Raw genomic sequence first — 57,671 nt, forward strand, 5'->3', positions numbered from 1 at the left:
CTGTTTGTAATCAACTTTCCCCCTCACACGGGAATTTCAAAAAACTATTGAGGCAATTATCATCTGAATTGATTTTCTCCATCCGTAACCTTGCCTGTTCCCTTTGTTCGTCACTTAACCTTCTCGGCTTACGATAACCACATAACAGGAAAAAGCAGATAGATTGCTACCTGCTCTTTCCATAAAACTTTATAAACTTGCTTCCTGACTCTTGGTCTTTGGTTTCTCCGGCATCTTCTGATCGGATATTTTCTGCTTCATCTCGGCAAGTTTCTCCTTGACGGATACCCGCCCTCTGGAACTGTCTGCTAACATCCGCTCCTTGCCATGCTCTGCGATACGCTCCGACATCAGAGAACTTGCAACAGGCTTTAACGGTTCATCAGCCACCGCCTGTATATCTTCCGCTCTGTCCTGCTCACCCTCCTGTGCCTGTGCGCTCTGCTCTCCGGTTTCATCCTCCGGCTCATCATCGCCCATATCCAGCACATTATCGCCCTTTTCGTCCATATTCAGAAGTGCATTTAACTCTGCAAGGCGCTCTAGCTTCTCCACCAGTTCCTGCTCCTGTGCAAAAGGTTTTGTGACTTCCACCTTTGCGGTTTCAAGCTGATGTTCCACGTTGGAAAGCTTCTGCTCCACATCTGCCATTTTCCCGGTCATTCCCTCTAACGCATTTGATAGTCTTTGCAGATTTCCAAACGGATCGGCTCCGATTTCCACCTCATGGCTCAGGCTTCCTTTTTGTCCGTATAGGTATGCTCACTATTTTCTACATCAAATCTGCGGTCATTGTGCTTTGCGTCATAGGTTCCATGCTTGCCTGACCGTCCATTGTGCCTAGTTGCTTTCATGCTAATCTTTCCTTTCTTTCCATAAAAAAAGACCAAGTAAATCTCTCTACTCAGTCTGTTTATCGTAACAATATTTAGTTCTTTTCCCGAAGGGAATTGCAACGAAGTTGCTTAATCTTGTGAAGCTTTGCTACAAGCAATACCCAGTACTTAGTGGCGAAACGCCACTAACTGGGCAATGGTTGCACCCTTGACCGGCTAAGGCGCTTCGCCCTTAACCCGAGCGGAGTCTTTCTCCTGCATCTTGCGTAAGGCTCTGCCTTTACAATCCGACAACCTGAAAGTTTCTTTTTCTTGATAAATGGGGATTAGTTTTCCTTTTTTCCAATCAGCAATAACCACCTATGGTCAAAGCATATTTGTCCCTCCTTGATATAGGGATTAAAACCTGTTTTATCTCCACCATTCAAATCGTATTCCATTTTATCAATAATATCTTTTTGAATATCCTCTGGTGTACTTGTCAAATCCATCCAACTTTGTAGATTTACAGGAACAAGTGTTGTTTCTTCAAGCTGAAGCTCAAAAGCATCCTCAAACAATGCTTCAAATTCTTCTCTGCTAAGTATTCTTGTATGTGAGTTATCACGCATCGTTTCAATAGCGTCATTAGTTTCACGCAATTCTTCTGTAGTCGCTACCATATCCCAAATAACAAGTTTTCCACCTTTTTTCAAAACTCGTTGCATCTCCCGAAAAGGCTTTTCAGGCTCAACAAAATGGTGCAATGAAAGTCTTGTAATCACAAGGTCAAATGTTTCATCTTCAAAAGGTAAGCATTCCGCATTCCCCGATACAAATGATATGTTCTGAATACCTTCTTGCTTTGCCAGTTTTTTTCCCTGCTCCAACATTGCTTCTGTCAAATCCAAACAAGTAATGTCCTTAACATAAGGAGCCACTGCTCTTCCACATATACAGGTTCCAGCAGCAACCTCCAATGCATGTTCATTGCCCTTTGCCTGAATACTACGAATCAAATAATCGGTATATTCTGCCTTAGACATATGATATGAAGCAAATTTCTCTGCTTGTGTACCAAATGATTTTTTCACTTCATTATAGTTATTCATAAACTTTTACCTCGCTGTAAACTTCAAAGTTTCTGTTCCTTACAAACTTCGATTTATCTTTTTCTTTCTGAAAATGGGCAATTCCGAACCGGAACTGCCCATATATTTTGAAAATTATGCGATTTTTAAGGCTCTGCACCGTTTCAAGCACCATTGGGTGTAAATTTGGTGTATTTGTGTATTTTCAGAGCTTTTTCTCAAATGAAGTACATCCCGTTTTATTGGGTAAAACGGTACTTCTTAGTACAGCTTTGCACCTGCCGGGATTCTATCATTTACCATCAGAAGGTTCAGTCCCTCGTGACCGTCTTCCTCGTGTACAGCTGAAATCAACATACCTTCGGAATCAATTCCCATCATCTTTCTCGGTGGCAGGTTCACGATAGCGATTGCTGTCTTTCCAACCAGTTCTTCCGGCTCGTAATACTCGTGAATACCGCTTAAAATCACACGGTCTTTGCGTTCTCCGTCATCTAATGTAAACTTCAGAAGCTTCTTTGACTTCGGTACTGCTTCACAAGCTAAAATCTTAACTGCACGGAAATCAGATTTTGCAAATGTATCGAAATCTACCATCTCTTCAAAGATTGGCTCAATCTTCACATTAGAGAAATCAATCTTTTCAGACTCAGTTTTTACATTTTTTTCAGGTGCTTCAGAAGCTGTATTATTTACATCATTTTTCTTATTTACACCATCTAAGGACTTCATCGTCGGGAAGAGCAGAACATCACGGATCGCAGGAGAGTTGGTCAGCAGCATTACCAGACGGTCGATACCGTAACCGATACCGCCGGTAGGAGGCATACCGATCTCCAGTGCGTTCATGAAATCTTCATCGGTCGTATTGGCTTCCTCATCGCCTGCTGCCAGGGCAGCTTCCTGCGCCTTGAAACGCTCTCTCTGGTCGATGGGATCATTTAATTCGGAATAAGCGTTACACATCTCACGTCCGTAGATGAACAGTTCGAAACGCTCTACGTAATCGGGCTTGTCCGGCTTTCTCTTGGTCAGAGGAGAGATCTCTACCGGATGATCCATGATGAATACGGGCTGGATCAGATGCTCTTCTACGAACTCTTCGAAGAACAGGTTCAGGATATCGCCCTTGGCATGACGCTCTTCGTAGTGTACACCCTTCTCGTCTGCCAGTTTCTTCGCAGCAGCGGTATCGGGAATCTGGTCGAAGTCAACGCCTGCGTATTTCTTGACAGCATCTACCATGGTCAGTCTCTCGAAAGGCTTGCCCAGGTCGATGGTCTCTTCTGCGTAAGGGATCACGGTGGTACCGCATACTTCCTGTGCCACATAGCGGAACATGTTCTCAGTCAGATCCATCATTCCGTAATAGTCGGTGTATGCCTGGTACAGCTCCATCAGTGTGAATTCCGGATTGTGTCTGGTGTCCAGACCTTCGTTACGGAATACACGGCCGATCTCGAAGACACGCTCCATGCCGCCGACGATCAGTCTCTTCAGGTACAGCTCCAAGGAGATACGCAGCTTCACGTCCTCATCCAGCGCATTGTAATGGGTCTCGAAAGGTCTTGCAGCTGCACCGCCGGCATTGGATACCAGCATGGGAGTCTCTACTTCCAGGAAACCCTGTCCGTCCAGATAACGGCGGATGGCACTGATAATTCTGGAACGCTTTACGAAAGTATCCTTAACGTCCTGATTCATGATCAGGTCGGTATAACGCTGACGATAACGGATATCGGTATTGGTCAGGCCGTGGAACTTCTCAGGCAGGATCTGTAAGCTCTTGGACAGCAGTGTTACCTTTGCCGCATGTATGGAGGTCTCGCCGGTCTTGGTCTTGAAGACTTCACCCTCGATACCTACGATATCGCCCACATCGTACTTCTTGAAATCCGCATAGGACTCTTCACCGATGCTGTCTCTAGCCACATATACCTGGATATTGCCGGGCAGATCCTGTACATTACAGAAGGATGCCTTACCCATGACACGTTTGGACATCACACGTCCGGCGATGCGGACGGTCTTGCCTTCCAGTTCCTCGAAATTGTTCTTGATATCGGTGCTGTGATGGGTCACATCATATTTGGTGATCTGAAAAGGATCCTTGCCTGCTTCCTGCAGGTTCGCCAGCTTCTCGCGCTTTACCTTCAACAGCTGGTGAATGTCCTGTTCCTGTACCTTTGTGTTCTGTGTATCTGCCACTTTTTTCCACTCCTTACTCTATCTTACTTAGTCAACATTACTTCTCTGGATCTCCAGAATCTTATATGCGAATACACCTGCGGGTGTCTCTACTTCTACGGTATCGCCGACCTTATGACCGATCAGTGCCTTACCTACGGGGCTTTCGTTGGAAATCTTACCCTTTAAGCTGTTGGCCTCGGTGGAACCTACGATCTTGTAATCCAGTTCTTCACTATACTCCACATCCAGAATCTTAACGATACATCCGATGTTGATCTTGTCCAGATCTACCTCATCCTCTACAACGACTTCTGCGTTCTTTAGGATCTTCTCCAGTTCTTCGATACGGGCTTCGATGTCTCTCTGCTCATCCTTCGCTGCATCGTACTCAGCGTTCTCGGACAGGTCTCCCTGCTCTCTTGCTTCCTTAATCTTCTGAGCAACTTCCTGACGTTTTACCACTTTCAGATCATGTAACTCATCCTCATATTTTCTGAGGCCTTCGTAGGTCAAAATGTTTTTCTTTTCCTGCATGATACCGCACCTTCCTGTTTTCTATATTTTGCGCTACCGACACTCCCGGCAACTATACTAGCCTAATCAACCGAGTTATTATACCCATTTTTACTGATGGTGTCAAGGTATTCCAAGGCTTTTCGCGGGTCTTTCCACTCTTTTTTCATGGAAAAATAACGGATCTGCGGACATCCGGACGCGACACGGCGTTCCTTTTCCTCCGATGCCGGAAAATCCAGCCAGATGCTGCCCGCTGCCAGCCCGCCGCCGTAGACCTTTTCATTGTCGCAAAAATCCAGTACCACGCAGGGTTTCGTCCCCTGCAGCCGCACTCGTCCGTAGTCCGCATTTTCCGCAAGCAGCCGGATCTCCGGGATCAGACCGTACTCATCCTCCAGTTCCCCGGTCAGCCACTCTTCCTCCTCCCGGTATTCTCTTTCCGTAAGATACCATTTCATGCTCTGCAATCTGGCAGCATAGCGGAGCACGACATAAGGCAGATACGGATTTCTCCCCAGCAGGACCAGATCCGGCCACGCCGGATAGCCGCCCGGTCTCTCCCCGTAGCGCAACAGATGTTCGATCCACTCCTGTTGCAGATAATCCCGGAATTCCCTTCCGAAATAAAAAGAAAGAGGCTCACGGCACACCACATAGGTGTGATCCGGATCCTCTGTCAGTTCCTGTAATTGTTCCCGGAGCTTTAGCTCCGTGAGCTTTAGCTCCGTGAGTGCCAGCTCCGCCTGTTTTTCTTCCATACCTTCCGTTCTGGCTACCGACACTCTGACCAGATGATAGTCCGGGAAAAAATATTCCGTCCGGCTCACAGTCACCACAGGGCGCCGGTCTTCTCCCTTTTTCCACAGGAAGGGCAAAAATTTCTTCAGTTTTCCCCGGCGCAGTTCCGCTTTTTCCTCCGGCGGTGTTCCGCACATCGCTGTCCGTCGCGCCGGATAGAGATACAAAATAGTGTCCATGCTTCATTGTATGCAGTCATCCCAATTATATGCACCACACCGCGCACAACATCATATCATGCAAGGTCTGCCTCATAATGCATTGCTGTATCCAAAATCCGCACTACACTTCGTCCGGAAAGATTTCCTGCACTCCCCGGATCAGTTCGTCCATTTTCTCCATGGTATTGATGGTCTGGCGGAAATGAGCGGAATGGGGCATTCCCACCGTATACCAGGACAGGTGCTTGCGCATCTCCCGGACACCGGTGTATTCTCCCTTGTATTCCAGCTGCAATGCCGCATGGCGCAGGATCATTTCCCGCTTCTCCCGGTTCGTGGGTCTTGCCGGGATCGTGCCGTTTTCCAGATAGGATACCACCTCCCGGAAAATCCAGGGATTTCCTTCTGCCGCCCGGCCGATCATGACACCATCGCAGCCGGTCTGTTCCAGAATGGCTTTTGCTTTTTCCGGGCTGTCCACATCCCCGTTGCCGATCACTGGAATCTTCACTGCATCCTTCACCTGTGCGATGATATCCCAGTCTGCCTGTCCGCTGTAGTACTGGGCTCTCGTCCGTCCGTGCACCGCCACTGCCGCCACACCGCAGGCTTCCGCAATCTTTGCGATCTCCACGGCATTGACATGGTCATCGTCGAAGCCTTTTCGGATCTTCACTGTCACCGGCTTATCGATGGCTTTTACCAGTGCGGTCAGAATCTGCTCCACCAGCTTCGGATCCTTCATCAGCGCGGAGCCTTCGCCGTTGTTCACGACCTTCGGCACCGGGCAGCCCATATTCAGATCCAGTATGGAAAAAGGACGTTCCTCGATCCGTTTTGCCATCTCCGCAAGGATCTGGGGATCTGAGCCGAACAGCTGCAGGGAAGCCGGCACTTCCTCGGGATGGATCTCCATGAGACTGTCCGTATTTTTATTGTTATAATATATGGCTTTGGCACTGACCATTTCCATGCACACCAGCGCCGCTCCCATCTCCCTGCAAAGCAGGCGGAACGGCAGGTCGGATACTCCCGCCATGGGTGCCAGGATCACCGGGTTGTCCAGGGTCACATTACCAATCTGTAATTTTTTCATGCTGTCCTTCCTATTTCTTTTTGTTTCTGTTTCCTTTCCCTACTACTCGCAATACCGCCTGCGATCCTCCCGATGCCACCCGCCAGCAGGTGGCCGTAATACTCCATACTGCATGCCGCGCTGGGAAGGATCATGACGATATAGGGATACACATAACGGCTCTTGGCCTCCCAGAGGATCGTAATGAAAAAGCCGCCCAGAAAAATAATCCCCGGAAGTACCTGTACACCTTTCAGTTTTCCCAGCAGGATCCTCAAATAATATCCGAAAACCGCCAGATATACCATTCCCTGAAAACGGTTCAGGAATGCCAGTGCTCTTTCATTGGCCTGTCCGGTATAGAGGTCTTCCACCCAGCCTTGCGGCCGGTACTGGTATCTGGTCTGGTTAAAGCTGCAATAAGTAGGCTCGATCCACTGGATCAGCAGTTTCTCCTTGAGAAACGTAACGGCTGCCACGGGATCCTCCTGCCATTTTGCCAGACACTGCCTGATATCTCCTTTGGCCACTTCTGCTGCCTCTATGCTGTCATACCCGGCCTGCAGATAAGTGTCCAGATTATAATCATTGTAGGTTCCCGGCCCCTTCAGGGCGTCGGGATTCTCCTGCATTCCCATGGCAACCCACAGAACATACGGAGCACCGGAACCATATTCCCGGTCAAGCTGTCCTTCCGCCATGTGACAGAGAGTCGTTTTCCCCAGCAGCATGACTGCCAGCACCACGCAGAGCGCCGGCAGTCCCTGCCATTTTTTACTGCGAAGCAGCACCAGGATCTGCATGATGACCATGGCGATCCATACCACCAGCAATACATTTCTGGTCGCATACGCCAGTCCTATGAACAACGCGACGGCACTCCACAGCAGTCCCTTCTGCCACACCTTTCCCTCCGGCCGGTTGGCCATCAGGTAACACCAGATGGCACACAGGACGCTGCAGGTTCCGATACTCTCACCATAGATAAACAAAGCATAGCAATACACCGGCAGGAACAAAAGCTCCGCCACAAGATATAGCAGTTCCGCTGCCCGGCTTCCCGACAGTTCCCGCACGATCCTAAATCCCACATACAGCGTGATGCCTCCGCAGACCGCCTGTACCTGTTGGATCACGAGCCGTTCCGTGGAGCCTGCCACACGGAAGATTAAGGCGAAGATCTCCGCCAGTCCCAGCTGGAACGGATAGATACCATAGTAATCCTGTGCCAGCACCCATTCCGCATCACCGTCCGCCAGTGCCATAGCTGCTCTTTGCACATAATACTGGTCCGCAATGCTCTCCGCTCCGGCGGCCCTCGCAAGCCTTATCCCCAGAATCACTGCTGTCACAGCTCCCAGAACTGCCAGCAGATGCAGTGCCCACGCCGGGATCTTTTTCATCACTCCGGACAGAGCCCCGCATACCGCCACCAGCACTACGCCGACAAGAGCATTCCAGAGAATACTGTCTTTTTCATCCAGATAATATTCCGGTTCCACCAGCCTCTTCGTATATTTCCAGGAATAAAACAGCAGGAACAGCATTACTGCTGTTCCGATGGCTGCCATAATCTTTGTTGCTGCTTTTTCCAGCTTTATCATGTCATTCCCCTATCAACGTCTGTTCTTGTCGTAGATGATCCGCAGTCCATCCAAGGTCAGAGAACTGTCATAGATATCAATGCTGTCGGTCTCGTCCGCAATGGCACGGCCTAAGCCTCCGGTGGCCACGACCTTCAGCTCCGCAAGCCCGCTCTCTTCCTTTACCTTGCGGATAATGTATTCCGTCTGGCCGATCTGACCGTACATGAGTCCTGCCTGCATACTGGTAATGGTCTCCTGTGCCAGGATGGTCTTCGGCTTACGGATCTCAATATTCGGCAGCTTCGCCGTCTCTTTCCACAGAGCCTCCGAACTGATCCGGATACCGGGAGCCGTGATTCCTGCAGTAAAACGTCCGTCCTCCGTGATCAGATCATAGGTGGTCGCCGTACCGAAATCCAGTACCAGCACCGGTCCGCCGTATTTCACATAAGCTGCCACCGCATCCACGATACGGTCTGCACCGATGGCCCGGGGATCCTCGGTAGCGACCTTGATGCCGCTCTTCACACCGGGGCCCACGATCAGTGGTTTTGTCTTGAGATAACGGATGATGGAACTGGTCAGGGAATGCATCACATCCGGCACTACGCTGGCAATGATGGCTCCCTCGATGTCCGTCACTTCGATACCGTTATTTTTTAGCAGCTGGGTGATCATGATCCCGTATTCATCTGAGGTTCTGGGGGTCTTCGTCATGATCCGGAAGGTGGCTTCCATCTTTTTCCCCTGAAAGACACCCATGGTCATATTCGTGTTGCCTACATCAATGACAAAAATCATTCATCGTCCTCCTCATCCAGCAATGCGGATACATCTTCTTTTTTGATAAACACACGGTAATACAGACTCAGGGACTCGAAAAGCTCCTGTCTGCTCCTACGGATCTCAGAGATCAACAGTCCGGAAGAGATCTCATCATAATAGATGTCATCATCATCCGCATTGGTCTCCATGACCACATTTCCATCCTCTTCAAAGGCAATGGTAAAGACACCGCCCACTTCCTCGGTGAAGAGCACGCAGATCACATGCAGCTCCTGCTTGATGGAATCCGGAATCATCTTAAATTGTTCTTCGTTAAAATAATATTTCTTCTCATAGGCGTTGGCGCCGCAGAGTACGATCTTGTTCTCGTCCATAGTTCTATATCCTGTTCTGTCTCAATTCTGTCACGGACTATCTGTTCCGGTCTTTTTATTCCGGTCTTTCCATCCGGCTGTCCGTCCTGCCTTCTGCCATCCCGGAAAATGCTGTACATACCTAAACGTACCCATAAATGCCGCGGACCGATACTTCTCCGGCATAGACTTCCTCCACGGTGCCGTCCGGTCTCTCCACCAGAAGCTCTCCCTGGTCGTTGATGCCTCTGGCAATGCCACGGTATTCGCCCTTGGGATCCAGCACGCAGACTTCCCTATCCTGATTTACCAGAAGTTCCGCATAGGATGCCCGCAGGCCTTTCAGATCATGGGTCCGTAAAAAGATCTCATAATCTTCCTCGAAGGCTTCCATAATATCCGCAATCAGCTGACTGCGGGAAATGCGGAAGCCGCATTGTTCATCAATGGCTGCTGCCCGGTCCCGGATCTCCTCGGGAAATTCCTGCTTACGCACATTGATGCCCACACCGATGACGATGTGCTGGATATACCCCTGCTCCATGCTCATCTCCGTGAGAATGCCGCAGACTTTTTTCCCGTCCACCACAATGTCGTTGGGCCATTTGATCCCGACTTTGGCTGCTGCCTCTTCGCTGTCGCGGCGCAGTGTCTGCCGGATGCCCTTCGCCACCGCCAGTGCCATGACTAACGTCAGCATCGGTGCACAGTCCGATGAAAAATCCGGTTTTAACATCAGGGTGTAATAAATATTTGTCCCTGCGGGGCTCTCCCAGCTCCGGCCTCTTCTGCCGCGTCCGGCGCTCTGCATATCCGACACCACCAACAGGCCGCTCTTCGCGCCCTGTTCCGCTTCCAGTTTGGCACGGATATTGGTGGAATCGATACTGTCAAAAAACTGTAAAGGATGTGCCACCCATTTCGTCTTTAATCTGCTCTGGATATCCGCCTGGTTGTAGACTTCCTCCGTCTGATCCAGCAGACGGTAGCCGCGGTTCTGTACCGCTTCAATGACATAGCCTTCTTTTTTCAGTTGTCCGATGGCTTTCCATACCGCAGTTCTCGATACACCGAACTGCTCGCAGAGCTCCTGCCCGGAGACATAGGCCTCGCTTTCCGGTGCCCCTGCTGCCACCCGATCCTTCTTTTCCCGAAGAAGCTCTAAAATCTTTGCTTTCATACTCATAAAGTCGCCGCCATCACTGCCTTAATCGTATGCATACGGTTCTCAGCCTCTTCAAACACCAGAGACTGGCCGGATTCAAATACTTCATCGGTCACTTCCATCTCGGTGATGCCGAAACGCTCACCCATCTGGGCACCGATCTTGGTCTTCAGATCATGGAATGCAGGAAGACAGTGCATGAAAATGGCCTGCTCGCCGGCATTGTCCATGACTGCTTTATTCACCTGATAAGGAGACAGCTCCTTAATACGCTCGGTCCATACTTCGTCGGGCTCGCCCATGGATACCCACACGTCAGTGTAGATCACGTCCACATCCTTCGTGCCCGCCTTCACATCCTCGGTCAGGGTAATACTGCCGCCGGTCTGTGCCGCAATGGCCTCACACTCCGCTACCAGCTCCTTCGCCGGGAAATATTTTGCGGTGGTACATGCGGTAAAGTGCATGCCCATCTTCGCGCAGGCTACCATCAGAGAGTTACCCATGTTGTAACGTGCGTCTCCCATGTAAGTCATACGGATTCCCTTCAGATGTCCGAAATGTTCACGGATGGTCAGAAGGTCTGCCAGCATCTGGGTGGGATGGAATTCGTTGGTCAGGCCGTTCCATACGGGCACCTTGGAATATTTTGCCAGTTCCTCCACAATATCCTGTCCGAAGCCACGATATTCGATACCCTCGAACATGCCTGCCAGTACTCTGGCAGTATCGGCAATGCTTTCCTTTTTGCCGATCTGGGATCCGGTGGGATCCAGATAAGTCGTTCCCATTCCCAGATCATGGGCTGCCACTTCAAAAGCACATCTGGTACGGGTACTGGTCTTCTCAAAGATCAGCGCTACATTCTTGCCTCGGAGAGTATCTACGGGGATTCCTTTTTTCTTCTTATCCTTCAGGTCTGCCGCCAGATCCAGCAGATATTCGATCTCTTCCGGTGTAAAGTCCAGTAATTTCAAAAAATCGCGTCCCTTTAAATCCATAATACTCCTCTTTTCCGAAGCTTTCCGGCCTTGCGCCCGCAGCCTCTGTTTTCTGATTTTGTCCATTGATATCCCTGTTACAAACGTTGCCTGTAACAAGCTATATGTAATCAATATACTTCATTATTCTGTGTTTTTCAACCCCTCGCGTTTATCCCCCGTCATTGTTTTTTGTGAATCCGACATAAAAAAGCCACCCTCCTTATTTCCCGGAAAGTGGCTTTGGTTTATCGTTTTTTAGTTTACTTATTCTGCCTTTTTGCCTGCGGCTGCCTTGAAGGTCTCTGCCACGCTGGCAATGCCCTGCAGCTCTGCGGGCAGCAGGATGGTGGTGGCCTGGCCGTCAGCTACCTTTTCGAAAGCTTCCAGGCTCTTTAACTTCAGGACTGCTGCATCTGCGCCTGCTTCCTTCAGCATCTTGATACCGTCGGCATTTGCCTGCTGTACCTTGAGGATGGCTTCGGCTTCACCTTCTGCCTCGCGGATCATCTTCTCCTTCTCAGCTTCCGCACGAAGGATGGCTGCCTGCTTATCTGCTTCTGCACGAAGAATTGCGGACTCCTTGGCACCTTCTGCCTCCAGGATCTTAGCCTTCTTCTCACCTTCTGCACGGGTAACGGCTTCACGTCTCTCGCGCTCTGCCTTCATCTGCTTCTCCATGGCATTCTGGATCTCTGCGGGAGGGATGATGTTCTTCAGCTCCACACGGTTGACCTTGATACCCCAGGGATCGGTGGCGATATCCAGTGCCGCACGCATCTTGGTGTTGATGGTCTCACGGGAAGTCAGGGTCTGGTCCAGTTCCAGGTCACCGATGATATTACGCAGGGTGGTGGCGGTCAGATTCTCAATAGCCATCATGGGATTCTCTACACCGTAGGTGAACAGCTTGGGATCTGTGATCTGGTAAAAGACTACGGTATCGATCCGCATGGTTACGTTATCCTTGGTGATTACGGGCTGGGGTGGGAAATCCGCTACCTGCTCTTTTAAATTGACTTTTCTGGCTACCTTATCGATGAACGGGATCTTCAGATTGAATCCTACATTCCAGGTGGACTGATAAGCACCCAGACGTTCGATCACGTAGGCCTGTGCCTGAGGCACGATCTTGATACAGGATACACAGATCCATAATACTAAAACGACAATAATGATTAATGCTACCATTTTTCCTCCTTCTGCGTACATTCGTGTACGCTGCGTACCTCTGTACGCGCTTTTCCCTCATGTATCCGTGTTACACGATTCTTAATTCTGTGACTGCGGTACTTCCCCGATGACCTTCGTCATCTGCGGATCCACCTTGACGATCAGCTTGACACCACTGACTGCCACGATGTCTACCACCGTTCCGGGCTGTAGATTCAGTCCGTCTTTTTCGGTTCTGGCGCTCCACTCCTGGCCGCCCACCGTTACCTGTCCGATGCCCTGCAGATTGTCGATCTCACTGGTCACGATCGCCTGTCTGCCGATCATACTTTCCACATTCGTCCTTACGCGGTCTTTGTTGAAATATCTGACTGCGACAGGTCTGGTGAAAAATAACAGCAGCAGAGACACTGCAAAAAATAGCAGGATCTGCAACCAGATCGGTGCCTGCAATGCGGCGGCAATCACTGCCACAACGGCGCCTCCGGCGAACCAGATGCTCGTCAGTCCCAGAGTGGCGACCTCCACACCGATCGATACGATCAATACCACAAGCCACAAGGTTACCATTTCACTCATGTGATCACTCCTTTGGTTTTGTAGTTGTATCCAGTGTACTACAAATAGTCTTCTGTGACAACCTCTATTGGTGCACGATACAGGATTCTATTGTGCTCTTCTCATTCCTCATTCCATCCGGCGGATCGGCTCCTGCCTGTACGTTAAAAGACGGTACCCCTGTTCCGGGATACCGTCTCTGTTGTATGCGCTGTTCTTTTGTGTGCCACTTAGTAGAAGACGTGGTTACCGATGACCAGTCCGTCACGGCCATTGTTACGTCTGAAGTGGGTCATGTCTCCTACATTGGAGACACCGGAGATGGCTTCCTGGGCTGCCTGAACACAGCTTGCGGAGATCCTGCCGGATTCGTATACGGTATTTACCTTACCGTTCAGTGCTGGAGTAAACTGTCCGGAGGCATAGATAACACCGTGAATACTATTGGGATATGCTCCGCTTCTTACACGGTTCATAACTACGGACGCTACCGCCAGCTGGCCTTCGTAGCTTTCACAGCCTGCTTCACACTGTACCAGTGCGGCCAGCAGCTGCGTGGTATCCGCATCGGTGGTATATTCGCCGTAGTTGACGTGACGCTTTGCTTCACGCTCTGCGGCTTCTCTTGCCTTGATCTCCTCCAGTGTCTCACCGGAGTCGATCTGGAAATCTACAGTTACATATTCCGCAGCCACATAACCGTCTGCGCCTTCGTAGTCAATACAGACCCATTCCGGGTTGCTGTTGTCTACTACATCTGCGATGTCTCCCTTGGGAAGAAGTCCCAGGACACCGGCTTCCTGATCCGCTTCCGTTCTCACACGGAGGGTCTCCGTATTGATCTGTGCGATCATCCTGCCTACATCGTTGGCCAGTGCTCTGGCGTCATCTCCGAACAGGAGATATTCGTCCTTTGCCCAGCCGATCAGAGTGCCGGACTGGATCTTGGTCCAGCCGTCCTTACGCTCCAGGATGGTACCTCCACAGTCCTTGTAGAGTTTACCGACCTTGGATGCTTCCTCGCTGGCATCGCTTCTTACATTCACGGCATCCTTTACGTTCGCCATGACCAGACCGGAACTGATCTCTTCCTCTGCCGGGAAGGCCAGGTTCAGTTCCTTCACCGTAGCGTTGATCACCTCAGTGCTGTTCCTGGAACCGGGATCCAGGATGGATGCGATACCACCGTTCAGATCATTTACATAATTTTTTGTATTGCCCGCCTGTGCGGTCATGCTCATCTGCATGCTCAGGAAGAGAGAACAGAGCAGTCCTACGCATACAACCAGCATTCTTCTGCTTTTTGTCATCTTGATACACGCCTTTCCCACAGGAAGATTCCCCGATGGGTGTGATACCTGTGGATCTCACCAGTGAATAGTATATGCTGAAATTATTAAGATTTTCACCGGTTTGTTACAAAAATATTAAATTTGTTACGCGAGATATCATAACAGATGACAAAATTTTTGTCAAGTTTTGGGACTTTGGACGCTATTTAGCCATGACAGCTCGGCTTGCGCCATTCGCAAAGTTGCGTTATCACGCTTTTCGTCACTGCGTGACTACCTTTGCTCATGAACCGGCGCTCAACTCATGAACAGAGTCGAGCTGTCACTACATGCTTTTGGACTTCTCAATGCAGGCATCCATGGCATCCATGACAGCGGCGCGCATGCCTTTTTCCTCCAGTACCTTGACTGCCTGGATCGTGGTTCCACCGGGGGAGCACACCATGTCCTTCAGTTCTCCGGGATGTCTGCCGGTCTCCAGCACCATCCTGGCACTGCCAAGGACGGATTGTGACGCGAATTCATAAGCCTGTTTTCTGGGCATTCCGGCGGCTACTGCCTCGTCTGCCATGGCTTCAATGAACATGAACACATAGGCCGGGGAGCTACCGCTGACACCTACGACTACATCCATCAGCCGTTCCGGTACCACACTGGCAATGCCGAAGGAACGTAACAGTGCCAGTACCTGCTCCATGTCTTCCTCCGTGACGTTTTCTTCCGCACAGACACCGGTGCAGCCTTCCAGTACCAGTGCCGGAGTATTGGGCATGCAGCGGATCAGCTTCAATTCCGGTCTGCCGAAAGCCTCTTTCAGATAGTCCAGAGTTCTTCCTGCCGCAATGCTGACGATCAGGTTATCCTCTGCCACGACATCTTTGATCTGGTCGATCACCTCCGGGAAAAAGATGGGTTTCACTGCCAGGAACAGAATGTCTGCCTGTGCCGCTACGATTTTGTTATCCGTTGTTGTGTTAATATTAAATTTTGTTTTAACTTTTTCTACTGTTGTTTCTGTTCTGGCTGAACCAATGATGTCCTCCGGAGCTGCAATTCCTTTTTGCAACATTCCTCCGATCATGGCAGTGGCCATATTTCCCAGTCCGATAAATCCGATCTTCATGATATCTTTCCTCCTGTTCTGTCTTTCTTCTATTATTATGGTGTCGGGTGCTTTTGACCCCGACATCATAATTATTCAGAGCCATGTAAATATTATCGGCTGCGCATCGAATGCCTGGCATTTGATAATATCTATAAAGCAAATGGGTCCGGGATAGTTACAGTCTTGCGCTTCGCTGTCTGTGGGCCTCGTACATCAGAAGGGCCGCTGCAATGGAGGCATTCAGGGATTCCACCCTGCCCTCCATGGGGATCTTGAGATACTGTCCTGCCTGGTCGGAGATTTCCTTGGATAAGCCGTTTCCTTCGTTACCGATGAGGAACGCCGTAGGCTCCCGGAAAGAAAAGGAATCGTAGTATTCCTGTCCTTTCAAGTGTGCCGCATAGGTGTAGATACCTTTTGCATGCATCTGTTCCAGCACCAGTGCCAGATCCGGCACGTAGACAAAGGGTACCCGGAAAATAGACCCCATGGTGGCACGGATGGTCTTGGGATTAAAGATATCAACCGTCTGGTTGTTCATGATAACACCCGTTATCCCTGCTCCTTCTCCGGTACGGATCATGGTTCCCAGATTGCCCGGATCCTGCAGATTTTCCAGCATCAGAAATAAAGGATCCGGCTGTTCCAACAGCTGTGTCAGGTCATAGACCGGCTGTTCCAGCACTGTCAGAATGCCCTGGGGGGTCTGGGTATCCGCCATTTTGGCAAAGACTTCCGGGGATACGGTCTCGTAACCGGTCTGCTGCAATTTGTCCCAGAATGCTGTGTCTCCGTTCTGGGCATTCTGCCGGATCTTTTGCTCCAGTTCTTCCGTAAGGTAGACCTCCCGCACGTTTTTTACCGGAGCCTCCTCACACATTCTGATACCTTCTGCCAGAAATACGTGATCCTTGCGGCGCTCCTTTGCCTTGGTCTGCCACTGCACCACCTGTTTTACTTTTGCATTGTTGTTGCTTGTGATCATATCTGTCTGCTAACCGCTCCTAAACATCATAATAATATGGTTTCTCCGTTCTGCAAACTTTCGAAACCATAACAAACATGCGTAATCCGGGCTAATCACCCTACTTACTTATGTTTGTTTACTCCTCTCATAGAATGATCCCCTGCCTGCAAGCAGTCGGGATGCATTCTATGGATGAGTTTATTATAGTCAAAAAGGCGTTTCCACGCAATGGGAAACGCCTTTGTCTTCATATCCGTTTAGACACTCTTATTTATAAAAGTGCCTGCTTCGCAGTCTGAACTGTTAAATTAAATTAGATGGACAGCAGATGAGATACCTCGAACTGGTACTCATTGATGCCCTTCTGCATCTGCAAAGCCTCTTCGATATCGAAATCGATGAACTCACCATGCTGATAACCTACGACACGGTTGGTCTTGCCTTCCAGCATGATATCTACTGCGTAAGCACCCATGATAGATGCATAGTAACGATCCTTGGCAGTAGGGCTTCCGCCACGCTGCATGTAACCTAAGATCGTAGCACGGGTCTCAATACCGGTAGCAGCCTCGATACGCCGGGCCATGGAAGTGGAATGTCCGATTCCCTCGGCATTGATGATGATATGATGGGTCTTACCATGCTTACGGTTGGTAATGATATTATTGATAATATTCTGTTCGTTGTAATCGTACTTCTCGGGAAGCAGGATATCCTCGGCACCGTTGGCAATACCGCACCACAGAGCGATATAACCGGCATTTCTGCCCATTACCTCGATGATACTGCATCTCTCATGAGAGGAAGAAGTATCCTTAACCTTGTCGATTGCCTGCATTGCTGTGTTGACAGCAGTATCGAAACCGATTGTGTACTCGGTACATGCAATATCCAGGTCGATGGTTCCGGGAAGACCGATAGTATTAATACCAAGTCTGGACAGTGCCTGTGCACCACGGTAAGAACCGTCACCGCCGATGACAACGATACCGTCGATACCGTGCTTTCTGCAGATCTCAGCACCCTTCTTCTGTCCTTCCGCTTCCTTGAACTCCAGACAACGTGCGGTTCCTAAGATCGTACCACCGCGCTGAATGATATCGGATACGTCCTTGGCTTCCATATCTATGATCTCTTCATTCAAAAGACCCTGATAGCCTTTTTTGATTCCCCTAACCTTCAGTCCTCTTGCAATGGCTGTACGAACAACTGCACGAATAGCAGCGTTCATTCCCGGTGCATCACCGCCGCTGGTCAATACGCCGATCGTCTTAATCTCTTTTGCCATGACTGTTACCTCCTAAGTAAACGAACGAATAGTTTTCTCTTCTCGATTCCTTATTTTAATCTATTTTTGAGCGGTTTTCAATAGGTTTCGTTATAAATTTAACATTTTCTTTTCCGAACAGCACTGTAAGCTTTTCCATTAATGCCCCGTCAGCTTTTACCTGGAGATTTTGGGGCAGGATCTTAATATTTTTAATGTCCCGCAGATAGATCACCACATCGTCATCCCCGTCGGAATCCGCAATGGCCTGCAGCAGTTCCTGCTCTCTGGTCTTATAGGCCTCCATATTGGGGAACTGGATCCAGGCTCCCGCCGGCATGCCTTTTTTCTGAGGGGTTCCATTTGCCTGTGTACGCTGCCCGGACTGCATTTGTCCTGCTGCCTGACCGGTCTGTCCCACCGACATACTGCTGCTGTTCATACCGTCATTTTGGTATTGTCCGTAGCCGTTCCCGGCATTCCGGTATCCACCGGCACCGCCATTTCCACTTCCGTTTCCGTAGGATCCGCCGCGGCTGCTGCCGCCCCGGCCTCCGTAATTTCTGGGGAACAGGGGCTGGTTCGCCGCTCTCGCAGCCTGCGCATCCTCGAAACTGATAATCTGGTCGCAGATCAGCTTGCCGTCCTTGTCTTCTTCCAGGGATACTCTGCCCCGGATAAACACCTTCGCATCCTCCACAAGCAAGGTACTGTAGCGCTCGTACACCTGTGGAAATACCACGACTTCCACATTACCGATCAGATCCTCCACATTCAAAAATGCCATGATCTTGTCATTCTTAGTGTATTTTACTGTCTTGTCCGCGATCAATCCTCCGATGACTGCATTGGCCTGGTCCCTGACTAACTGCACCTCTCCGGTCTCTTCATCCAGGGCAAAATCCCCGGCAGTATTGCTGATGCAGTTCTGCCACAGCTCCTGATATTCCTCCAGGGGATGACCGCTGACGTAGACACCCAGCACCTCTTTTTCGAAGCCCAACAGCATCTCCTTATTGTATTCGCCCACATCCGGCATCCGGATATCGAATTCTTCCTTATCTTCTTCCCCTGCAATGTCAAACAGGGAGATCTGTCCGGCCAGATTGTTCTTTTTATCATGGGCAATATGGTCCGCGATCTGCACATAGACACTCATGAACTGTTTTCTCGTACCGCCCAGTCCGTCCATGGCTCCTGCTTTGATCAGGTTCTCAATAGCCCGCTTATTCATCTCTTTTTTATCGGACATGCGGGTAATAAAGTCCTTCAGATTCGTGAAAGGGCCTCTTTCCTTACGCTCCTGTACCAGGCTGTCAATGATGGGACGTCCCACACCCTTGATAGCTGTCAGGGCATAGCGGATCTTGCCGTCTGTCACAGAGAATCCGGCTTCTCCCGCATTTACATCCGGCGGCAGAATGGCGATATTCATGTTCCGGCAGTTCAAAATATACTCCGATACTTTTTTCGGGTTATCGATGACGGAAGTCATCAACGCCGCCATGAATTCTACGGGATAATAGTATTTCAAATACGCTGTCTGGTAAGCCACTACCGCATAACAGGCCGCATGGGACTTGTTGAACGCATATTTGGCAAAATCCATCATCATATCGTAGATCTGCCCTGCTGTCTGCTCGTCAATGCCGTTGGCAATACAGCCGGGGACATTTTCCTCCGGGTTGCCGTAGATGAAGTTGGCCCGCTCTTTTTCCATGACGGACTGTTTCTTCTTACTCATGGCACGGCGCACCAGATCGCTTCGTCCCAGTGTATAGCCCGCCAGATCACGAACGATCTGCATTACCTGTTCCTGATATACAATACAGCCGTAGGTGGGCTTTAAGATCGGCTCCAGCTGGGGACAGGCATAAGTTACCGCATCCGGATGATTTTTACCCTGAATGTATTTCGGAATAAAATCCATAGGACCCGGACGATACAGGGAAATACCAGCCACCACATCTTCCAGATTCTGGGGGCGCAGTTCCTTCATGAAGCTCTTCATCCCGGCACTTTCCAGCTGGAACACACCTTCCGTTCTGCCGGTGCCGATGGAAGCCAGTACTTTCGGATCGTTATAGTCAATGACATCCACATCAATGTGTCTGCCGGTGGTATTCTCGATGAATTTTACCGCATCATGGATCACAGTCAGTGTACGCAGTCCCAGGAAATCCATTTTCAGCAGTCCCAGTTCTTCCAATGTCGTCATGGTAAACTGGGTGACGATGGAACCGTCGGAGCCTCTGGACAGCGGCACGAATTCATCCGCCGCCTTCTGACAGATGACCACCCCCGCCGCGTGCATGGAGGTATGTCTGGGCAGTCCTTCCAGGCGCTTACACATATCGATCAGATGATGCACCTGCTCATCCTCCTGATAAAGCTTGCGGAATTCCGGATTCATTTCCAATGCCTTGTTCAAAGTAATATTCAGTTCGTTGGGTACCATCTTGGCAATGGAATCCACGAACGCATAGGGCAGATCCATAACACGTCCCACATCACGGATGACACCCTTGGCTGCCAGAGTACCGAACGTAACGATCTGCACCACCTTGTCGTTGCCGTATTTTCTGCCCACATAATCGATGACTTCCTGTCTCCGTTCGAAGCAGAAGTCCACATCAATATCGGGCATGGACACACGTTCCGGATTCAGGAAACGTTCAAACAGCAGATTATAATGAATGGGATCAATGTTGGTGATCTTCAGGCAATATGCCACGATACTTCCCGCAGCGGAACCTCGTCCCGGTCCCACTGGAATCCCGTGCTCTTTCGCATAGTTGATGAAATCCCATACGATCAGGAAATAGTCCACATATCCCATTCTGCGGATGACACCCAGCTCGTAATCCAGACGTTCCCGCAGGGTCTGTCCGGTCTCCCCGGCAGGCTGGTCACCGTCACCGTAACGCTCTGCCAGTCCGTCATCGCAGAGCTTATTCAGGTAGCTCCAGGAATCGTACCCCTCCGGCACATCGTATTTCGGCAGCTTCGTCACGCCAAACTCTATCTCCACATTACAACGGTCTGCAATCCTCTGGGTATTCTCCACGGCCTCCCATGCATAGGGGAACAGTCCCTTCATTTCCTCTTCGCTCTTGACGTAATACTGACCGCCCTCATAACGCATGCGATCCTCGTCCGCCAGCTTTTTGCCGGTCTGCAGACACAGCAGAATATCGTGGGGAATCGCATCCTCAGCATAGGTGTAATGCACATCGTTGGTGGTTACCAGCGGAATGTCCAGTTCTCTGCTCATCTGGAGCAGTTCCATATTCACGGTACGCTGCTCCGGGATACCGTGATCCTGCAGTTCCAGAAAATAATTGCCCTTGCCGAAGCAGGCCTCGTATTTGCGGGCTGCTTTTCTCGCTTCGTCCTTCATTCCCTTCAGAATAAACCGGGGCACTTCACCTGCAAGGCAGGCAGACAATGCGATAATTCCCTCGTGGAACTCCTGCAGCACTTCCATGTCCACACGGGGTTTATAATAATATCCTTCCGTAAAGCCACGGCTGACGATTTTCATCAGATTCGCATAACCGGTATTATTCTCTGCCAGCAGCACCAGATGATGATAGCGATCCTCTCCGCCGGTCAGTTCTTTGTCAAAACGGGAATTCGGCGCCACATACACCTCGCAGCCCAGGATTGGCTTGATGCCGGCTTCCCTCGCGGCACGGTAAAAATCGATTACACCGTACATGACACCATGGTCGGTAATTGCCGCACTGTTCATTCCCAGCTCTTTGACTCTGGCCACATACTCTTTGATCTTATTGGATCCATCCAGCAGCGAATATTCTGTATGAACATGAAGATGTGTAAATGCCATTTTGCCATTCCCTTTCTAGTGCAGTTCTTTTGCTCTTCTGACGCATTCCTCGTAGACCGGTCCCACCTGTTCTCTATGATAACCGGGGGCCAGCATTGCCGCAAAATGCAATGTCTCCAACGTCTCTTCCTGTGCCGGTGTCGGGTGTGACGGCACCACTACACGGGTACTCCATATTAACATACAGCCGGTATACTCCACCATGAAAAATATAGGCTCCATATTTTTCTCCATACGGCTGTTCAGTGTCAGTTTATCTTCGCCGGAGATTTCCTCCAGCTTTTTGATATGAGAAGGCTGTGGCTCTTCCACACTGCCGTCCGGCAGGATCACACACTCACAGGGTTCCATATCCTCCCTGTGTGCATTGATAAATTCCATAACAGTCATTCCCACACCTCCTTTGTTCCATCTGTCAGTCTATGCTTCTGCCCGGATTGCCCAGCGCATCTTCGTGGAACGGGCCCTGCCGTTCTGTACGCATTCTTCCGCAGAAGGGCGGATCACGTCTTTCGCATAATCGGCATAAATGCCGTTCCGGTAGCCTTCCTTCAATGCCTGCTTCACCAGCTTGTCTTCGCCGGAATGGAAAGTCAGGATAGCTACTCTTCCGCCGGGTTTCAAGGCTCCCGGCAGCTTTTCCATGAACTCATACAATACTTCAAATTCACGGTTCACATCAATACGCAGAGCCTGGAACGTCCTCTGACAGGTCTTCTTGATGGTATCTTTTTTCTCCTTTTCCGGGAGAAAATCCAGAGTCTTCTCAATGACTTCCCGCAGTTTCGTCGTGGTATCGATCCGATGTCCCTTACGTATCTCATCGGTAATGGCCCTCGCTAGCTCCTCGCAGTAGGGCTCGTCTGAATTCTCATAAAGCATTCCCGCCAGTTCTTCTCTTGTGATGGTATCCAGTCGTTCTGCCGCACTGATGCCCTGCTGTTGGTTCAGTCTGAGGTCTAACGGTCCGTCCACCTTGAAGGAAAAACCTCTGCTGGGGTTATCGATCTGCATGGAGGATACTCCCAGATCTGCCAGAATAAAATCAAATCCTCCGACCTCTTTTGCAATCTCATCTATAGTGCAGAAATTCTGTAATTTGATGGTCAGAATCTCTTCTCCGTAACCGGCCTCTGCCAGTCGTTTCTTCGTCTTGGCAGACTCCTCCGGATCTACGTCTGTGGCATAGATATGCCCACGCCCCTGCAGCTGATCCAACATGGCTTTCGTATGCCCACCGTAGCCCAGTGTTGCATCAAATCCGGTCTCTCCCGGCTGGATCTTCAGGAAATCCAGAATCTCCTTTACCATAATGGAGATATGCATGCCTGCGGGAGTGTTTCCCTTCTGAATCACATGGGCTATGGTATCCCCGTATTTTTCCGGCTGTAATTCTTTATATTTTTCCTCGAATTTTCTGGGATATTTTCCTTTATAACGCACCCGGCGCTTGTGGGGTGTCTGCTCCTGATCCATTCCTATGCTTACCTCATTTCATTATTTCATTCTCTGTGTCCGCAATTCTGTTTCCCTGTAATTATATCCCATTCCGGGCAGCCTTGTCCACTTCCTGTCAGAGAAAAAAAGCAGGCATCGTTGCCGATACCTGCTTTTCCAGCTGTACTATATTTTTCTCAATGTCTCAGCCGTTCTTATTCCTGAGGAAGAATAAACTTGCTGATCAGCTCATCCAGAGAGATTGCCTGTGCAGACAATTCCTGGCTGGTAGCGGAAGATTCTTCTGCGGTAGCGGAGTTGGACTGTACTACCTCGGAGATCTGGTTGACACCCTGCTCTGCCTGATCCATGGCATTGGCCTGGTCCTTGGAGATCTCGCTGATACTGCGGGAAGACTCTGCAATCTTGCCGATACCGTCTACTACGATCTCGATGGAAGCAGCAGCGCTGTCTGCAGCCTGGTTGCCTTCCTTGATCTCCTGCATGGAACCTTCAATCAGGTCTCTGGTATCTACAGCAGACTTGGTACTCTGCTCTGCCAGCTGACGGATCTGGTCAGCAACCACAGCGAATCCACGGCCTGCCTCACCTGCTCTGGCTGCCTCGATGGAAGCATTCAGGGACAACAGGTTGGTCTGGGATGCAATATCCTCGATTTCAGAAATGATATTGCCGATCTTGTTGGAAGTATCACTGATTCTGGCCATAGCATCCACCATAGCCTTCATCTCTGCTCTGCTGTTATCTGCTTCGTTCGCATATTTTCTGGCCTGCTCATAGGACTCCTGTGCCTGTTCAGCAGCCTGCTCAATATTGGAAGTAATGTTGGTAATGGTAGCCTGCAGTTCTTCTACGGCACCTGCCTGCTCGGTAGCGCCCTCTGCCAGGTTCTGGGAAGCATCTGCCAGGTTAGCTGCACCTGCGGATACCTGCCTGGAAGACTCCTCGATGGAACGCAGTGTCTGAACCATCTGTGTCTTCATGTTACGGATAGACAGAAACAACTGTTCAAAATCACCCTGATACATATCCGGGTTCTTGGAAGTGATGTTGTAATTGCCGTTTGCCATCTGGCTCATAACTTCTCCGGTGTCGGCAATGACAAAACTCAGCTTTTCTGCCATTTCATTTGCAGAATGAATCATGTCAGCGATCTCATCCTTACTGTTCAGTGTCGGGAACGGATCGGACAGGTTACCCTGTGCAAAAGTCTCCAGACGCTTTGCCAATGCATCCAGCGGTGCTGCGATTCCCTGAGAGATTGCATGTTCCATTCTCGTTGCAATGATAATTGCCAGCACGATCACACCAACAATGATAAGCAGGAAGATAAATCCCATGATATTCAGTATGGAAGAAAGGGAATCTCCTTCACGGACATTCTCGTTCATAAGTTCACGCATGGTATCATAAATTTCATTATAAAGCGGTGCTACCTGATTCTGCATCAGCTCCTGTGCCTGCATACGCTTCTCTTCCATATCCACCTTACCGGTATTAATGGCCTGCTGATCCAGCTCCCAGTACTGCTGAATCTGCTCATTTACCTGATCATACAGTTCCTTCTCCTTTGAAGAAACAACAGTCTCGCCGACAACTTCCCAGTATTCAAGAAAAGCCTGCTTCTTCTCATCGTGAGTCGTGATCAGACCGTCCACCAGATCCGGGTCGTTATATCCTATGATTCCACGGGTTGCGGATCTTACATCCGTGAATACAGTCATGGCCTTACCGATATCTCCCTGTGAAAAACCGTAATTGGTCAATGCATGCTGATAGCGGTTCATGGTAACGATCATTGCCAGTGCTCCGAGCACTCCTGCAATAGATGATATAACTACAATAATGGCAAAAGCTTTTTTCAGGCGCTGCCTGATTTTCAAATTTTCGAACATTTTCCTCTCCTTACTATTGGTGATAACAAGTCATATTATAATATTGTAACATTTTGTAAAAATATGTAAATAACTTTTTTAATTTCGATTATATTTTTATATTTTATTTGTCTTTTCCCTGTTTTCCGTGTGTGGCGGATCAATATTCTCCATTAAACGCATTCACTGTATACACAGAAAACTCTCCTCAACAGAATAACATCTGTCCGGAGAGTTTTTCATAGTAATAGTAATATAGGAGATTATAATGCTTTTTTGATGGCTGCCATCAGTTCGTCATAGGTCTCATAGGCTGGAAGCTCCGGATGATCTTTTTTGATCTGTTCGGTACTCTTGAACAGGAACCCTGCCTTGCTGGCCTGGATCATGCCCAGATCGTTGTGGCTGTCACCGCTGGCGATGGTCTGGAAGCCGATAGACTGCAATGCCTTCACCGTAGTGTACTTGGAATTCTCCACACGCATCTTAAAACCGGTGATTTCACCGTTGTCAGCTACCTCCAGGGAATTACAGAAGATGGTGGGGTAACCCAGTTTTTTCATCAGAGGGCCCGCAAACTGTGAAAAGGTGTCACTGATAATGATGACCTGGGTAATGGAACGCAGCTCATCCAGAAACTCCTTCGCCCCGGGGATGGGGTCGATCTTTGCGATCGTCTCCTGAATCTCCTTCAGTCCCAGACCGTGTTCCTTCAGAATACCAAGTCTCCATTTCATTAATTTATCGTAATCCGGCTCGTCTCTGGTGGTTCTCTTCAGTTCCGGGATTCCGCTGGCCTCCGCAAAAGCGATCCAGATCTCCGGCACCAGTACTCCTTCCAGATCCAGGCATACAATATTCATATCCATCCTTATGTCCTCCCAGTAAATTCAAATGTATTTGTGACAAGTATACCCCATTTTACCTTTTTACGCAACCTTTTACTTTATTGTTGTAACGTGTTCTTGTAATGCAGTTGTAAATTTTTCTCAGATATATCATCATACGCACACAATTTTGAAACGAATATTTCCATGTGTTTTACATATTTTCGTTTCATGTCGTAGATGCCAAAGAGTGCCGCTTCACATTGTTTTCTGAAATTTGCTTGTAAATCCCACTTTTTTTCTGTTATTTTTGTGACATTTTAACTGTTTACTTTGTTCTATATGTGCTATAATAACCATAGTGCAAAAAGAACTTCTACAAGCTCTCATCTACACGAAACAAACGTAGAGATCGAGGAGGTCATCATTATGTTGACATTAAAAGCTGAAAAAAGAAATCCTGACGAAAAAGCAAAGAAATTAAGAAGAGACGGTTTTATCACCGGTGTTTTGTACGGAAAAGAAATGAAAGAGAATGTTTCCCTGAAATTCACAGAGAAGGATGCATCCGCTTTTATCAAGAATGCAAAAGAAGGCACCCAGGCTTATCTGGAACTGGATGGTAAGAATGTAGATGTTCTGGTAAAAAATATTGATTTTGATCCTCTGACCAAGAAATATATGGCTCTGGACTTTCAGGCTCTGGTAGCCGGCGAAATCGTATCCGCTACTGTTCCCATTGTCTATGTGAACGAAGACAAGGTACAGGGGATCTTCGAAGCAGAATTGTCCGAGGTGCATTACAAAGCAGATCCCGCACATCTGCTGGAGCCCGTTGAAATTGATCTGGCCGCTCTGCCCCAGACTACGAAGACCATGTATGTCAAGGATCTGAAGCTGGAAGAAAAAGGTGTGCATGTCACTACCTCCGGAGAACAGCAGCTGTTCCATATCGGAGAGTATGGACAGGAAGAGACGGACGAGACCGAGGAGACAGAGGAAACCAAATAAAACGCCATGCTTCATTCATACATGTGCCGCATAAAAATCAAAACAGGAACTGTTCCCTGTGAGTAAACTCCCGGGAACAGTTCCTGTTTCATTTTCGCATGGCTCGTAACTATGCCAGGTATTTCTTCAATAAATCCACCTTGTCCAGCTTCTCCCAGGGCAGGTCCACATCGGTACGTCCAAAGTGGCCATAGGAAGCGGTCTGCTTGTAGATAGGTCTGCGCAGATCCAGCATCTTGATGATGCCTGCGGGTCTTAAGTCGAAGTTCTCACGAATGATCTCCACCAGCTTATCATCATGCAGTTTGCCCGTACCGAAGGTATCTACCATGATGGAAGTAGGATGTGCCACACCGATAGCGTAAGACAGCTGGATCTCACACTTTTCAGCCAGTCCTGCCGCTACGATATTCTTGGCAACGTAACGTGCTGCGTATGCCGCACTTCTGTCCACCTTGGTGCAGTCCTTGCCGGAGAATGCTCCGCCGCCGTGACGTGCATATCCACCGTAGGTGTCTACGATGATCTTACGGCCGGTCAGTCCGCTGTCGCCGTTAGGTCCGCCGATTACGAAACGTCCGGTAGGATTGATGAAGAACTTGGTGTCTGCATCGATCATGTCTGCGGGCAAAACAGGATCAAATACATACTTCTTGATGTCCTCATGGATCTGCTCCTGAGATACATGTTCGTCATGCTGGGTAGACAGAACGACTGCCTCCAGACGAAAAGGCTTGCCATTCTCATCATACTCTACGGATACCTGACTCTTTCCGTCGGGTCTTAAATAGGAAAGTGTACCATCCTTACGAACCTTGGTCAGCTGTCTGGTCAGCTTGTGTGCCAGAGAGATGGGATACGGCATATATTCCGGAGTCTCATCCGTAGCATAGCCGAACATCATACCCTGATCTCCGGCACCGATGGCATCCAGCTGTTCATCGGTCATGTGGCTTTCTTTTGCTTCCAGGGCCTTGTCTACGCCCATGGCGATATCAGTGGACTGCTTGTCCAGAGATACCATAACGGCACAGGTGTTGCCGTCGAATCCCTTCTCGGAAGAATCATAGCCGATCTCGGTCACGGTCTTACGAACAATAGCGGGAATATCAATATTTGCCTTGGTGGTGATCTCACCCATTACCAGTACGAAACCGGTATTGGTGCAGGTCTCACATGCTACACGGCTGAACGGATCCTGCTCCATCAGCGCATCCAGTACCGCATCAGATACGGCATCACAGATTTTGTCGGGATGTCCTTCGGTTACGGACTCCGATGTAAATAAACGTTTTTCCATTTGTCCTCCATTCTGCTTCCTTGCGGGAAGAGGGTCTAGTGTATGAGTTGCTAAAGTCCTGTCATTCAGAGCCTCATTCGTAAAATCAAATTTTCAATGCCGACAGCTCTGAATGATGCAAAAAAGTCCGCTTTCATAAGCGGACTGATTTATTGTGCGATCAAATCCTCTTATTGTTCGACAGTTATTCGCTCAGGTGGGCACCTTCCGCATTCTGCGGGGTTGCCGTGGCTTCATCGATCCTATGTATCTCCACCACTCTGAATAAGGGAAAGTCTATATGAACTTTTCTACGCTAATTAACTTACTATGAGTTACCTGTTTTGTCAACAGACATTTTTTTCAAAATGTCATTCTGTTGTGGTTTATGAGAAATCCACTCATTAACCGATCTTCAGCTTGAACTTCTGCAGGTCCCGCTCCGTCTCGACCAACTCGATCTGGGCTCCCAGTCCCTGTAATTTCAGGTGGAAATCCTCATAACCTCTCTCAATATAGCGGATATCATCCACAGTAGAGAATCCTTCTGCAGACATGGCAGCCAGTACCAGTGCTGCTCCCGCCCGCAGATCCGGTGCGGAAATATTGGCTCCGGTATATCTGGATACACCGTCGATGATAGCGGTGTTGCCTTCTACTTTGATGCTGGCGCCCATACGGGTCAGCTCATCCACATATTTGAAACGGTTCTCGAAAATACTCTCCGTCACGATGCTGGTTCCTTTGGAAAGTCCCAGCGCCACTGTGATCTGGGGCTGCATATCCGTAGGAAATCCGGGATAAGGCAGGGTCTTCACCTGGGTATGCTGCAGAGGCTTGGACGCTACCACACGGATACAGTCATCCGCTTCCTCTACTTCACAGCCAATCTCCAGAAGCTTTGCCGTAATAGACTCCAGATGCTTCGGAATCACATTTTTCACCGTCACATCGCCCTTGGTCACTGCCGCTGCGAACATAAACGTACCGGCTTCGATCTGATCGGGAATCACGGCATACTCTGTGCCATGCAGATGGGAAACACCCTTGATACGGATCACATCCGTACCGGCACCCTTGATATTGGCTCCCATGCTGTTCAGGAAGTTCGCCAGATCCACCACATGAGGCTCCTTGGCAGAGTTCTCGATAATCGTGGTGCCTTCCGCCATTACCGCAGCCATCATGATATTGATGGTAGCGCCGACACTGACCACATCCATATAAATATGGCTGCCGCGCAGATGCTCCGCCTGTGTCTTGATCAGGCCATGCTCGATCTTCACGTCCGCGCCCAGAGCACGGAAGCCCTTAATATGCTGGTCGATGGCACGGCAGCCGATATCACATCCACCGGGAAGTGCCACTTCCGCATGCTTGTATTTACCTAACAAAGCACCGATCAGATAGTAGGACGCTCTGATCTTCTTGATATTTTCATCTTCTACTACAAGTTCACTGATGTTGGATGCATTGAGAGTCACTTTGTGACGGTCGGTTCTCTTTACGATCACGCCGATGTTCTCCATGGCGCTCAAAAGGACATTCGTATCTCTTACATCCGGCATATTTTCTATATAAACAGTCTCATCCGTCATCACGGAAGCAGCAAGAATAGGAAGTGCCGCATTCTTGGCACCTCCTATTTCAACTTCACCGACTAATGGATTACCGCCTTTAATTGCGTATTGTTCCATTGTTTCTTACCTCTGTCATTCTCAGATCAGAAAAACCTTCTTATGCACTTATACCACATTTTCGCACATTTGTAAATACAACGCCCTAATTCAGGTACTTCAACGGGTTCACCTGGCTACCATTAATGAGGATCTCAAAGTGAAGATGAGGTCCCGTACTTACGCCGGTATTACCGCTCAGTGCAATACGTTCTCCCTGTTTTACCGTCTGGCCGACCTTGACGAGCACCTTGCTCAGATGTCCGTATCGGGTCTGTCTGCCGTCTTCATGGTTGATATAGACACAATAACCGTATCCACTTCCCCATCCGGCTCTGGCCACTGTACCGCCGCAGGATGCAAATACCGCAGTTCCGGTAGGAACCGACCAGTCCACACCCTTATGGTAGCTGCTGGCACCCTTGGTAGGTGACTTTCTGCGTCCGAAATTGGAACTCAGACGTCCACCGGAAATAGGCTTGATATAGGTCGGAGGAATCTTGGTGCCTCGTTCCACAATCTTGGGAACTGCCTCCATGACCACTTCTTCCTTCAGAATATCCCTGGTGACCTCTCTGTCATTCAGATAAGATACATCCGCCACTACCCGACGGAAACCGGCGGAGGGCTGCTGCAAAATCTTGGTCTGGGTCGTATACCAGGAATCGTTGTCCACATAAATTACATCTGCATCATAGATTTCTTCATAATAATTCTGCTCCATGCGCTCCACGGACAGCTCCGGCTGCGGCACGGTAATGATCAGCTTGTCCCCTACGCGGATCGTAGAATTTTCATCGGTCAGTGTCTCGCTGTTCATGGCGATGATCTGATCCATCGGAATATTTACTTTAATCGAAATCTCCGACAGGGTATCTCCGCTGACTACTTCATATTCTCCGGGGGTCTCCTGATCCTTGATCACATCCTCGATTGCCTGATCCAGCGGAGTCAACATGCTTTCCGGAAGATAGGTCTCTACGATTTCCACCTTTTCCGCAAAGTCCATGGTCATCAGCCCAAGATCATAGTCTTCGAAATCTTTTTCCCCCTGCTGGTCTGCCTGGGAGCCCGCCTGATCCAGTACGGACTGTACACCGCCTGCATAGATGGATTCTTCCTTCTGTTCTTCCTGAGCGGTCAGTTCCTGTTTATTGACTACCTCGGTGGTAAGAACATTGAATTCCTTCTGTGCATCGTGAGTCAGTTCCACGCTGAATTTGTCTTCACTGTCGTATTTGTCCACTGCTGCCTGCAGCAGAGACTCCACATCCTCCACGCTGGACAGGTTGACCATATATTCATTTACTTTCATTGTATAGGATCTGTGGGAAGTCTCACGAATACTGCTCTCCAGTTCCCGTTCCATGGCTGCCAGCAGATTGTCCTCATTGTCCAGTGTTCCCCACAGCACTTCTTCACCGACCAGCTTTAAATCTGCGTCCACAAAGATCATATCATCACTCTGGGAAGCGATATTCCTTCTGGCTTCCTGCAGAAGCTGCTCCGCTCTGTCTGCTTCGCCCACCGTTCCGATCTCATTGCCGTTCAGGAACACGTGGAAGTAATTCTCTCCGGTCTTTTCAAACGCTGCATACCCTTTGAGGAAAAAGAGGCTCACAAAAAGAGTGGCCAGCGTTGTTTTCACATATGTATATTTTACTCTTTTCGAGTAAGATGTCAGTTTCTTCATGAATTCCTTCTCGATCTATCGTATCTGAAAACAGTATGCCCCCTTCGGGCATTCTGTATACCTGTCTTACTGTAATAACTTTGTAACATATAGATTCTATCAGCATTTATATGCCTTGTAAAGAAAGAATGTCTGTTCGATTTTTTTGTTTTCTCCCGAACCGATCTATGCTATACTGGAGGTAAATAAAACGGTCTGATCCGGAAAGGAGACGCCATGAGGGAACCGGTCATTTTTCATATTGATGTCAATTCCGCTTTTTTAAGCTGGACGGCGCTGGCCCGTCTGGAACAGGGGGATCCTGTGGATCTGCGCACGATCCCTTCCATCGTAGGCGGTGACACCTCCACCAGACACGGTGTGGTTCTGGCCAAATCCATTCCCGCCAAGGCTTTCGGCATCACTACCGGTGAACCGGTGGTTAATGCCCTGCGCAAATATCCGCATCTGGTCATGGCTTCTCCGGATCATAATATGTACCGTCTGAAAAGCCAGATGCTTATGGAACATCTGGCGGGTATCTGCCCCGACATCGAACAGGTCAGCATCGATGAATGTTATATGGACTATACGCCCATTGCGGCGAACTACGTCTCTCCCGAGGAAGCCGCTGCTTTCATTCGTCACTCTGTTTTTGAAAAATTTAAATTTACGGTAAATGTGGGAATTTCGGATCGAAAGGTTCTGGCCAAGATGGCCTCTGATTTTGAGAAACCGGATAAGACTCACACCTTGTATCAGCGGGAAATAGCGCAGAAAATGTGGCCGCTGCCTGTTTCCGCCCTGTTCACCTGCGGACATTCCAGTGCGGAGACTCTCCACAAATTAGGTATTCTCACGATCGGGGATCTGGCAAAGACGGATCCTGCGATCCTGGAAGCACATTTAAAAAGTCACGGTCGTTGTCTGTGGCAGTATGCCAACGGCATCGACGATTCCACAGTAGTCCTGGCTCCTTCCAAGGCAAAAGGGATCGGCAACTCCACCACTTTAAGCAGCGATGCCACCACCAAAGAGGAAGCCTGTAAAGTATTGCTGTCTCTGTGTGAATCCGTGGGCAGGCGTCTACGGGCCTCCCACCAGTTGGCAGGACAGATCTGCACGGAGATCCGGTACAGTGATTTCCGGAACGTTTCTCACCAAATGCCGATAGACATTCCCACGGCTTCCGTGAATCTCCTGTACGAAGATGCCTGTGCATTATTCGACGAATTATGGGATTCCACTCCCATACGGCTTCTGGGGATCCGCACTTCCAAGCTGGTGCCGGAAGACGAACCGGTTCAGCTCAGCCTGTTTGATTTTCCGGCTCCCCGTTCCGAGAAACAGCAGAAGCTGGATGCCGCACTGGATAATATCCGGGCAAAATATGGCAAGGATGCCATCAAGCGGGGGCGTTTTCTCTAACGCTGCGTGGTAATGATCATGTTGAGTACCGCCTTGGTCTCACCCACATTGTGATAGACATGTTTCCTGTCACAGGCAAAATAGAGAGAACCACCTGTCTTCACCAGAAAACTGGAATCTTCCAGAATCAGTTCGACCTCCCCGGATACCACCGTCAGGTATTCCCAGGTCTGCTCCCCGTGGGATTCGCTTTCCATCCGGGCATTTCTGGTCAGCTCGCCCTGATATATCTCGAAATTTCTTCCGGCATCGTAGGGCAGCATCACATAGATCCGGTATTCCCCTTCCTTTGCCTTGCATACCGGAGCCTCTTCCGGAGACGGCACCACCATGATTTCTTTCCTATTATAAATCAACTGTTCAAAAGGTACCTTCAATCCCTCCACGATCTTCCCGATAGTGGACACCGTGGGATTGGATTCTCCTCTCTCGATCTGTCCCAGCATGCTTTTGCTGACACCGGTACGCTCCGCCAGCATATCCAGACTCATATTTTTGGATTTGCGGATTCTTTTCAGATTGAATGCTATGTTTTTATCGATCTGTGTCATATGCTTCACCCGGACTTTCCCATGATTGCGGTACCCGGCAGATATTTTCCCGCCACCGCATAAAAAAAAGCATCAGACTCCCGTCTGATGCTACTTCTTCGTAGTAAAATTTACCATGTTCTTATTTATGACTTATGATACCGAAACGGAGGGCAAACGTCAAGTAATTTTTTACCTGTGTTACTCATCGCTTCTTTACACTATATCCGAAGGTTCCCAGCAATTCGCCACAGCCGAAATAGGAACCGTGGGAATAGATGATGGGTTCCGCCTGCTCCAGGTGGAATTTGTGCTTCTCATCCATATATTTTTCATCGGCATGTACTGCCACCACATCCGCCAGGAACATATCATGGGATCCCAGCGGCAGGATCTGTCGCACCTTACATTCAATGTTCACCGGACTCTCTTTTATCATCGGTGCTTTCACCTCAGATGCCGGAATGGGAGTCAGTCCCATTTCTTTGAATTTATCCACGTCCCGTCCACTTTTCACGCCACAGTAATCTGTGGCAAATGCCAGCTCCTTCGTGGTCAGATTGATCACGAATTCTCCGGTCTCCTTCAGGATCGGATAGGAATATCTCTCGGGGCGTACGGAGATCGACACCATGGGCGGATTGGTACATACGGTTCCTACCCAGGCCAGCGTGATAATATTGGGGCGGCCGTCCCGGTCAGCCAGGCTCACCATGACAACCGGCAGGGGATACAGCATATTTCCCGGCTTCCAAAGTTGTTTTCCCATTTCCGTAAAACCTCATTTCCGTTACTTTCTTATCAATTTCAGCATTCTTAAATGAATACTTTATCTGCCTTTTCAGAAAATGTGCAAAATGCTCAATACATGAAGAACAATATCCGCAACCGTCAGAACTACTGCTGCAATGGATACTCCCAGCACACCGTTCAATTTACCGCCAAGGTTTTCCTTTACTTTTGCTGCGATGGCTTCGGTCTGCTTCTCGTTCTCTTCTACCACAACCGCCTGTACATTACGGTATACCTTTACGCATTCCTTATGTACATTCTCTTCCGTAGTGCTCAGTTTCTCATCCACATGCTTCTGAAGCTCGTCCAACACCTCGGTACTCTGCTGCAGTTCTTCCAGTTTGGCAGTATACTGCTGTCCCAGAGCTTCCAGTTTCTCTGTGTTCTCCTGCTGCAGCTTCTGCAGGGCAGCCACGCCTTCCTCGGAAAGCTTCGTCACTTCCGGAGCAATGGTCTCGGACATCAGCTTCTCCATCTCCTGATTGATCGCTTTCAGTTCCTTATTGACCTGCTGCATCTGTGCCAGGCACTCGTCGTATTCCCGCAGCTGGCTTTTCAGCTGATCCATCTCTTCGGCATCAGCCGCGGAATTCGCCTTGATCATTTCCTGGGCATTCAGCTTTTGTGCAAGTTTATCCATAAAAGTATCCATCCATCTTCCTCCAAACATATTTCGTCCCTCATGTGAACAGTTTCCCTTTTCAACTGTCCCTATTTTACCATGTTTATTCCCCGGTTACAACCAAAACCCCATGAATACTGTGTTTTCATGGTTTGCGCGTTTTTATGCAATTTGTACAGTTTCTTTTTTGGTTTCTGTACTTTTTCGTAAAATTCACCAAGTTTTCACATCATGTTCATAATTTGTTCATAATTGGTTGGTATACTTTAAATACAGTCAAGGAAGAGATAAGACTTCCGGATAACAAAGCATATAAGATAAATTTTTTCATAATAGCCCAGGCGCCGAAAGGTGTCTGGGCACTCCTCATTTTACGGGGATTTTCCTGTCATCCCATTACTGTTTTGACCATAAAAAAGAATCTCGCTTGCGAGATTCTCCGCCTGCGGCGGGTCGCTTTTGCGACATATTTCATAACCGCCGCAGTGCGATCCCTGCGGAGCATTTTTAATTCATAGGAAGAAATTTCCTATGAATTAAAAATGCTTCTGTCGTTTGTATTACACCGGCAGAAGCTTTTGGATTATTTGGATGTTACGCTATTTAATTGTTTTTCCTCTTCTCTCTTTTGGCTGATGGCTAGTATCTCTTCGTTCAGAGACAGCATCCTCGCATCCAGATCAGACACCATTCTCGCACACTCCACCAGTTCATTTTTAATGCTCTCCGGAGCATCGCCCTCGAATTTGTAATGGATCTTATGCTCCAGGCTGGCCCAGAAGTCCATGGCAACCGTCCGGATCTGTATCTCCACCTTCGTATCCACCGTGCGGTCCGACAGATAGACCGGAATACTGACGATCATATGATAGCTTTTATAGCCACTGGCTTTGGGATATGTAATGTAATCCTTCACCGCGATCACCTGAATATCCTTCTGATCCCGGATCATATCCGCAATGCGGTAAATGTCCGATGTAAAGGAACAGATGATGCGGATGCCAGCAATATCGTTTATGTATTTTACCATGTTATCTATGGTGGATTCCTGCCCGTAGCGTTTGAGCTTTTTCACAATGCTTTCCGGGGTCTTGATCCGTGCCTTGATGTGTTCGATGGGATTGTACTGGTGTACATGCTGAAACTCGTCGTTCAGAATCTGCATCTTTGTCTCCATCTGACGCAGTGCGGCGCTGTATACCAGCGTGACCTCCTTCCAGCTGTCGATTCCATCCCCGTTTTCTACCTTAAACTCCATATTACCTCTCAATCTCTTCTGTCACAGAAGGCTCTGCGACCATTTTTCATATTTGTTACTTCCGTAGACGCTTTTTCGTTACGGAAATTCTGCATTCGTACGTTGATATTTATGATAATTATAGCATACCTCCTTTTAAAAATGTATAATTTTAACAAAACCTTTATTATTTTTTAAGATTGATTGGGCAGTTTTATAGTACGCTTTCGCAAACGTGCCGATTCGGCGGACGAAAGCTATCCCATATACAATGTAAGATGGATCTGATGGTTGTGTGACTTTTTTGCTTGCAGGGGAAACCTCTTCCTATTATAATTTATTATTAACGACCAATATGTCTGATTTTTTGCGTAAGGAGATTTTCTATGTTCCGTATGTGGGCCAAAATTTTTAAAAATAATCATATGCTGAAAGACACCTGCATCGAGGACGGCAGTGACGATACCCGTACCCATAAAGTTTTTCACTCTCTGGACGAAGTCTGCCATCAGTTTGATCTCGGTACGCCCATCTGGCTGGATATGAATATTGCAGACTTTAAACGTCACAACAAGACCCGTTTTACCCAGGACAGTTTTGTAGAGTCCATCGATTTTGACTATCTGGAGATCCAGATCATTGAGGAGGATTAAGATGAACAGCAATTATTCCGCACAAGAGAAAAATTTTGCAACCGCATTGCTGCATAATCTGTGGAAATATCTGTTGCTTGCCGCATCTATAGTTGCTACCGTCAAGATTATTTTCTTCGGATTCGACATTGACGAGCAGTATGCCGTATCTATGGCTTACCGTCTGGTACAGGGAGACAGAATGTTTCTGGAAATGTGGGAGCCTCATCAGACTTCCGCGTTCTTTTCTGCTGCCTTTTTATGGCTGTATATGCAGTTGTTTCACACCTTAAAATACTCCGTCTCTTTCTGCGAATCGTAGGTGTCGTTACACAGTTGCTCATCAGTATTCTGACCTACCGGACTTTCCGTAAGTTTGTAACTGAGAATACTGCTTTTGTCATTGCTGTTTTTTACTACAATATCATTTCCAAGAACAGTACCGTTCCCGATTTTTCCAATATGCTTCTGTGGTTCAGTACTCTGGTCTTCTTAAGCTTTCTGGAATTTAGTCTGAATCGCGGTACCTCTGCACGCCGTCCTGCCTTTTTCCTGATTGCCGCCGGAGTAAGCACTTCCCTTCTTGTGCTTTCTTATCCCACCTGTATTTTCGTGGTACTTCCCGGATGTATCGGTATCTGGCTGTTATCTGCTGCCGGAAACCGTCTGAAAAATCTTCTGATTTATCTCGGGACCTGTGGTGTCTGCGGTCTGGGTTGGTTGGCCTACTTTTTGTTTCATATGTCTTTCCGGCAGTTTCTGGATGGCTTGTCAGAAATGCTGACCGACGGCTCCCACGATGTCGGACTGCTTGGGAAATTAAAAGATAACCTTTCCTGCCTCGGCGAAACCTTTCCTTATCTGCTGGTCGCTCTGGTGATTGCTTTGGTATTCTGGTGTTTTTTCCGATTCATATGCCGGAAAAACTACCGTTTCTTCCTGTTGTTGATTATTTTCCTGATTCTGGAACAGCTTTTTGTATGGTATCGGTTGCAAAAGCATATCGAGTATCCCGGGTTCGTCTATCTTCTGTTCCCGCTGTGGGGCATTTATTGTTATTTCCGCCGTAAAAAGTCTTCTGGCAAATTGGCCCCTGTTTATAAGGCATTGTTCTGGTTTGGAAGTATTACTTCTCTGTTTTTGCTCCTTGCCGCTTTTACAGCCAGCAATACAATGCTCTACGAGTCTGCCGATTATATGGCTATCGGTATGTTGGTTTCTTTATGCTATGCAGAGCGGGAAATATCGGAATCTCCCGTTTTCTGGAAATCTTTTGTCCTGCTGTTTGTGGGACTTGCCGTCATTCACAAAGGATTTCTGTTGTATAATATTTACGGTCACGACACCATTTTCGTCACACGGCAGAAAGCGGAAGAGGGCCCCATGGCAGAAATCTACGGCCGGTATTCCGATGGCTACGAGTATAATATCCGAGGACGTCTGTTAGACGAATTCATTCCCCGGGGCAGCAAAGTACTGATTGCCAGCCATAAGAGCATTATGTATCTTCAGGAGGATTACGTGATCTGCAACTATTCCACCATCAGCACTCCGACCATCGATGAGCGCTTATTCCAATACTGGACGCTCTATCCGGACAAAGTGCCTGAATATATTGTATGGGATAAAGGTTCTGAAGGCTACATTGCAACAAATCCGGAAGTAAATGCCCGTCTGGTAGAGAATGCGGAGTTACTGGTTGATGATGAAGGGCTGTTGATCTACAGACTTCCTGCCAATCCTTATTGATACTTTTCTCCCAAATATCTGAATGACTATTGACTTTTCCTTTTTTGTGCGGTAGTATTTGCATTGTCAGATGTAGTTTTGAAAACTATATATAAAAGTATTTCAGAATACGTGTTGTTATTTTGAATAGTAAATACTATTGTCGGATAAAATGATCTTAAATAGATTCGATTTGCAGACGGCAGCTGCTGTCGGGAAAAGGAGGAGTTATTATGCAGATTACCATAAGAGAGCCGGGAAGTGCCATTACCCATTTCATTGCCATGATGATGGCAATGTTCGCAGCTGTGCCACTGTTAGTGAAAGCCGGTGTACAGTCCGGGCAGGAAAATTTCCTGGCCATGGCCATTTTCATGGGCAGCATGATCCTGTTATACGGTGCCAGCGCCACTTATCATTCCGTGGACCTCACCGGTAAAAGTCTCCGGGTCTTCCGGAAGCTGGATCATATGATGATCTTTGTATTGATCGCCGGTTCTTACACACCGGTGTGTCTCATTGTGTTGGGCGGTAAGCTGGGATATACGCTGCTGGCTCTTGTCTGGGGTATTGCCGCTGTCGGCATGATCGTAAAAGCCTGCTGGATCACCTGTCCCAAGTGGTTTTCCTCTGTGATCTACATTGCCATGGGCTGGGTATGTGTCCTGGTATTCGGGCCTCTGCTGAAAACTCTGTCCACGCCCGCTTTTCTCTGGCTGTTGGCCGGCGGCATCATCTACACCGTGGGCGGTGTCATCTATGCCCTGAAGCTGCCGATCTTCAATGCGAAACATAAGTTCTTCGGCTCCCACGAAGTGTTCCACCTCTTCGTCATGGGCGGAAGCGTATGTCATTTCATTTTTATGTATTTATATGTAGCATAGCTACGAGCCATGCAAAAATAGAGTGGAACACCTCGATGGGCGCTTGCGCACAAGCGAGGCTGGTTCACTCTATTTTTATACCGTGCGTCCCGCCTTATCGGACGCACTCCCAGAGCGGCAGAAGGCCCTCAGGCAGATATCGGTCTCCGAGTGTGAATTTTCTAAACCCGTGGATCAAGTATTTCTCATCCAAACGGGCACGGCTCCAGGCGACATCCATGTCGCCGACCGCCTGTCGCAAACATCGTGTTTGTTCCACCCTGACTTTTTACCACAGGTTAAGAAAATATCAACACTCTCCGACAGACATCTGCCTGAGGGCGTTCTGTTTGTATTCAAAACGCCAATTTCTAAGAAAAAAATACAAAAACATAAGATTTTGCTATGTAAAAAGTCTCTATTTTCGCTACACAAGCAAAATAAAGAAATTCCGTACAAAAAATCCTGATTTCGGAACTTTTTTGTACGGAATTCGTTGTTTTGGGGCTTTTTACACCAAACTTTCTATTTACCGAAACTTCCCCGCCCAATATTCGTCTTATTATAATGTGATCACCATAACACTTCACGATTTTGGGAGGGTATCTTTATGAAGAAGGCTATTTTACTATCAACACTGACAACGATTCTTACGCTTTCCTTGGCGGGATGTGGTTCTACCGGGGGTCTGGAGGATTCTGTAGGGGTGCAAAATTCCACGGCCCCCACCGGGCCAATCGCCCCGGTCATCGCGGAAAGCCTCGTTCCTACAGAATGCCCGGAAAACGGGCCTGCCGACGATCTGGCGATATCCATGGGGAATGAAGCTATCTGTGATCTGGGACCGGTTCAGTTCTCCCTGTCCCTTCCGGAGACCTGGGACTATGAGATCCGCAATTTAACTTTCGCAGGTACCACCACGACCGATGCTATCATCTTCTGGAACATCGCATACCCGGAGGATACCTTTACGCTTATCTATGCTCCCGTCCCGGGAATCTGCGGCACCGGCGTCACCAGCGAGGAGATCACTCTGCCCGACAGCAACTTAAACGGCTGGAAAAATACCGAGATCTACCAGACAGAACAAAAATACTGGATTTACATTACATTATCCAATCCCGATGTCCCTTTACAGGGAAATACCCTACAGCTGGAAGCCACTATTCCGTTAACAGACTGGTACACTCTGGAAACAGATTTCAACCGCATCCTCGAAACCATCCAGCTTCAATATACAAGTTTCGAAGCTCCTGTGACGCAGGATATTCTGATCTTACCGGAAGAAACGCAGTCAACGACTCCAGACATTCTGCCCTTGCCAGAAGAAACGCAGTTCGCTCCCCAAGACAAGTTACCCTTGTTAGAAGAAAGACAGTCCAACTGTATCGAGCTGGATACGGATTTCGGTGCACCTGTGACTCAGGATATTCTGATCCTGCCAGAACAAACTCAACCTGCAACTCAGGAGAAACTGCCCCTGTTGGAACAAAGGCAGTCCAACTGTATTGAGCTGGATGCAGATTTCAGAGCCCCCGCATCGTAGGATACTCTAATCTTACCGAAAGAATCACATCCTTGTCTCACGACAGCCGCCATCCTTGGCCGCCAGATAAGGGAATCTCCACAGATTGCCCACACCCACCGCTCTTCCGGCCGCCGCCAGCACGAAACCGATCTGCCCGGAGAAATTACTTGTTTTCTTTTCCATATGATTCACGCTCCTTAAAACACTTGTGACATGAGGATAGCATATGCTATACTATCAGTAAAACGAATGTTTTTATTGGTATACATAAGTTTTTGTAATGTGATAAGTCTCAAGAGAAAATAAGTGGCTGCAAAGCAGACATTTGTTTTTTGGACTCATCAGCTCACGAATATCCTGCGAAGCAGGATGTAAAAATTCGTGAGCTTATACTATAATGAGTACAAGAAAGCCAATCTGCTCGCATAATTGGTGAACGATGAATTTGAAATTCATAAATTTACAGGGTGAAGATCATGAAAGAACAAAAAGACCGTTACGAGATATTTTTAAAAGTATGTGAAACGGGAAGCTTCTCCAAGGCGGCGGAAGCACTGAATTATACCCAGTCCGGCATCAGCCAGATGATGGCGGGACTGGAGGAAGAACTGGGTGTGCAGCTTTTTGCCCGGGTTAAACGGGGTGTCAGCCTCACCGACAACGGTGCCCGCCTGATCCCTTACATTCAGGAAATGGTCAACCAGAAAGACAAGCTGCGCCAGGCCGCCTTCAATATCAACAATAAGATTGAGGGGAAACTGCGGGTCGGTAGTTTTTCCAGCATCACCGCTCTGTGGATGCCGGATGTGGTTCATTTTTTCCGGGAAAATTATCCGAAAGTGGATGTAGAAATTTTTGACGGCAATTATGATGAGATCCGGGACTGGATCATTCACGGGCAGGTGGATTGTGGATTTTTATCCTCCATCGTGGCGGATGATCTGACCTTTTATCCACTGTTGAATGATCCGCTGTGCGCTGTTTTCCCCGAGGGACATCCGCTGGCTGCCAAAAACAGCGTCACCCTGCCGGAACTGTTCGAATATCCTCTGATCATCGAGACCCCCGGCTGTGACAACGACATCCAGCATCTGCTGACTAAATGCCCTGTCCGCCCAAAGATCTCTTACAGCTTCCGGGACGATACCCTGATCATGTCCTTCGTCCGGAACGGTCTCGGTGTCACCATCTCTCAGGAACTGGTATTAAAAGCTTTCGCACGGGGTGTGGTCTCCAGACCCCTATCTCCCAGTTGTCACCGTACGCTGGGACTGGCTTTCTCCAAGACCGCCAACTCCGTGGTGTCACAGACGATGCTGCGGTATTTGCAGGAAACGATCCACTGATCCACCCCAGCTCAACTATTCTGCTATTCTACATTATGATAGCTTCCGCAATACGGGCAGCGTCCGGTATATCCTGCTGCCGCCTGATAGGAAGCACCGCAGTTCGGACACTGCACGGCGGTCATGCGAAGCTTGGAAGGATCCACGGGCTTATCGTCCATCAGTTCCTGCTCTCCCGGCAGAATCTCATCCCGGACGGAATCCGGATCCCAACCGTATTTTCCCTGATATTCGTAGATATCCATGGTCATACCGATGGGATAGGTCGAAGCGCCCTTTTCAAACGCAGTGGGAATCACTGCCTCCCGCTCGATCTGATTCTTGTCAAAATAATGCACGATCACATTCACCGGGAATCTGCCGTTTACCATATACGCCGTATTCTCCACGTAACCGTAGATCTTGGCGGCATATCTGATTCCGTTTTTTACGATGAGTGACTTTTTATGCTGCCCGAATAATACTGCTGCGATAAAACAAATGCCCAGTATCAGGAAAAACAGCGGCAATGCCAGAAATGCCCTCATGGGCCGGAACACCATGCCGATGCTTCCGAATATCATTGTCAGCACTGCGCCGATCCCCGCAAATGCGCCTCCTATGATCAGTAAAACTTTCTGAGCCATGTTCATTTTCATGTCAGTTTCCCGCCCTTCTCCTATTTTTCATGCCAATCTCCATCCAGCAGCCTTCGGCTGGCGGCACAAATAGTAATTTATACCATCTGGACCACCCAGACATTACTCTTCACCATGAGGTAACCAATGATCACCTTGATCAGTTCCGTACCCTGCACCAGAAAATAGATGCTCACGATCCCCAGGCCGGTGAAATGCGCCAGCAGATATGCCGCCGGCACCACGATCACCCAGGTAAATACGGAATCAAACAGGAAAGTCACCACCGTCTTACCACCGGAACGCAGGGTAAAATACGACGCATGGCTGAAGGCACAGAAGGGCATGATGATGGCCGATACCGCAATAAAACTGGTAGCCAGTTCCCTGATCTCCTCCGTGGTATTGTAAATACCCGGGAAAAATCCTCCTACCACGAACATCAATGCCGCCATGATCACACAGCAGAAGACGCTGAATACGATCATCTTGTTGTCTGCATCCTTGGCATCCTCCAATTTACCTGCACCCAGATACTGTCCCACCACAATACTGATACAGGAACCCAGCTGAAGATAGACAATATTGAACAGATTCGTGATGGTGGAGGCAATGTTCAGTCCCGCCACCACGTCCAGACCTCTGACAGAATAGCACTGGGTCACCGTTGTCATGCCCGCTGCCCACAGCACCTCGTTCATCATCAGCGGAAATCCCTTGATCAGGATCGCCTTCAATTCCGCAAGCGGAATACCAAAGCCGGTGTAAGCTCCCTCCAGATAGCGGTTTTTTCCCCGATGGATGTGTGCCCAGATCACCACGATCAGTGCCTCAATGTAACGGGCAATAACGGTAGCCAGCGCCGCCCCCTGCACTCCCAGCTCCGGGAAAGGACCAATGCCGAAGATCATCAGATAGTCCAGAATCGCATTAGTACCCACCGCCACAAAGCTGGCCAGCATCGGGATAAAGGTCTGCCCGGTCTCTTTTATATTTGTCGCGTAGGACTGGTTCACCGCAAAAGGGATCAGTCCCACCATCATGATGGCCAGATATTCCAGTCCGTACTGCAGTGCCAGGTCCGTGGCCCCGTTCCCCACCGTATCCGTCAGATACAGGGAGATCAGTGCGGAACCTTTCGTCAGGAACAGAAGGATCGCTCCGCCTGTCACCAACAGCGTGGCATACAGCTTAAACCGAAAGGAATACATATGTCCCTTATGATTGCCCTTTCCGAAATACTGGGCACCGAAGATGCTGGCAGCTGACACAGCTCCGAAGATTGCCAGATTGTATACAAAGATCAGCTGATTCACAATGGCAACGCCGGACATCTGCTCCGTTCCCAGCTGTCCCACCATGATGTTATCCAGAAAGCTTACCAGATTGGTAATGGCATTCTGCAGGATCATGGGAATAGCCAGTAAAAGATACTTCTGGTAAAAATCCCAGTCTCCAATATATTTTTTCTTAAATTTTGCTAACATAATTTCCCTCAATTTTCTAAATAATCCCTACATACGCTCGATAATCCCGGGACTTCCACTCCCGAAAACCGACCGCTTATAATGGTTCTTCCTGCGGCATGGTGCTGTGTACTTTCTTTCTGACAAAATAGAAACATACCGCCTGCAGCAGGATCGTTGCCAGCCAGGAGGCCGGATAAGATAAAAACAGTACCATCAACGACCGGTGCGTTGGGAATACTCCGTAGATCCAGAAGATTCTCGTTCCCACCGTACCGATAATGGACAATATCATAGGTACCGCCGAATGTCCCATGCCCCGCAAGGCTCCCGGAATCAGATCCATGATGCCGCATAAAAAGTAAGTCAACGTCGTATACAGCAGAATCTCCGTTCCACAGGCAATAACGTCCGCATCCGTTGTGTAAATGTGAAGCAGCTGCGGACCGAAGAGATTGGCGCTTCCACCCAGCGTTACCGCTACGATCACCGACAGGATCATACAATCGATCAGTACCCTGTCCATACGTTTTTTCTTCCCGGCACCGTAGTTCTGACTGGTGAAGCTCATACACGCCTGGGTAATGGAATTCACCGACACGAACAGGAATCCAAAGATATTATTGGCCGCCGTATAGCCTGCCATGGCGATGGAGCCGAAGGAATTCACCGAGGACTGCAGCAGAACATTGGAGAAATTGATGACAACGCTCTGGATCCCCGCCGGAACCCCCACCTGAAAGATCTGCAGCAGATACTCCCCTTTTATTCCCAGCTTTGAAATCTGCAGCCGGTAACAGCTGTCCGTAGTAAACAGGCACCATAATACCAGCACACAGGAGATCACCTGAGAGATCACTGTAGCAATGGCTACCCCCGCCACACCCATGGAAAAAGCAATGACCAGAAACAGGTTCAATACCGCATTGATGGCTCCGGATATGATCAGGAACAACAGCGGACGCTTCGTGTCTCCCACTGCCCGCAGAATTGCAGCTCCGTAATTGTACAGCATGAAAAAGGGCATGCTGCAGAAATAAATTTTCATATATAATGCCGCCTGATCAATAACATCCGCCGGGGTATCCATCAGTTCCAACGCTCCCCGGGTGCAGAACAGCCCTACGAATACCATGACAATACCGCTGATCAATGCAAAGGTCATAGCTGTATGTACTGTCTCGCTCATCTCCCGCTCTTTCCCGGCAGCATAGAATCTGGCGGACAATACATTGGCTCCCAGAGAAACGCCGATAAACAGATTGACGAACATATTGATCAATGCCGTGGTGGAACCTACAGCCGCCAGCGCCTGACTTCCGGTGAACCGTCCCACCACAATGATATCCACTGCATTGAACAGCAGCTGCAAAATGCTGGACACCATCAGGGGCAGTGCAAAGGAGATCAGCTTGTCCATAATCGTGCCGTTGCACATATCTATTTCATATTTGTTTTTCTTCTGTGTTGCTTCCATAATTTCATTTCCTGCAATTCTCTTCCAAATCCCGTTATTTTCCCGCACCGCTCATCCGCATCTGCAGAAGAACCGCTATAACTTATGATTCTATCACATATTTTGCTATATTTCTATTCCCCATTTTAGTTGAAAATATGATATACTATATTTTGAATGTTTTTGGGGGTTCAAAATGAGTATACATCCCACAAATTCTTACAAGAGAACAAAGAGAAAGGAAACTTATCCCTATGAAATATGACGTAATCATTATCGGTGCCGGTCCCGGGGGGATTTTCTCCGCTTATGAACTGGTGCAACAGAATCCCGACCTGAAAATTGCCGTTTTCGAATCCGGTCACCCTCTGGAGAAGCGCCACTGTCCTATCGACGGTGACAAGATCAAGAGTTGCATCAACTGTAAGAGCTGTTCCATCATGAGCGGTTTCGGTGGTGCCGGTGCTTTTTCCGATGGAAAATACAATATCACCAACGCTTTCGGTGGCACTCTCTACGAGTATATCGGCAAGAGTCAGGCCATCGACCTGATGAAATATGTGGATGACATCAACATGAAGTTCGGCGGTGAAGGCACGAAGCTGTATTCCACTGCTGGTACCTCTTTCAAAAAGATCTGCATGCAGAACAAGCTGAACCTGTTAGACGCTTCCGTACGTCACCTGGGTACAGATATCAACTTCATCGTGCTGGAAAATCTGTACGCAGAACTGAAGGATAAAGTGACTTTCTATTTCGATACCCCGGTGAAAACGGTGAAGACCGTTGGTGACGGTTACCGTATCTGCTGCGAAAACGCTTCTTACGACTGCGACAAGTGCATTATTTCCGTAGGCCGCAGCGGCAGCAAATGGATGGAGCAGATCTGTAAAGATCTGGACATCAACACCAAGTCCAACCGCGTGGATATCGGTGTCCGGGTGGAACTGCCCGCAGTCATCTTCTCTCATCTGACCGATGAACTCTATGAGAGCAAGATCGTATACCGCACTGAAAAATTCGAGGATTCTGTGCGTACCTTCTGTATGAATCCCCACGGTATCGTCGTAAATGAGAACACCAACGGCATCGTCACCGTAAACGGCCACAGCTACGAAGGAGCCGACAAGCAGACAGAGAACACCAACTTTGCACTGCTGGTAGCGAAGCATTTCTCCGAGCCCTTCAAGGACAGCAACGGCTACGGTGAAAGTATCGCCCGTCTCTCCAACATGCTGGGCGGCGGTGTTATCGTACAGCGTTTCGGCGATCTGGTGAGAGGACGCCGCAGTAATGCGAAGCGTATTGCCGAGGGCATGGTAGAGCCTACCCTGTCCGCAACTCCCGGTGATTTAAGCCTGGTACTGCCCAAGCGTATCTTAGACGGTATCATCGAAATGATCTACGCACTGGACAAGATCGCACCCGGTACCGCCAATGACGATACCCTGCTCTACGGTGTGGAAGTCAAATTCTATAATATGGAAGTGGAACTGGACGAACATCTGGAAAGCTGTCACAAGGGCCTGTACATCATCGGTGACGGCAGCGGTGTGACTCATTCCCTGTCCCATGCATCCGCCAGCGGTGTCTATGTCGCAAGGCAGATCGCCAAAGGGGAATAATTACTAATAAAAAGGAAGGTAGATTCTATGGCACAGACAGTTAAGATCATCTCTGACAGTACCTGTGATCTGTCAAAGGAATTAGTGGAAAAGTATGACATTACCATCCTGCCTCTGCACATTCTGCTGGGCGAGGATGAATACCGCGATGGCGTGGATATTACGCCGGAAGAAATTTTCCGGTGGTCCGATGAAAACAAGAACACGCCCAAGACCTCTGCTCCTTCTCTGACCGAGGCCATGGACGTCATGCAGCCTTTTGTGGAAGAAGGCCGGGAGCTCATCTGTTTCTCCATCTCCGACAGTATGTCCACCTCCGGCAACGTTATGCGGCTGGCTGCAGAAGAACTGGAAGCTTCCGACAAAGTCACCGTCATCAACTCCGCAAACCTGTCCACCGGCATCGGTCTGCAGGTAATACAGGCTGCCATTCTGGCTTCTGAAGGGAAAACTGCCGCAGAGATCACTACTGCCATCGAAGCCATCCGTCCCAAAGTCCGGGCCAGCTTCGTCGTAGATACCCTGACCTACCTTCACCGCGGTGGCAGATGCAGCGCGGTAGCGGCTCTGGCCGGTGGTATGTTAAAGCTTCATCCCAGGATCGTCGTGGTGGATGGTGCCATGGATGCCTCCAAAAAATACCGTGGAAAACTGGGTTCCGTCATCCTCTCATACACAAAGGATATGGAAGAGGATCTGAAAAATGCCGTTCCCGACAGAGTCTTCATCACCCACTCCGGCTGCGACCGGGAGATTGTGGAAGCGGTTCGTTCCTATCTGGAAAGTCTGGGAATCTTTGACGAGATTCTGGAAACCAGAGCAGGCGGTGTAGTCTCCAGCCATTGTGGTCCCGGCACGTTAGGCGTACTTTTCATTGCTAAATAAAGAATCCGTAGGAGTTTAGTGTGAAAAATTAATTTTTCACACGCAAATTTGTGCCTGCACAAGGTGCCAAGGCACCTGAAAGTTTGCAGGTTACTGAAAGGCATTGGTATTATTATGATCCGTTTTATATTCGTCGTATTATTTGTAGTATTATTCCTGATCCTGTCCACGCCGTTAATGCTGGTGGAATGGATCATCGGCAAATTTAACCCCGGTCTTAAGGACCGCAGTTCCCTGGCCATTGTAAACTGGGCCTTCCGCTGGGTCATCCGTCTTTCCGGCACGAAAGTCATTGCCATCGGGGAAGAGAACATTCCCACCGACACTGCTGTGCTGTACGTCGGCAATCATCGCAGCTTTTTCGATGTGGTGCTGACCTATGTCCGTGTTCCCAGACCTACCGGTTATATTGCGAAAAAAGAAATGTTAAAATGGCCCCTGCTTAACATCTGGATGAAAGATCTTCACTGTCTCTTTCTGGATCGCCAGGACATCAAGGCAGGACTGAAAACCATTCTGCAGGCCATTGAGAAAGCCAAAAACGGGATTTCCATCTGCATCTTCCCGGAGGGCACCCGCAACAAGACCCAGGATACCTTCCTTCCCTTCCACGAGGGCAGTTTCAAGATCGCAGAGAAAGCAAATGTTCCCATTATCCCCATGACTATTGTGAATTCCGCTGCGGTATTTGAAGATCATTTTCCGAAAATAAAAAAGGCCACCGTAGTCATTGAATACGGTAAGCCTATTTATCCGAAGGAACTGGACAAGGAGACTCGCAAGAGCATGGGCACCTACGTACAGAATATTATCTCCGAAACTTATTTCAAAAACAAAGAACTGATCTGATCTTTCTAATGTCTATCCGCGAGGGAGACCTGCTGGGCTATCAGTAACAGATAATCCGCAGCGTCTCCCTCTTCGGGATAATAACTCACCGAATCCCGGTTCCGTCCCATCAGGTAATGCAGAAAATCCTCTAAAATCTCCGTGTACTGATAACTGTATAACACATAATTAGCACAGGACAATTCTTCTGCCCGCTTCAGCAGATCCTCGGTTCCATTGTTAACATTCATTACGGCATCGATCATGTTATGGGAACGTTTGGCCAGCTCCTCGCCCCGATTCCGGATGCTTTCCATGAATACAGTGCACAGGTCCACATCCACCGGCTGTCTGGTGGCCAGATACGTCATGGAGCCATACAGATAGGCCGTTTCTTCCAGATAACTGGTATTGTCCTCGAAAAAGTCCTTATACTCCAGGATCTGATTGCGGTAAGTGTATAGTCCCGCCGCCCGGTAAAGCTCCGTCAGCGCCATGAATTTCTCCGCATCTCTGCCGGATGTCGACATCAGCTTGGTGTACACCGACGACGCATGCTGCAGACATTGTGTGGCATATTGCACATCATATTTCTGGTACAGATAACTGAATTTTGCCATCACCGCCACGTAACACATGTTCTCCGGTTCCGGCTTTTCTGTGTCGTTGGCCGTTTTTTCCAGCCAGTCGGCAATAGATTCCAGCAGATCCGGGATATCATTGCCATTATCATCCGCAAGCACCTGCGGATACCACTCACAGGCCTCCAGCAAAGTGATGATCTCATCCTCGGTAATACTGCGATCCTGACATCTGTCATGAACATCCGTGCACAACGCTTCCAACAGTTCCTGATAGTGGTCTTCTTTCAGAGAAAATGTCAGGGATCTTCCCACATTGTCACACTCCAGATAGAACTCACCTTCCCCGGTATAGTCCGTGAAATCCGCTGTTCCGATGTACAGAGACAGCTCCCCGTTGTAATCTGTCTGCTTTACCGTGCCTTCATAGACCGTCTCTCCGGTCTCCCGGTCCACCAGCCGGAAAGTCTCTACCGGCTGTCTGCCCTTCACCACTGCCTGTTTTTCACCGACCGCGGCATACCCCTGCTGATCCACCAGCACATTGGGTGTCAGCGTAGGCACTGTATAGTTGATGACCGGTGTGTTTTCCATGCCGGTCATACTTATGCTTACATGCCCTGTCTCTGCCGTTGCCTGCCCGCAGGCGTTCATACCTATACTGTTAAATAGTAATAGCAGGGACAGGATCCCTGCACTTTTCCTGCTGTATCTCAAAATATTCCTCCGGTCATTCCCTGGGGACATTACAATACACGATCTCCCCGTTGATAATAGTATAAAGGGTTCGTGTGAAAATTTCCATAGGATTTCCGTCGAAAATGGCAATGTCTGCATCTTTCCCCACTTCCAGGCTGCCAATGCGGTCTGCCACGCCACAGATTTTCGCAGGATAAATGGTGATGGCCCGGAAACCTTCCTCCATTGGAAGTCCCGCTTTTACCGCAAGTCCGGCACACAACGGCAGTGTCTGGATCTGTGACACCGGATGATCCGTGGTGATGGCGACCATCACACCGGCCCGGTTCAGCACTCCGGCGGTCTTAAAAGACATGTTCTGCACCTCGATCTTGTTCCGGCTGGTAAGATCCGGTCCCACAATGGCCGGAAATCCTTCCTTCGCCAGTTCTTCCGCCACCAGATGACCTTCCGAGCAATGATCCATCGTCATTTTTATACCGAATTCTTTTGCAATGCGGATTGCTGTGAAAATATCGTCCACCCGGTGGACATGGGCTTTTAACGGGATGTCTCCCCGCAGTACCGGAAGATAGCACTCTTTTTCAAAATCCGGTGCAAAATACTCTCCCTTCTCCGCCGCTTCCTGCTTTTGCAGCAGATATTCTCTGCTCTCCCAGAGTTCCCTGCGCAGCATGGCGGCGATGGCCATACGAGTGACAGGACTTTTGTTCTGCCCGGAATAATTGACCTTGGGGTTCTCTCCAAAGGCCACCTTCATGGCCGCCGGTGATTTCAGGATCAGGTCGTCGATCCGGCGTCCCTTAGTCTTTACCATGGCAAACTGGCCGCCCACCACATTAGAGCTTCCGGGTCCGATCATGGCTGCAGTAATTCCGGCCCGCACCGCATCGTCAAAGGCTGCATCCATGGGATTAATACCATCGATAGCCCGCAGAGCCGGTGTCAGGGGATCCATTGTCTCATTACAGTCATCCCCTTCCGTGCTCTTTTTTTCTTCCATGATACCCATATGGCAGTGTGCCTCAATGATGCCCGGCATGATCAGCGCATTTTTCGCGATCACTACCTGCTCTCCTTCTTCCGGCTGTAACTTCACCTCACCTCTGGCACCTACCTGTGCAATTTTCCCGTTTCTTATCTGCAGGATCCCTTCGGGGATCTCTCTGCCCGCCATGGTCAGGATCCTGCCTCCTACAATATACATCAGCGGAACAATGCCTCCCCGTTCACCGGTTCCCCGTTGTGGGTCAGAGCAAAGTATACGTTGCTTCCTTCGGTGCTGTAGTATTTCGTGGGCGCTGCCACACTGCCGATGGTGTCGCCGGGATTCACATAGGAATTCTCTTTCACTGTGATCTCCGTCAGCTGTCCATAAGTGGCCTCATAGCCGTCACCCAGATCCAGGGTCACCGCCTTGCCGATCTCCTCATTTTCGAAGATTGAAGTCACTTTTCCCTGTGCACAGGCGGTCACTGCCGTACCTTCTTCCGCGGAAAAAATGGTGGCGGGATTGTATTTATACTGATCCAGTGTAGCAAAATAAGTGCTCTTGTCCATAGAGTAATGCATCAGAATATCACTCTGCACCGGTTGCTGTAATCCGTCGCTTTCTGCAAAGTGCAGTGTCTTCTCAACGACCACATCCCCGCCTGCTGTCTGCTTTCCCCCGGTCTCTTCCTTTTGTCGGTCGGCATCGGAATTCTGCTGCTCTTTCTGTGCGGCCTCCAGCAGGGTCTCCTGATCCGTCAGCCCCGGAATCTCTACGTTGCCGGAGCCTACCTCCTGGGGCATATAGTCCAGATCATCCTCGGTGACAGGAGTTCCCGCGATCTCATTTCCCGCTGTATTATTTGCCGTCAGTCCGGGGATGTTCTCGTCCTCCTTCAGAAGATGTTCGTCGTTATTCTCCGTGATCTCCTGTAATTTGTCATCCGCATTGTTGGGAAGCGCAGTGAAGTCCAAGGTATAACCATCATCCCTGGACTCCACATTCTGCCCCTTCATATAGACCCCTGTCATGGTCAATGCTGCCAGAACAAAGGCTGAAGAGGCTAACATTATAATACGCTCTTTGTTAATACCGCTCTTTTTATTTCTTCTCATATCTTATCCGCATCCTTCCTGTTCCCTGAGTCAACTGCCTGCTATACAATCGTTTCAACCACTTTCCCTGGTTTATCCTATAGTCTTGCCCGATTCATGGGTTTTATTCAGAATGTCTTCGATATGAAATTTGCATTTATTTGAAACTATTCAGAGCCATGTAAATAGCGTCGAATGTTTGCATTCGTAAGAACATTTGATGCTATTTATAGGGCGAAGTAACTGAATAGTTATATTTATTCTATGCCTGTGCGGCATAGGCAGCCATATCCACGTGCTGTACCGTACCCACATTTCCGTTTTCGTATAAGAAAATACCGGTCTTGCGGACCACAGCATTGGTCGCATTGGCATTGGTAGTGCCGTCCTGAGCCTTACGGTCTCCCTGCAGGGTAAAATCCGTAGAAGCGTTTTGCAGACAGATAGCACCGACACCCTTGTCAGAAAGTTTGTACAGTACGTCGTTGCCGTTTTCATCCTTGCACCAGATTTTTAATTTTGACCAGATGGAATCGTTCTCATCGATCCAGCCATTGCCATCCTCATCATACTGCGCCAGATCTGCAAAGCCATCCCCATTCCGGGTGCCGAACAGCTCACTGCCGTCGTTGATAGTGCCGTCACCGTTCTTGTCCAGTGCCAGATAGCCGCTGCCATTCAGCACGGAGATCTCTTCTTCCTTGCCATCGGCATCCAGATCAAAATAAAAGGTCTGATCCGACACTTCTGCCACATCAGTATCCAGGTTGATCACCAGCGGATCATGGAGCGTGAATTCTGCTACATTGAGTTGCTCTTTGTAGTATTCCTCGCATCTGCGGCTCATATTTACATTTACATTAAAATTGATCTCTCTGCCATCCTTGGTCCGTACGCTTCCCACGGTGGAAAAACTGGTATCCTCCTGTTCTATGTTCCAGGTCTCGCTCACATAGTTCAATATTTTCACACGGGACGTGACCAGATTGAACACGTCTGATGCAGGTGTTGCGGTTCCCTGTGTGCTGCCGGAATTCGTCTGGGTATTATTTACGCTATTCCCTGTATTCCAGCTGTTTCCGGTCTGATTACCGCTGCTCCATCCGTTTTCCTGCATCCAGTCCCGCAAAGTGCTGTTCCTGGACGGGAATAATAAATCAAAAATATAACGCACCGTATATTCCCGGATGGTAGACAATGTCTGTTCACTGGCACTGCTTCGCATATCCCATCTGGCAGAAGATACCAGCAAACGACTCTGCCAGTCTTTGGCTGTCATCGTGGTGTTCTCTGCAGTGTTCTCCTGTTCCTCCGTGTTCTGTGTGGTATCCTCACCATTCGGTGTCTTCTGTCCCTTAGTGGATACATCTGTCAGACCTGCCTGATAATCCGTTATCTCAAATCGTCTGACGCTTGTCTTAGAAGCGTGATAGCTTCTGGCGGAATCCATTCCTATGCTTGCGGAATCAATTCTCAAATCTGTAATTTTCTCCTTTCCCCGACCTCACCACGAACCAACAGGGCGCGCTTCCTGTAACGTTTAACAGTTCACCGCCGCATGTGATACCGCATGTTCTGCTTTGTGTGCCAGCACCCACGCAGAACATATGATATTGCATGGCTGAACTGTTAAACTAAAAAAAGATGGTAAAGAAACAGAATACATATAATATGCCTCTGTCTGATTACCATCCGTGGTGTCATTATCAAACTGTAAAAAATAAGTAGCAGGAAGTGACTGGCCTTGTCACCTCTCTGCTACTTATATCGTCCGCTATGGACATTTTATTTAGTGTTAATTTACTGCTGTTTGGGCTGAGTGGGAGCACCAGGGGTTCCGGGTGCAGGAGGCACCGGTCTGCCGGCTGCTTTCAGCTTTGCTGCGATCATGCTGGCTACCATTTCTCTGGTCACCACGATGTTGCCACCGAAGGGATTGATCACGAATCCCAGCGCCGGGCTGATATTGCCCTGTGCATCTTTGCGCAGCAGCATTCCCGCATAATCGTCAAAGTTCATGGCGAAAGTCTGCTGATTCTCCTCATCTCTCCACCTTTTTAGCTCTGTCCAGTCAGTGAACGCCATGAAGAACTTCCGACCGTCCTCGGTGGACAGCATCGGGAACTGTACTTTGGCATCTCTTGCGATGGTCACCCGGCCGTTTTCATCGGGCACAGGCACCGGATCGATCACGACCGGAGACAGGAACTTTGCTTTCTGCAGTTCATCCAGGAACATCTGTCTGTGTTCCGGGGTGTCCTCTGCTTTTAATAATTCAATGGATCCCACCATCATGGGGTTGGATACCGGTTTGTTAAATTCCATATTTTTTCTCCTTACTTCTCATTGTAACTATTCAGCCTCTCTTCGCGAAACGCATCTGCGATGGTTAGTCACATGTCTCTGAATAGTTACACTCGGTTATAGTTGATCAGGCATCCCTTCAGGATGATCTGACGTTCTTCGTCGGTCAGCTCTCCCAGCTTCAGGGTGAATTCCTTCATGCCTTCTCCGGTTGTTACCACATATGCCTTAATTTCCTCGGCCTTGTCTTCCACGGCTTTCTTAATACCAGGAATGAACAGGTAATCCAGATTCTTGAAAGGCAGGTCTCCGGGCTGGATCAGGAAAGGAAGCATGCCCCAGTTGATCAGGTTGGAACGATAACGCTTGGTGGCATACTCGTTGGCAATATTTGCCCAGCCGCCTAATACCTTCTGGCAGGAAGCAGCCTGCTCACGGGCAGAACCGTCTCCGGGCTTCACTGCGAAAATAGTGGAACCGAATCCGGTGTTCTCACGACTTGCATCGGGATACTGTTTCTTTACTTCACCCATAACATCCTTCAGTACTGGAACTGCCTGACAGGGATGTCCGCCGTTCATACGCTCTTTCTCTGCCTTCTGGATCTCCTTGGCACGTCCTACATACTGCGGATCCTTACGGCTTAAAGTGAACTCTGCCAGTCCCAGAGGATTGGAGCGGTAGGAAGAGGTCTCACCGGAGGGAATCAGCTCATCGGTAGTGGTTACGGGGTCGTGGATCTCGGATACTACCTGCAGTACCAGATTCTCAGGCAGAGCCCCCATAGCGGGCCAGTCCTTGATATTGGGGCCGAACTGGATCTCTACGTTCTCGTCTGCCACACCGTGGGAATCGAAGACACGGTTCTTGTAAATATTGCTATCGAAATGATATTTGTATTTTCCGAAATCTCCATCGAAGTCCGTTGCGGGAGTCAGCACACCCTTGTTGGCTGCAGTGGCTGCGATGGAACGGGCATCCATCAGAGCTACGGAAGCGATCTGGCCGTTCTGCAGCTTGGAGCCTTCACGGTTCGGGAAATTTCTGGTAGAGTGACGGATACTGAATGCGTTATTGGCAGGCGTATCACCGGCACCGAAGCAGGGACCACAGAACGCAGTCTTCATGACTGCACCGGTCTCTAAGATGGTAGCCGCACAGCCGTTGCGGATCAGCTCCATGTATACGGGCATGGATGCGGGATATACGCTTAAAGTAAACTCATCCGCACCGATGTATCTGCCCTTCAGGATGTCGGCAGCCGCACAGATATTCTCGAATCCGCCGCCGGCACAGCCTGCGATAATACCCTGATCTACAATGAACTTGCCGTTCTTTACTTTATTTTTCAGAGTGAAGTCTACCGCACCGTCCAGACTTACTTTCGCACGCTTTTCCGTCTCATCCAGAATATCCATCAGGTTCGCATTCAGCTCTTCGATGGTGTAAGTATTGCTGGGATGGAACGGCATGGCGATCATAGGACGGATCTTGTCCAGATCCACCTCGATCAATCCATCATAGTATGCCACCTGGCCGGGATTCAGTTCCTTATAGTCTTCGGTACGTCCGTGGATCTCATAGAACTCACGGATCTGGTCATCGGTCTTCCAGATGGAGGACAGACAGGTGGTCTCTGTGGTCATTACGTCAATGCCGATACGGAAATCAGCACTCAGGGAAGCCACGCCGGGACCTACGAATTCCATTACTTTATTTTTCACATAGCCATTCTTGAATACTGCGCCAATGATAGCCAGTGCCACGTCCTGAGGACCTACCCCCTTCACGGGAGCACCCTTTAAGTATACGGCTACCACGCCGGGCATGTTGATATCATAGGTCTGGTTCAACAGCTGTTTTACCAGCTCGGGACCACCCTCGCCCATAGCCATGGTACCCAGTGCACCGTAACGGGTATGGGAATCGGAACCCAGGATCATCTTGCCACCGCCGGCTAACATCTCTCTGGCAAACTGATGGATAACTGCCTGATGAGGGGGTACATAGACTCCGCCGTATTTTTTCGCACAGGTCAGACCAAACATGTGGTCATCCTCGTTGATGGTGCCGCCTACGGCACACAGAGAGTTATGACAGTTAGTCAGTACATAGGGCATGGGGAACTTCTGCAGTCCGGATGCTCTCGCGGTCTGGATAATACCTACAAAGGTAATGTCATGGCTGGTAAGCTTGTCAAAACGGATCTTCAGCTTGTCCATATTGCCGGAGGTATTATGCTCCTGCAGAATACCATATGCCATGGTGTTTTTCGCTGCTTCTTCTTTGGAGATCGTAATGCCGGTCTTCGCCTGTATCTGACTGGCTGCTTCCGGGGTATCCGCTACGATGTCCGTACCGTTTACCAGGTAAGCGCCGCCCTGTGTTAACTGAATCATGCTCGTCCTCCTGTTATTCCACTTCTTATGCGTAATGTGCATCTAAATGTGCACTTCTTTCATTATACTGGATTGTTTTCTCAGATGCAATGATCTTATAGGATGTTTTTGCCACTGTACCACGCTAAATTTTATTTTTCTCCGGGAACCATTCCTCTTTTGTTCCGGTGTTGCTATAATATCCTCAGAAATTATGCCATTTTCCGAAAATCTATACGAAAACGACAGTTGTCGGCCGAATTCCGGCGGCAGCGGAAAGGAACCTTATGAATGTAGTAATAGCTATCGATTCCTTCAAGGGAAGTATGACCTCCATGCAGGCGGGTTTGAGCGCCGCCACGGGGATCAAACGTGTTTATAAAGATGCACATATTACCGTCCGTCCTCTGGCGGACGGCGGGGAGGGCACCGTCGATGCTCTGGTAAACGGCTGTGACGGCCGTATGACACAGGTGCAGGTCACAGGTCCTTCCGGTCACCCCGTTGTCTGTCCTT

General features: G+C 49.0%; 51 protein-coding genes, 1 pseudogene and 1 riboswitch (1 of these 53 running past the window's edge). Of the genes and pseudogenes, 12 read left to right on the forward strand and 40 right to left on the reverse strand.

Going from position 1 to position 57,671, the window contains the following annotated elements:
• Nucleotides 1-189: 189 nt before the first annotated feature.
• The 23 genes from DWZ61_RS10915 to thrH form a co-directional block, all read right to left on the reverse strand.
• Nucleotides 190-723 (reverse strand): hypothetical protein, encoded by a 534-nt coding sequence (locus tag DWZ61_RS10915; protein ID WP_243026392.1) that lies wholly within the window; start codon nucleotides 721-723, stop codon nucleotides 190-192.
• Nucleotides 724-731: 8 nt separating this feature from the next.
• Nucleotides 732-854: a hypothetical protein gene (locus DWZ61_RS20395; RefSeq protein WP_279220501.1), complete on the reverse strand. Its 123-nt coding sequence runs from the start codon at nucleotides 852-854 to the stop codon at nucleotides 732-734.
• 308 nt (nucleotides 855-1,162) lie between these two features.
• Nucleotides 1,163-1,927 carry a methyltransferase domain-containing protein gene (locus tag DWZ61_RS10920; protein ID WP_023924069.1) on the reverse strand — a complete coding sequence of 255 codons (765 nt, stop codon included), beginning with the start codon at nucleotides 1,925-1,927 and terminating at the stop codon, nucleotides 1,163-1,165.
• 240 nt (nucleotides 1,928-2,167) lie between these two features.
• A complete protein-coding gene (gene lysS, locus DWZ61_RS10925) occupies nucleotides 2,168-4,114 on the reverse strand; it encodes a lysine--tRNA ligase (RefSeq protein ID WP_118538505.1) in 1,947 nt (648 codons plus the stop codon).
• Between the two features lie 27 nt (nucleotides 4,115-4,141).
• Nucleotides 4,142-4,630: a transcription elongation factor GreA gene (gene greA / locus DWZ61_RS10930; protein WP_117464710.1), complete on the reverse strand. Its 489-nt coding sequence runs from the start codon at nucleotides 4,628-4,630 to the stop codon at nucleotides 4,142-4,144.
• A gap of 62 nt (nucleotides 4,631-4,692) precedes the next feature.
• On the reverse strand, nucleotides 4,693-5,589 hold the full coding sequence (locus DWZ61_RS10935; RefSeq protein ID WP_147354713.1) for a hypothetical protein: 897 nt from the start codon (nucleotides 5,587-5,589) through the stop codon (nucleotides 4,693-4,695).
• 103 nt (nucleotides 5,590-5,692) lie between these two features.
• Nucleotides 5,693-6,667 carry a tRNA dihydrouridine synthase DusB gene (gene dusB, locus DWZ61_RS10940; RefSeq protein ID WP_118538509.1) on the reverse strand — a complete coding sequence of 325 codons (975 nt, stop codon included), beginning with the start codon at nucleotides 6,665-6,667 and terminating at the stop codon, nucleotides 5,693-5,695.
• Nucleotides 6,664-8,250, reverse strand: a complete 1,587-nt coding sequence (locus tag DWZ61_RS10945; RefSeq protein ID WP_118538511.1) for a hypothetical protein — start codon at nucleotides 8,248-8,250, stop codon at nucleotides 6,664-6,666. The genes dusB and DWZ61_RS10945 overlap by 4 nt, the downstream gene beginning before the upstream one ends.
• Before the next feature lie 12 nt (nucleotides 8,251-8,262).
• Nucleotides 8,263-9,033: a type III pantothenate kinase gene (locus tag DWZ61_RS10950; RefSeq protein ID WP_118538512.1), complete on the reverse strand. Its 771-nt coding sequence runs from the start codon at nucleotides 9,031-9,033 to the stop codon at nucleotides 8,263-8,265.
• Nucleotides 9,030-9,392, reverse strand: coding sequence for a DUF6145 family protein (locus DWZ61_RS10955; protein ID WP_118538514.1), 363 nt, complete (start codon nucleotides 9,390-9,392; stop codon nucleotides 9,030-9,032). The genes DWZ61_RS10950 and DWZ61_RS10955 overlap by 4 nt, the downstream gene beginning before the upstream one ends.
• A 121-nt stretch (nucleotides 9,393-9,513) precedes the next feature.
• Entirely contained in the window at nucleotides 9,514-10,557 is a 1,044-nt protein-coding gene (locus DWZ61_RS10960; RefSeq protein WP_347475433.1) for a biotin--[acetyl-CoA-carboxylase] ligase, read from the reverse strand.
• Nucleotides 10,554-11,537 (reverse strand): ornithine carbamoyltransferase, encoded by a 984-nt coding sequence (gene argF / locus DWZ61_RS10965; protein ID WP_022311895.1) that lies wholly within the window; start codon nucleotides 11,535-11,537, stop codon nucleotides 10,554-10,556. The genes DWZ61_RS10960 and argF overlap by 4 nt, the downstream gene beginning before the upstream one ends.
• Nucleotides 11,538-11,783: 246 nt before the next feature.
• Nucleotides 11,784-12,707 (reverse strand): SPFH domain-containing protein, encoded by a 924-nt coding sequence (locus DWZ61_RS10970; protein ID WP_022311896.1) that lies wholly within the window; start codon nucleotides 12,705-12,707, stop codon nucleotides 11,784-11,786.
• A gap of 81 nt (nucleotides 12,708-12,788) precedes the next feature.
• Complete coding sequence (locus DWZ61_RS10975) at nucleotides 12,789-13,268, reverse strand: NfeD family protein (protein WP_242993304.1); 480 nt, start codon at nucleotides 13,266-13,268, stop codon at nucleotides 12,789-12,791.
• Between the two features lie 209 nt (nucleotides 13,269-13,477).
• The gene (locus DWZ61_RS10980) at nucleotides 13,478-14,557 is read right to left on the reverse strand and encodes a cell wall hydrolase (RefSeq protein ID WP_118538516.1); all 1,080 of its coding nucleotides are present in this window, start codon (nucleotides 14,555-14,557) and stop codon (nucleotides 13,478-13,480) included.
• A 307-nt stretch (nucleotides 14,558-14,864) separates the two neighbouring features.
• Nucleotides 14,865-15,662 (reverse strand): pyrroline-5-carboxylate reductase, encoded by a 798-nt coding sequence (gene proC, locus DWZ61_RS10985; protein ID WP_118538518.1) that lies wholly within the window; start codon nucleotides 15,660-15,662, stop codon nucleotides 14,865-14,867.
• 157 nt (nucleotides 15,663-15,819) lie between these two features.
• Nucleotides 15,820-16,629 carry an RNA methyltransferase gene (locus DWZ61_RS10990; RefSeq protein ID WP_118538520.1) on the reverse strand — a complete coding sequence of 270 codons (810 nt, stop codon included), beginning with the start codon at nucleotides 16,627-16,629 and terminating at the stop codon, nucleotides 15,820-15,822.
• Between the two features lie 295 nt (nucleotides 16,630-16,924).
• Nucleotides 16,925-17,899: a 6-phosphofructokinase gene (pfkA, locus tag DWZ61_RS10995; RefSeq protein WP_118538522.1), complete on the reverse strand. Its 975-nt coding sequence runs from the start codon at nucleotides 17,897-17,899 to the stop codon at nucleotides 16,925-16,927.
• A gap of 55 nt (nucleotides 17,900-17,954) precedes the next feature.
• Complete coding sequence (locus DWZ61_RS11000; protein ID WP_118538524.1) at nucleotides 17,955-21,728, reverse strand: DNA polymerase III subunit alpha; 3,774 nt, start codon at nucleotides 21,726-21,728, stop codon at nucleotides 17,955-17,957.
• 15 nt (nucleotides 21,729-21,743) lie between these two features.
• Entirely contained in the window at nucleotides 21,744-22,118 is a 375-nt protein-coding gene (locus DWZ61_RS11005; protein ID WP_117464718.1) for a hypothetical protein, read from the reverse strand.
• Between the two features lie 30 nt (nucleotides 22,119-22,148).
• A complete protein-coding gene (gene rsmH / locus DWZ61_RS11010) occupies nucleotides 22,149-23,204 on the reverse strand; it encodes a 16S rRNA (cytosine(1402)-N(4))-methyltransferase RsmH (protein WP_117464719.1) in 1,056 nt (351 codons plus the stop codon).
• 176 nt (nucleotides 23,205-23,380) lie between these two features.
• The gene (locus DWZ61_RS11015) at nucleotides 23,381-25,081 is read right to left on the reverse strand and encodes a methyl-accepting chemotaxis protein (protein WP_022312264.1); all 1,701 of its coding nucleotides are present in this window, start codon (nucleotides 25,079-25,081) and stop codon (nucleotides 23,381-23,383) included.
• Nucleotides 25,082-25,323: 242 nt separating this feature from the next.
• Nucleotides 25,324-25,923 carry a bifunctional phosphoserine phosphatase/homoserine phosphotransferase ThrH gene (gene thrH, locus DWZ61_RS11020; protein WP_117464803.1) on the reverse strand — a complete coding sequence of 200 codons (600 nt, stop codon included), beginning with the start codon at nucleotides 25,921-25,923 and terminating at the stop codon, nucleotides 25,324-25,326.
• A gap of 393 nt (nucleotides 25,924-26,316) precedes the next feature.
• On the opposite strand from thrH, the gene DWZ61_RS11025 reads away from it, so the two are divergent.
• The gene (locus tag DWZ61_RS11025; RefSeq protein WP_022312266.1) at nucleotides 26,317-26,898 is read left to right on the forward strand and encodes a 50S ribosomal protein L25; all 582 of its coding nucleotides are present in this window, start codon (nucleotides 26,317-26,319) and stop codon (nucleotides 26,896-26,898) included.
• 109 nt (nucleotides 26,899-27,007) lie between these two features.
• Here the strand turns inward: DWZ61_RS11025 and metK are convergent, their stop codons facing one another.
• The 3 genes from metK to DWZ61_RS11040 form a co-directional block, all read right to left on the reverse strand.
• Nucleotides 27,008-28,198 (reverse strand): methionine adenosyltransferase, encoded by a 1,191-nt coding sequence (metK, locus tag DWZ61_RS11030; RefSeq protein ID WP_022312267.1) that lies wholly within the window; start codon nucleotides 28,196-28,198, stop codon nucleotides 27,008-27,010.
• A 167-nt stretch (nucleotides 28,199-28,365) separates the two neighbouring features.
• Nucleotides 28,366-28,469: riboswitch (SAM riboswitch) on the reverse strand.
• Nucleotides 28,470-28,581: 112 nt separating this feature from the next.
• The gene (locus tag DWZ61_RS11035) at nucleotides 28,582-29,874 is read right to left on the reverse strand and encodes a UDP-N-acetylglucosamine 1-carboxyvinyltransferase (RefSeq protein ID WP_118538526.1); all 1,293 of its coding nucleotides are present in this window, start codon (nucleotides 29,872-29,874) and stop codon (nucleotides 28,582-28,584) included.
• Nucleotides 29,875-29,959: 85 nt separating this feature from the next.
• A complete protein-coding gene (locus tag DWZ61_RS11040) occupies nucleotides 29,960-31,546 on the reverse strand; it encodes a M23 family metallopeptidase (RefSeq protein WP_117464723.1) in 1,587 nt (528 codons plus the stop codon).
• 216 nt (nucleotides 31,547-31,762) lie between these two features.
• On the opposite strand from DWZ61_RS11040, the gene DWZ61_RS11045 reads away from it, so the two are divergent.
• Nucleotides 31,763-32,953, forward strand: a complete 1,191-nt coding sequence (locus tag DWZ61_RS11045) for a DNA polymerase IV (protein WP_118538528.1) — start codon at nucleotides 31,763-31,765, stop codon at nucleotides 32,951-32,953.
• On the opposite strand, the gene DWZ61_RS11050 is transcribed toward DWZ61_RS11045, so the two are convergent.
• The 4 genes from DWZ61_RS11050 to DWZ61_RS11065 form a co-directional block, all read right to left on the reverse strand.
• A complete protein-coding gene (locus tag DWZ61_RS11050; RefSeq protein ID WP_118538530.1) occupies nucleotides 32,950-33,504 on the reverse strand; it encodes an XRE family transcriptional regulator in 555 nt (184 codons plus the stop codon). The two genes, DWZ61_RS11045 and DWZ61_RS11050, sit on opposite strands and share 4 nt — an antisense overlap.
• A gap of 184 nt (nucleotides 33,505-33,688) precedes the next feature.
• Nucleotides 33,689-34,252, reverse strand: coding sequence for a flavin reductase family protein (locus tag DWZ61_RS11055; RefSeq protein ID WP_022312272.1), 564 nt, complete (start codon nucleotides 34,250-34,252; stop codon nucleotides 33,689-33,691).
• A 72-nt stretch (nucleotides 34,253-34,324) separates the two neighbouring features.
• Nucleotides 34,325-34,927 (reverse strand): hypothetical protein, encoded by a 603-nt coding sequence (locus DWZ61_RS11060; RefSeq protein WP_022312273.1) that lies wholly within the window; start codon nucleotides 34,925-34,927, stop codon nucleotides 34,325-34,327.
• A 553-nt stretch (nucleotides 34,928-35,480) separates the two neighbouring features.
• Complete coding sequence (locus tag DWZ61_RS11065) at nucleotides 35,481-36,155, reverse strand: GTP pyrophosphokinase family protein (RefSeq protein ID WP_022312527.1); 675 nt, start codon at nucleotides 36,153-36,155, stop codon at nucleotides 35,481-35,483.
• Between the two features lie 365 nt (nucleotides 36,156-36,520).
• Here DWZ61_RS11065 and DWZ61_RS11070 point away from each other — a divergent pair, with 365 nt between their 5' ends.
• The 5 genes from DWZ61_RS11070 to DWZ61_RS11095 all read left to right on the forward strand — a co-directional run bounded on the left by DWZ61_RS11070 (nucleotide 36,521) and on the right by DWZ61_RS11095 (nucleotide 40,903).
• Entirely contained in the window at nucleotides 36,521-36,787 is a 267-nt protein-coding gene (locus tag DWZ61_RS11070; protein ID WP_022312526.1) for a hypothetical protein, read from the forward strand.
• A gap of 1 nt (nucleotide 36,788) precedes the next feature.
• The gene (locus DWZ61_RS11075) at nucleotides 36,789-37,088 is read left to right on the forward strand and encodes a hypothetical protein (RefSeq protein WP_117464726.1); all 300 of its coding nucleotides are present in this window, start codon (nucleotides 36,789-36,791) and stop codon (nucleotides 37,086-37,088) included.
• 14 nt (nucleotides 37,089-37,102) lie between these two features.
• Nucleotides 37,103-38,515 carry a hypothetical protein gene (locus DWZ61_RS11080; protein WP_118538534.1) on the forward strand — a complete coding sequence of 471 codons (1,413 nt, stop codon included), beginning with the start codon at nucleotides 37,103-37,105 and terminating at the stop codon, nucleotides 38,513-38,515.
• A 212-nt stretch (nucleotides 38,516-38,727) separates the two neighbouring features.
• Entirely contained in the window at nucleotides 38,728-39,378 is a 651-nt protein-coding gene (locus DWZ61_RS11085) for a hemolysin III family protein (protein ID WP_182427054.1), read from the forward strand.
• Between the two features lie 589 nt (nucleotides 39,379-39,967).
• The gene (locus DWZ61_RS11095) at nucleotides 39,968-40,903 is read left to right on the forward strand and encodes a hypothetical protein (RefSeq protein ID WP_118538540.1); all 936 of its coding nucleotides are present in this window, start codon (nucleotides 39,968-39,970) and stop codon (nucleotides 40,901-40,903) included.
• 48 nt (nucleotides 40,904-40,951) lie between these two features.
• On the opposite strand, the pseudogene DWZ61_RS11100 reads toward DWZ61_RS11095, so the two are convergent.
• Nucleotides 40,952-41,068 (reverse strand): annotated as a pseudogene (locus DWZ61_RS11100) (Na+-dependent transporter of the SNF family protein); the annotation flags it as partial.
• A 293-nt stretch (nucleotides 41,069-41,361) separates the two neighbouring features.
• Between DWZ61_RS11100 and DWZ61_RS11105 the strand changes: the two are divergent.
• Nucleotides 41,362-42,231, forward strand: coding sequence for a LysR family transcriptional regulator (locus DWZ61_RS11105; RefSeq protein WP_117466400.1), 870 nt, complete (start codon nucleotides 41,362-41,364; stop codon nucleotides 42,229-42,231).
• A gap of 23 nt (nucleotides 42,232-42,254) precedes the next feature.
• On the opposite strand, the gene DWZ61_RS11110 is transcribed toward DWZ61_RS11105, so the two are convergent.
• From DWZ61_RS11110 to DWZ61_RS11120, 3 genes are all read right to left on the reverse strand, one after another.
• Nucleotides 42,255-42,869 carry a hypothetical protein gene (locus DWZ61_RS11110; protein ID WP_022312187.1) on the reverse strand — a complete coding sequence of 205 codons (615 nt, stop codon included), beginning with the start codon at nucleotides 42,867-42,869 and terminating at the stop codon, nucleotides 42,255-42,257.
• A gap of 77 nt (nucleotides 42,870-42,946) precedes the next feature.
• Nucleotides 42,947-44,335, reverse strand: coding sequence for an MATE family efflux transporter (locus DWZ61_RS11115; RefSeq protein ID WP_117466401.1), 1,389 nt, complete (start codon nucleotides 44,333-44,335; stop codon nucleotides 42,947-42,949).
• A 76-nt stretch (nucleotides 44,336-44,411) separates the two neighbouring features.
• Entirely contained in the window at nucleotides 44,412-45,791 is a 1,380-nt protein-coding gene (locus DWZ61_RS11120) for an MATE family efflux transporter (protein ID WP_117466402.1), read from the reverse strand.
• 233 nt (nucleotides 45,792-46,024) lie between these two features.
• On the opposite strand from DWZ61_RS11120, the gene DWZ61_RS11125 reads away from it, so the two are divergent.
• From DWZ61_RS11125 to DWZ61_RS11135, 3 genes are all read left to right on the forward strand, one after another.
• A complete protein-coding gene (locus tag DWZ61_RS11125) occupies nucleotides 46,025-47,395 on the forward strand; it encodes an FAD-dependent protein (RefSeq protein ID WP_117466403.1) in 1,371 nt (456 codons plus the stop codon).
• 27 nt (nucleotides 47,396-47,422) lie between these two features.
• Entirely contained in the window at nucleotides 47,423-48,280 is an 858-nt protein-coding gene (locus DWZ61_RS11130) for a DegV family protein (protein WP_117466404.1), read from the forward strand.
• 114 nt (nucleotides 48,281-48,394) lie between these two features.
• Nucleotides 48,395-49,129, forward strand: a complete 735-nt coding sequence (locus DWZ61_RS11135; protein ID WP_022312192.1) for a lysophospholipid acyltransferase family protein — start codon at nucleotides 48,395-48,397, stop codon at nucleotides 49,127-49,129.
• A gap of 5 nt (nucleotides 49,130-49,134) precedes the next feature.
• On the opposite strand, the gene DWZ61_RS11140 is transcribed toward DWZ61_RS11135, so the two are convergent.
• The 6 genes from DWZ61_RS11140 to DWZ61_RS11165 all read right to left on the reverse strand — a co-directional run bounded on the left by DWZ61_RS11140 (nucleotide 49,135) and on the right by DWZ61_RS11165 (nucleotide 57,176).
• Nucleotides 49,135-50,406, reverse strand: coding sequence for a cellulase N-terminal Ig-like domain-containing protein (locus DWZ61_RS11140; protein ID WP_022312193.1), 1,272 nt, complete (start codon nucleotides 50,404-50,406; stop codon nucleotides 49,135-49,137).
• A gap of 13 nt (nucleotides 50,407-50,419) precedes the next feature.
• Nucleotides 50,420-51,598, reverse strand: coding sequence for an amidohydrolase (locus DWZ61_RS11145; protein WP_347475435.1), 1,179 nt, complete (start codon nucleotides 51,596-51,598; stop codon nucleotides 50,420-50,422).
• The gene (locus DWZ61_RS11150; RefSeq protein WP_118538546.1) at nucleotides 51,595-52,494 is read right to left on the reverse strand and encodes a M23 family metallopeptidase; all 900 of its coding nucleotides are present in this window, start codon (nucleotides 52,492-52,494) and stop codon (nucleotides 51,595-51,597) included. Before DWZ61_RS11150 ends, DWZ61_RS11145 begins: the two co-directional genes overlap by 4 nt.
• Nucleotides 52,495-52,735: 241 nt before the next feature.
• Nucleotides 52,736-53,950, reverse strand: a complete 1,215-nt coding sequence (locus DWZ61_RS11155; protein WP_118538548.1) for a hypothetical protein — start codon at nucleotides 53,948-53,950, stop codon at nucleotides 52,736-52,738.
• Nucleotides 53,951-54,273: 323 nt separating this feature from the next.
• Nucleotides 54,274-54,798, reverse strand: coding sequence for an SseB family protein (locus DWZ61_RS11160; protein WP_022312198.1), 525 nt, complete (start codon nucleotides 54,796-54,798; stop codon nucleotides 54,274-54,276).
• 86 nt (nucleotides 54,799-54,884) lie between these two features.
• A complete protein-coding gene (locus tag DWZ61_RS11165) occupies nucleotides 54,885-57,176 on the reverse strand; it encodes a hydratase (RefSeq protein WP_118538550.1) in 2,292 nt (763 codons plus the stop codon).
• 266 nt (nucleotides 57,177-57,442) lie between these two features.
• Here DWZ61_RS11165 and DWZ61_RS11170 point away from each other — a divergent pair, with 266 nt between their 5' ends.
• A protein-coding gene (locus DWZ61_RS11170; protein WP_118538552.1) for a glycerate kinase crosses the window boundary here: on the forward strand, nucleotides 57,443-57,671 show its start. 923 nt of this gene lie beyond the right edge of the window; 229 of the gene's 1,152 nt are visible here — the first part of the coding sequence; it begins with the start codon at nucleotides 57,443-57,445; its stop codon lies beyond the right edge, outside the window.

This window comes from Clostridium sp. AF34-10BH, from assembly GCF_003478095.1.
GTDB classification, from domain to species: Bacteria; Bacillota; Clostridia; order Lachnospirales; family Lachnospiraceae; genus Acetatifactor; species Acetatifactor acetigignens.

What these genes read in the sequence shown, in the direction of transcription:
- DWZ61_RS20395 (WP_279220501.1), bottom strand. Translation starts at nt 854, where the DNA reads ATGAAAGCAACTAGGCACAATGGACGGTCAGGCAAGCATGGAACCTAT.
- DWZ61_RS10920 (WP_023924069.1), bottom strand. Translation starts at nt 1,927, where the DNA reads ATGAATAACTATAATGAAGTGAAAAAATCATTTGGTACACAAGCAGAG.
- greA (WP_117464710.1), bottom strand. Translation starts at nt 4,630, where the DNA reads ATGCAGGAAAAGAAAAACATTTTGACCTACGAAGGCCTCAGAAAATAT.
- DWZ61_RS10935 (WP_147354713.1), bottom strand. Translation starts at nt 5,589, where the DNA reads ATGGACACTATTTTGTATCTCTATCCGGCGCGACGGACAGCGATGTGC.
- dusB (WP_118538509.1), bottom strand. Translation starts at nt 6,667, where the DNA reads ATGAAAAAATTACAGATTGGTAATGTGACCCTGGACAACCCGGTGATC.
- DWZ61_RS10945 (WP_118538511.1), bottom strand. Translation starts at nt 8,250, where the DNA reads ATGATAAAGCTGGAAAAAGCAGCAACAAAGATTATGGCAGCCATCGGA.
- DWZ61_RS10950 (WP_118538512.1), bottom strand. Translation starts at nt 9,033, where the DNA reads ATGATTTTTGTCATTGATGTAGGCAACACGAATATGACCATGGGTGTC.
- DWZ61_RS10955 (WP_118538514.1), bottom strand. Translation starts at nt 9,392, where the DNA reads ATGGACGAGAACAAGATCGTACTCTGCGGCGCCAACGCCTATGAGAAG.
- DWZ61_RS10960 (WP_347475433.1), bottom strand. Translation starts at nt 10,557, where the DNA reads ATGAGTATGAAAGCAAAGATTTTAGAGCTTCTTCGGGAAAAGAAGGAT.
- argF (WP_022311895.1), bottom strand. Translation starts at nt 11,537, where the DNA reads ATGGATTTAAAGGGACGCGATTTTTTGAAATTACTGGACTTTACACCG.
- DWZ61_RS10970 (WP_022311896.1), bottom strand. Translation starts at nt 12,707, where the DNA reads ATGGTAGCATTAATCATTATTGTCGTTTTAGTATTATGGATCTGTGTA.
- DWZ61_RS10975 (WP_242993304.1), bottom strand. Translation starts at nt 13,268, where the DNA reads ATGAGTGAAATGGTAACCTTGTGGCTTGTGGTATTGATCGTATCGATC.
- DWZ61_RS10980 (WP_118538516.1), bottom strand. Translation starts at nt 14,557, where the DNA reads ATGACAAAAAGCAGAAGAATGCTGGTTGTATGCGTAGGACTGCTCTGT.
- proC (WP_118538518.1), bottom strand. Translation starts at nt 15,662, where the DNA reads ATGAAGATCGGATTTATCGGACTGGGAAATATGGCCACTGCCATGATC.
- DWZ61_RS10990 (WP_118538520.1), bottom strand. Translation starts at nt 16,629, where the DNA reads ATGATCACAAGCAACAACAATGCAAAAGTAAAACAGGTGGTGCAGTGG.
- pfkA (WP_118538522.1), bottom strand. Translation starts at nt 17,899, where the DNA reads ATGGCAAAAGAGATTAAGACGATCGGCGTATTGACCAGCGGCGGTGAT.
- DWZ61_RS11000 (WP_118538524.1), bottom strand. Translation starts at nt 21,728, where the DNA reads ATGGCATTTACACATCTTCATGTTCATACAGAATATTCGCTGCTGGAT.
- DWZ61_RS11005 (WP_117464718.1), bottom strand. Translation starts at nt 22,118, where the DNA reads ATGACTGTTATGGAATTTATCAATGCACACAGGGAGGATATGGAACCC.
- rsmH (WP_117464719.1), bottom strand. Translation starts at nt 23,204, where the DNA reads ATGGATCAGGAGCAGACACCCCACAAGCGCCGGGTGCGTTATAAAGGA.
- DWZ61_RS11015 (WP_022312264.1), bottom strand. Translation starts at nt 25,081, where the DNA reads ATGTTCGAAAATTTGAAAATCAGGCAGCGCCTGAAAAAAGCTTTTGCC.
- thrH (WP_117464803.1), bottom strand. Translation starts at nt 25,923, where the DNA reads ATGAATATTGTATGCCTGGATCTGGAAGGAGTACTGGTGCCGGAGATC.
- DWZ61_RS11025 (WP_022312266.1), top strand. Translation starts at nt 26,317, where the DNA reads ATGTTGACATTAAAAGCTGAAAAAAGAAATCCTGACGAAAAAGCAAAG.
- metK (WP_022312267.1), bottom strand. Translation starts at nt 28,198, where the DNA reads ATGGAAAAACGTTTATTTACATCGGAGTCCGTAACCGAAGGACATCCC.
- DWZ61_RS11035 (WP_118538526.1), bottom strand. Translation starts at nt 29,874, where the DNA reads ATGGAACAATACGCAATTAAAGGCGGTAATCCATTAGTCGGTGAAGTT.
- DWZ61_RS11040 (WP_117464723.1), bottom strand. Translation starts at nt 31,546, where the DNA reads ATGAAGAAACTGACATCTTACTCGAAAAGAGTAAAATATACATATGTG.
- DWZ61_RS11045 (WP_118538528.1), top strand. Translation starts at nt 31,763, where the DNA reads ATGAGGGAACCGGTCATTTTTCATATTGATGTCAATTCCGCTTTTTTA.
- DWZ61_RS11050 (WP_118538530.1), bottom strand. Translation starts at nt 33,504, where the DNA reads ATGACACAGATCGATAAAAACATAGCATTCAATCTGAAAAGAATCCGC.
- DWZ61_RS11055 (WP_022312272.1), bottom strand. Translation starts at nt 34,252, where the DNA reads ATGGGAAAACAACTTTGGAAGCCGGGAAATATGCTGTATCCCCTGCCG.
- DWZ61_RS11060 (WP_022312273.1), bottom strand. Translation starts at nt 34,927, where the DNA reads ATGGATACTTTTATGGATAAACTTGCACAAAAGCTGAATGCCCAGGAA.
- DWZ61_RS11065 (WP_022312527.1), bottom strand. Translation starts at nt 36,155, where the DNA reads ATGGAGTTTAAGGTAGAAAACGGGGATGGAATCGACAGCTGGAAGGAG.
- DWZ61_RS11070 (WP_022312526.1), top strand. Translation starts at nt 36,521, where the DNA reads ATGTTCCGTATGTGGGCCAAAATTTTTAAAAATAATCATATGCTGAAA.
- DWZ61_RS11075 (WP_117464726.1), top strand. Translation starts at nt 36,789, where the DNA reads ATGAACAGCAATTATTCCGCACAAGAGAAAAATTTTGCAACCGCATTG.
- DWZ61_RS11085 (WP_182427054.1), top strand. Translation starts at nt 38,728, where the DNA reads ATGCAGATTACCATAAGAGAGCCGGGAAGTGCCATTACCCATTTCATT.
- DWZ61_RS11095 (WP_118538540.1), top strand. Translation starts at nt 39,968, where the DNA reads ATGAAGAAGGCTATTTTACTATCAACACTGACAACGATTCTTACGCTT.
- DWZ61_RS11105 (WP_117466400.1), top strand. Translation starts at nt 41,362, where the DNA reads ATGAAAGAACAAAAAGACCGTTACGAGATATTTTTAAAAGTATGTGAA.
- DWZ61_RS11110 (WP_022312187.1), bottom strand. Translation starts at nt 42,869, where the DNA reads ATGAAAATGAACATGGCTCAGAAAGTTTTACTGATCATAGGAGGCGCA.
- DWZ61_RS11115 (WP_117466401.1), bottom strand. Translation starts at nt 44,335, where the DNA reads ATGTTAGCAAAATTTAAGAAAAAATATATTGGAGACTGGGATTTTTAC.
- DWZ61_RS11120 (WP_117466402.1), bottom strand. Translation starts at nt 45,791, where the DNA reads ATGGAAGCAACACAGAAGAAAAACAAATATGAAATAGATATGTGCAAC.
- DWZ61_RS11125 (WP_117466403.1), top strand. Translation starts at nt 46,025, where the DNA reads ATGAAATATGACGTAATCATTATCGGTGCCGGTCCCGGGGGGATTTTC.
- DWZ61_RS11130 (WP_117466404.1), top strand. Translation starts at nt 47,423, where the DNA reads ATGGCACAGACAGTTAAGATCATCTCTGACAGTACCTGTGATCTGTCA.
- DWZ61_RS11135 (WP_022312192.1), top strand. Translation starts at nt 48,395, where the DNA reads ATGATCCGTTTTATATTCGTCGTATTATTTGTAGTATTATTCCTGATC.
- DWZ61_RS11150 (WP_118538546.1), bottom strand. Translation starts at nt 52,494, where the DNA reads ATGAGAAGAAATAAAAAGAGCGGTATTAACAAAGAGCGTATTATAATG.
- DWZ61_RS11160 (WP_022312198.1), bottom strand. Translation starts at nt 54,798, where the DNA reads ATGGAATTTAACAAACCGGTATCCAACCCCATGATGGTGGGATCCATT.
- DWZ61_RS11165 (WP_118538550.1), bottom strand. Translation starts at nt 57,176, where the DNA reads ATGATTCAGTTAACACAGGGCGGCGCTTACCTGGTAAACGGTACGGAC.